We start from the raw sequence: 55480 nt of genomic DNA, 5'->3' as shown, positions 1-55480 counted from the left end.
TCCCGATATAGGAAAGATACCGGCTCCTGCTCTTTAGGAAAAGGATCAGCCGACGCATGCGCTAGCGTAAACCTGCGCGTTTCTGTCAAACGCCTTCTGGAAACCCCATGTCGATAAGCACCATGATCCCCTCTCCCTGCCGCGTGTTTGGTGCCCTGCCCTCGTTCCTGGTCTTGGCCCTGATGGCTGGGCAAGTTTCTGCGGCGCCCCGCGCCGCCTACGTCGATGATCATTTTGCCTGTCGCGCCCAGCCGCTGCCCGCGGTTGTTTTGCACCTGACCGGGGATGCCTGGAAGCTGGACAGCAAGGGCAAGGCGCACCCTCTGCAGGAAGGCATGACCATCGATGAGCAAGAAGGCGTGAGAACTTCGGAATCGGCGTTCACCAGCCTGTTGCTGGGTGATGGCTCGAGAGTGGTATTGCCCTCCAGCTCACAGATGCGTTTGCATTTGGTGCCGGGGCAGTCGATTCCCCAAGTGATTCTCGAACAAGGCCAGGCTGAAGCCTATGTGATCAAGCGAGCCAGCGACCATGATCGGTTCCAGATCGTGACGCCCGTGGGCGTGCTGGGGGTACGCGGTACGCACTTTCGAGTACGGGACGATGCTGGGCAATCAGTATTGGAGGTGCTCAATGGACAGGTTGCGGTGAACCGTGACGTGAACATGAAGCGGGGCCCTGTCGAAGACGAAGTGAAGGTGGGCGCGCGCCAGGGACTGTTGTTCACGAAACAAGGTGACCTCAAACCTGTGGAGCTTCTACCCGCGCCCGTGTTGATCGGCCAGGATGGTTTGAAAGGTGATGCGCCCGTGTGGCATTTGTACCTGCAGCCATTACCGGGTGCACAGCGCTATCGCGCGCAAGTTGCTACGGATACCGCCTTCCTGAACATCAAGCAGCAAAACTTTTCCAGCGAGCCGAAAATGAGCTTCACTGGGCTCAAGGCGTCGTTCTATCACGTGCGTTTGTCGGCCTACGATGAGCACGGCCTGGAGGGGGAAACCGGGGTTTATGACATTTTCTACTACCCGCCCGCCACACAGGCGCAGGCATCCGGTGGCTGACCTATGATGCTCTGGCGCAAGGCCGAGAAACGCCAGCCTACCCATGCCCAGCGTTTATTCCATGGCTTGGTTCGCGAATGGTTGTGGATAGGTTTACTGTTATTGCCGATCACCGCCTACCTGTCCCTCAGCCCGGGCCTGGCGCTGAACAACCCTCTCTACGACAGCCTTCGCCGCCTCACACCGCTGCCGGTGGATCCGCGCATCTTGTTGGTGACGATTGACGACCAGAGCTTGAAAGAACTGGGCCGTTGGCCTTGGCCACGCAGCCTGCACGCCGATCTGATCGACCGCCTGAGTGACGCACGACCGGCCGCTATCCTGTTCGATGTGATCTTCAGCGAGCCTGGCGTGCCCGCCAATGATCGACGCTTGGCTGATGCGATTTGCAACGCGGGCAATGTGGTACTTCCGTTATTGCGTGAAGGCGCCACCAGCTATGGCGAGCCGGACGCCCAAATTTTGCCTTTGCTCAAGTGCGCCAGAGGGCTTGGGCATATCAATGTGGAAGCGGATAGCGATGGCGTCGTACGCAGCCTGTACCTGCGTGAAGGCCCTCCGGGTAATACGACACCGCAGTTGGCATGGGAAGCCTACACATTAAGCGGCCAACCTTCTGACATGCCAGGGGAGCCGTTGGCGCAAACCAATGCACAGTGGCATCGGGAGTACGCTATACGCATCCCGTTCATTGCGGCCCACACGCATTTTCCCAGCGTGTCCTATGCCAGCCTGTTACGTGGTGAGGTTGCTCCCGAGCAGTTGCGCAACCGCCTGATCCTGGTGGGGGCCACCGCCTCCGGAATGGGTGATCGTTTTGTTACACCGCTGTCTTCGTTTGCGGGCACCACGGCGGGGGTGGAGATCCAGGCCAACGTCCTCAATGGCTTGCTGCAGGAGCGCAGTATCGTCGAGCTTCCCGGTTGGCTCGCAGCGCTGATGGCCGCGTCGCTGGTGGCATTGTTATTGGGCCTTCTGTTGTACCTCCCCCGCTACGCCCTGTGGATGACGCTGGGGTGCATGGCTGCCGCTTTGCTGGGCTCATGGGTGCTGCTGCGCATGGGGCACTGGTGGTCGCCAGCGGCGTGTCTGATCGGTTTGCTGCTCAGCTACCTGATCTGGAACTGGCGTCGTCTCAGCGTGATCCTTGCTTATTTCGGCTGGGAACTGGCGCAGCTGGATTACGAACCCAAAGTCCTCCCGGAACGTCGTCGCGCCCCGGCAAGCAAAGGTGATGTATTACAGGCGCGGATCTTTGCCCTGGAGCAAGCGGTCAGCCGTACACGGGACACGCGACGCTTCATGGCCGATGGGTTGGAATGCCTGCCGGTGGCTACGCTGATTACCGACCCCAGAGGCACCATACTGCTCGCCAATCGGATTGCCCGCGAAGTATTCGGCAGCGATCTGGTCAGCACCAACCTGATCGAACAGCTCGCTGACTTGGGCTACCCTCCGCTGCACAATGGCGTTCGACCTGCCCTGTCGGCGTTGGAGCTTGTTGAGTTTCGTGACATTCACCAGCGCAGCCTGCGCATGGAGCTTGCCCCCTTGCTGCCGGCTGAAGGCGATATCGCCCTCGGCTGGCTGCTGAGCCTGACGGACCTGAGCAAGGAACGCGAGGCCCAGCAGCACCGCGAGACCATGCTGCGCTTTTTGTCCCACGACCTGCGTGCACCGCATTCGGCAATCCTGGCGCTGCTGGATGTGCACAACGGCGAGTCACCGGTATTTGCTCAAATCGAACAACAGGTGAAGCGTGCTCTGAGCCTCACCGAATCCTTCGTGCAATTGGCTAAAGCCGAGGCCGACGGCTATCAGTTCCAACCCACGCTGTTTGCCATGCTGGTGATGGATGCCTTTGACCAAGTGGCTGTGCTTGCCCAGCTCAAGGGCATCCATCTGGTTCACGACCTGGATGAAGCCGATGAGGGAATGGTCTCGGCAGATCAATCGCTGCTCACCCGAGCCCTGTTTAATGTGCTGGAGAACGCCATCAAATACTCGCCGTCCGGCACTACCGTAAGGTTGAGCCATAGCAGCGTGCGAGGTGGTTTGGAATGCCGTATCAGCGATCAGGGGCCGGGTATTGCACCTGAGGATCTGCCCGAGCTCTTCAACCAGTACCGGCGCTTTGATTCGGCCCAAGGCAGTGAGGGTCTGGGACTGGGCCTGACCATGGTCAAAGCCGTGATAGAGCGTCACGGTGGCCATATCCTGTGTGAAAGCGAGTTGGAAAAAGGCTCTACTTTCATCCTGCATCTACCGCTTTTGGACGAATAAGAAACGTACTTTTCTTCTGTGCATAAAAAACCGGTCACAAGGACCGGTTTTTTAATGCTGAAAAAACTTATGCACGTTTTTCGAGATTTTATAAGGCTTAGAAATATGTAATAAAATCATCTGGTTAGGATTATAAATCGGCAATTCGCCAACAAACCGTGCACAGGTTATCCACAGAACGTCATACCGCAGGTGTCTCGACTACAACCGGCTCCGGAGGCAGGGAACCCATGGCTCGCTGTTGTGCCTCGTTCCACGCGGCAGCGCGGTCATTCAACGCAGCAATGGCACGCGGTCCTTCACCTTCGGCGTACATCGGCTCGCCAATCACCACGGTGATGGTGCCCTCGCGTTTTGCCCAACCGGTCTTCGGCCAGAACTTGCCGGCGTTGTGGGCAATTGGCAAAACCGGCAGGTTGGCATTGACCGCCAGCGCGGTACCACCGCGTGAGAACTTGCCTACGGTGCCGTAGGGCACCCGAGTACCTTCAGGAAAGATCAACACCCAGACGCCATCCTTGAGCAACTCGTCGCCTTTTTTGGCCACATGCTTGAGCGCCGCCTTGGGATTGTCACGGTCAATGGCGATCGGCCGCAGCATGGCCATGGCCCAGCCGAAGAACGGCACATATAGCAACTCACGCTTGAGCACCTGGCTCAATGGCGAAAAGTAGGCCGACAGGAAAAACGTCTCCCAAGTGCTCTGGTGGTTCGACAGAATCACGCAGGGCTGTTCCGGGACGTTTTCAGCGCCCTTGATCTCGAAACGGATGTTCAGGAATACCTTGGTCAGCCACAACGCGCAGCGGCACCAATAGACGTTGATAAAGCGATAGCGCGCCTTGAACGGCAAAAAAGGCGCAATAAAAAAGCTCAGGGTGCACCAGAGAAACGAACTGGTGCCCAGCAGCAGGTAAAAGAAAAAGGTTCTGATGGCCTGCAAGATCGACATGGCGGCATTTACCGTTGCGGGACACGGCCCGCCTGTTAAAAGCGCACTCCCGAACAGTCCTTGGTCAGGAAGTCGAGGGCGGCTAGTTGTTGATAAGTTCTGCGGCAACCGCCGCCAGATCGTCAAAAATCAAAGTGCCTACCGGCAGGTTTTTCGCCTGGGTCTTTTCGCCTTTCCCGGTCTTAACCAAAACTGGCTGAGAGTCGACGGCTTTGGCCGCCTCCAGGTCACCGAGGCTGTCCCCGACGAACCATATCCCAGCCAAGGGCACCTTGTAATGTTCTGCAATGGTTTTCAACATGCCAGGTTTGGGTTTGCGGCAATCGCAGCCCTCATCCGGCCCGTGGGGACAATACACCACCAGCCCTACCTCACCGCCTTGTTCGGCCACTAACGTGCGCAAGCGCGCGTGCATGGCCTCCAGAGTCGCGATGTTGTAGTAGCCACGGGCAATGCCGGACTGGTTGGTGGCGATGGCCACCGTCCAGCCGGCTTTGCTCAACTGCGCGATCGCCTCGATCGAGCCAGGCAGTGGAATCCATTCCTCCACCGACTTGATGTACGCATCGGAGTCGTAGTTGATCACCCCGTCCCGATCGAGAATCAGCAGTTTCAACATGGTCAGCTCAGTGTCGAAATATCAGCGATGCCGATGAACAGGCCGCGCAGGCGTGCCAGCATGGCATAGCGGTTTTTCCGCACGCCGGCATCTTCGGCGTTGATCATCACGGCTTCGAAGAACGCATCCACCGGCTCACGCAAGCTCGCCAGGCGCGCCAATGCTTCGGCGTAGTTACGCTCGGCGATCAGCGGCTTCACCGCGTTTTCCGCTTTGGCGATGGCCGAGTTCAACGAGAACTCCTTGGCATCGGCAAACAGGCTTGGGTCGACGTCGGCATTGCCCAGGCCTTCGGCCTTGCTCAACAGGTTCGACACGCGCTTGTTCACGGCAGCCAGGGCTTCGGCTTCCGGCAACTTGCGGAATGCCTGTACGGCTTGTACGCGTTGGTCGAAGTCCAGCGCCGAACCGGGTTGCAGGGCACGTACCGACAGGTAGACGGAAACGTCCACGCCTTCGTCTTCGTAACGCGCACGCAGGCGGTCGAAGACGAACTCCAGCACTTGCTCGGCCAGGCCGGCTTGCTTGACCTTGGCACCGAACTGGCCGACGGCGAATACCACGGCCTGGGTCAGGTCGAGGTCCAGCTTCTTGTCGATCAGGATACGCAGCACGCCCAGGGCCGCACGGCGCAGAGCGTACGGGTCCTTGCTGCCGGTGGGCAGCATGCCGATACCGAAGATACCTACGAGGGTGTCCAGCTTGTCGGCGATGGCCACGGCCGCGCCGGTCAGGGTGCTTGGCAGCTCGGCGCCGGCACCGCGCGGCATGTATTGCTCATTCAGCGCCAGGGCCACATCGTTCGGCTCGCCGTCGTTGAGGGCGTAGTAGTAACCGGCAACGCCTTGCATTTCCGGGAACTCGCCGACCATCTCGGTGGCAAGGTCGCACTTGGACAGCAGGCCCGCCCGCGCGGCCCAGGCGGCATCACCGCCAATGCGTGGTGCGATGTAGGCAGCCAGTTTGGAAACCCGTACAGCCTTGTCATAGACGCTGCCGAGTTTTTCCTGGAACACCACGTTCTGCAGGCGCAGGTTGAAGTCTTCCAACTTCTGCTTCTTGTCTTGCTTGAAGAAGAACTCGGCGTCGGTCAGGCGCGGGCGAACGACTTTCTCGTTACCGGCGATGATCTGCTGCGGGTCCTTGCTCTCGATATTGGCCACGGTGATGAAGCGCGGCAGCAACTTGCCGTCCACGTCCAGCAGGCAGAAATACTTCTGGTTGTCCTGCATGGTGGTGATCAGCGCTTCTTGCGGCACCTCGAGGAAACGTTCCTCGAACGAGCACACCAGCGGCACCGGCCATTCAACCAGGGCGGTCACTTCATCGAGCAGGCTTGGCGGTACGATGGCGGTGCCTTCCTGCAGGCGGGCCAGCTCTTCGGTGCGTTTGCTGATCAGCTCGCGACGCTCGTTGGCATCGGCCAGCACGTAGGCGGCACGCAGGTCGTTGAGGTAGTTGCCCGGCGAAGTGATGCGTACGCCTTGCGGATGGTGGAAACGGTGACCACGGGAGTCACGCCCCGCCTTCTGGGCGAGGATGGTGCAGTCGATGACCTGGTCACCGAGCAGCATTACAAGCCACTGAGTCGGGCGTACGAATTCTTCTTTGCGAGCACCCCAGCGCATGCGCTTGGGGATCGGCAGGTCGTTCAGCGAGTCTTCGACGATGGTCGGCAGCAGGCTCGCGGTCGGCTTGCCGGTGATGACCTGGCTGAAACGCAGTTTCGGGCCGCTCTGATCGATATCGCTCAGCTCTACGCCGCACTTCTTGGCGAAACCAAGAGCGGCCTGGGTCGGGTTGCCTTCGGCGTCGAAAGCGGCCTGACGCGGTGGGCCGTCGAGGTTGATGCTGCGATCCGGCTGCTGGGTTTCCAGAGCGGTCAGCAACACGGCCAGGCGGCGTGGCGCAGCGTAGACTTTTTTCGTTTCAAACTTCAGGCCGGCGGTTTGCAGGCCTTTTTCGATACCGGCCAGGAAGGCGTCGGCCAGGGTATTGAGCGCCTTGGGTGGCAGCTCTTCGGTGCCCAGTTCAACCAGGAAATCTTGAGCACTCATTGTGCAGCCTCCAGCTTAGCCAACACTTCATCACGCAGGTCTTCGGTTGCCATCGGGAAGCCCAGCTTGGCGCGTGCCAGCAGGTAGGCTTGAGCGACGGAACGCGCCAGGGTGCGCACACGCAGGATGTATTGCTGGCGCGCGGTTACCGAGATGGCACGGCGGGCGTCCAGCAGGTTGAAGGTATGGGAGGCCTTCAACACCATTTCATAGCTCGGCAACGGCAGCGGCTGGTCGAGCTCGATCAGCCGCTTGGCTTCGCTTTCATAGAAGTCGAACAGCTCGAACAGCTTGTCGACGTTGGCGTGTTCGAAGTTGTAGGTGGACTGCTCCACTTCGTTCTGGTGGAACACATCGCCGTAGGTCACTTTGCCGAACGGGCCGTCTGCCCACACCAGGTCATAGACCGAGTCCACGCCCTGCAGGTACATGGCCAGGCGCTCGAGACCGTAGGTAATTTCGCCGGTCACCGGGTAGCACTCGATGCCGCCCGCTTGCTGGAAGTAAGTGAACTGCGTCACTTCCATGCCGTTGAGCCACACTTCCCAGCCCAGGCCCCAGGCGCCCAGGGTCGGTGACTCCCAGTTGTCTTCGACGAAACGGATGTCGTGGACCAATGGGTCCAGGCCGACATGTTTCAGCGAGCCCAGGTACAGCTCCTGGAAGTTGTCCGGGTTCGGCTTCAAGACCACCTGGAACTGGTAGTAGTGCTGCAGACGGTTCGGGTTTTCGCCGTAGCGGCCGTCAGTCGGGCGACGACTGGGCTGCACATAAGCGGCGTTCCAGGTTTCCGGGCCGATGGCCCGCAGGAATGTTGCGGTGTGGAAAGTGCCGGCGCCTACTTCCATATCGTAGGGCTGAAGTACCACACAACCTTGCTCGGCCCAGTATTGCTGGAGGGCGAGGATCAAGTCTTGGAAGGTACGCACGGCTGGCGTAGGCTGGCTCACGAAATTCACCTGTTACTTGGGCTGCGATTTAAAGAGCGGGAGTATACCCCATTCGGTCCTGCAACCACTCCCTGGAGCCTTATGCCACGCTGCTTTTGGTGTTCTGAAGATCCGCTGTACATGGCTTATCACGATCAGGAGTGGGGAACGCCGTTGCGCGATGCGCAGGGTTTGTTCGAGTTGCTTTTGCTCGAAGGGTTCCAGGCGGGCCTGTCCTGGATCACCGTTTTACGCAAACGCGAGCATTATCGAAAGGTCTTGTTCGGTTTTGATGCGCGGCGGTTGGCGAAACTGACCGATGCGGAAATCGAAGCCTTGATGCTTGATCCGGGAATCGTGCGCAATCGCCTGAAGCTCAACGCCAGTCGGCGCAATGCTGCCGCCTGGTTGGCCCTGGAAGACCCGGTGGGTTGGCTCTGGTCATTCGTTGGCGGCGTGCCCAAGGTCAATCATTTCAAGGATCGCAGCGAAGTCCCGGCGATTACTCCCGAGGCCGAAGCCATGAGCAAGGCCCTGAAAAAGGCCGGGTTCACCTTTGTCGGGCCGACCATCTGCTATGCCTTCATGCAAGCCAGCGGCATGGTCATGGACCACACCCGGGACTGCGACCGTTACGCGCAGTTGGTCAACGCCGGTTAGAATGCGCGCTTTGCGCACCACACACGATCAGGAGTGACCTGTGGAAAAGTTTAAAGGCGCCTTGCTGGTAGGCGCTCTCCGGTTATTTGCCCTGCTGCCTTGGCGCGCCGTTCAAGCTGTCGGTACGGCGATTGGCTGGATCATGTGGAAAACCCCCAACCGTTCCCGCGACACGGTGCGGATCAACCTCTCCAAGTGCTTCCCGGACATGGATCCGGCCGCTCGCGAGCGTCTGGTCGGCCAGAGCCTGATGGACATCGGCAAGTCCCTGACCGAAAGCGCCTGCGCCTGGATCTGGCCGGCCCAGCGCTCGATCGATCTGGTGCGCGAGGTCGAGGGCCTGGAAGTGCTGCACCAAGCCCTGGCGTCGGGCAAGGGCGTGGTGGGTATCACCAGCCACCTGGGTAACTGGGAAGTGCTGAACCACTTCTATTGCAACCAATGCAAACCGATCATTTTCTACCGCCCGCCGAAGCTCAAGGCGGTGGATGAGTTGCTGCAAAAGCAGCGCGTGCAACTGGGCAACCGCGTGGCCGCGTCGACCAAGGAAGGCATTCTCAGCGTGATCAAGGAAGTGCGCAAAGGCGGTCAGGTCGGCATCCCCGCCGACCCGGAACCGGCCGAGTCGGCAGGGATCTTTGTGCCGTTCTTCGCTACCCAGGCGCTGACCAGCAAGTTCGTGCCGAACATGCTCGCGGGCCACAAGGCCGTGGGTGTGTTCCTGCACGCGCTGCGGCTGCCGGATGGCTCAGGCTACAAAGTGATCCTGGAAGCGGCGCCGGAAGACATGTACAGCACCGACACCGCCACGTCCTGCGCGGCCATGAGCAAGGTGGTGGAACGTTATGTCGGCGCCTACCCGAGCCAGTACATGTGGAGCATGAAACGCTTCAAGAAGCGCCCGCCGGGTGAGGCGCGGTGGTACTGACCCGCTGCTGACTCAAAGCCGATACAACACAGAATGTGAGAGAGGGTTGCCCCCGAGAGCGGTGACTCAGTCCACATGCATGGGCTGACACGGGCTAGCGCCTTCTCACATTTTTCGATCTGCTCAGGCCTGGCGGTCGAGTTTCTTCAGGAACACCGTCATTTCTTTCTCGGCCTGCTTGTCGCCGTGGGCCTGGGCCGCTTCAATCCCTTTCTCCCACGCCAGCCGCGCCGCAGCGTTATCACCCAGTCCCGCCTGTGCCTTGCCCAGCAACTTCCACGCCGCCGAATACTTCGGGTCAAACTCGACGCACTTGCGCAAATGTTCCGCCGCCTTGGCGTTGTCCTTCAAGTCCAGATAACCCTTGCCCAAACCAAAGCGCAGCAAGGAATTATCCACACCCTTGGCGAGCATTTTCTCCAGGGAATCTAGCATGCTGGTGTACTCCGTTGTGTCAGAAAAAGCTCAGCCCCACGTGGAACAACTTCTCCACATCGCGGATATGCTTTTTATCCACCAGGAACAGAATCACATGGTCGCCCGTGGCGATCACTGTGTCGTCGTGGGCGATGATCACTTCTTCATCACGAATGATCGCGCCGATAGTTGCACCCGGTGGCAGGCCAATATCGCGGATGGCCTTGCCGATCACCTTGCTCGACTTCGCATCACCGTGGGCGATCGCCTCGATGGCCTCCGCCGCGCCCCGGCGCAGGGAATGCACGCTGACGATATCGCCACGGCGCACATGGGCGAGCAAGGTGCCAATGGTGGCCAGCTGCGGGCTGATGGCGATATCTATGTCACCCCCTTGAATCAGGTCGACATAGGCCGGGTTGTTGATGATGGTCATCACCTTCTTCGCCCCCAGCCGCTTGGCCAGCAGGGAAGACATGATGTTGGCTTCGTCATCGTTGGTCAGGGCCAGGAAGATATCCGCGTCGGCGATGTTTTCTTCCAGCAGCAGATCGCGATCCGAGGCGCTGCCTTGCAGGACCACGGTGCTGTCGAGCGTGTCGGACAAATACCGGCAGCGTGTCGGGCTCATCTCGATGATCTTGACTTGATAACGGCTTTCAATCGCCTCCGCCAACCGTTCGCCGATCTGCCCACCCCCTGCGATCACGATGCGTTTGTAGCTCTCATCGAGCCGGCGCATTTCGCTCATCACTGCGCGAATATTCGCCTTGGCTGCGATGAAGAATACCTCGTCGTCAGCTTCGATCACTGTATCGCCCTGGGGCAGGATCGGTCGGTCGCGACGGAAAATAGCCGCTACGCGGGTTTCCACATTCGGCATGTGCTCGCGCAGCTGGCGCAGTTGCTGGCCAACCAGCGGGCCGCCGTAGTAAGCCTTCACCGCCACCAGTTGCGCCTTGCCTTCGGCGAAGTCGATCACCTGCAAGGCGCCGGGTATCTCGATCAGGCGCTTGATGTAGTGGGTCACCACCTGTTCCGGGCTGATCAACACGTCCACCGGAATCGCGTCGTTGTCGAACAGCCCCGCACGGGTCAGGTAGGCCGCTTCACGCACGCGAGCGATCTTGGTAGGGGTGTGAAACAGAGTGTGGGCGACCTGGCAGGCGACCATGTTGGTTTCGTCGCTGTTGGTCACGGCGACCAGCATATCGGCATCGTCGGCACCGGCTTGGCGAAGCACCGTCGGGAACGACGCGCGGCCTTGCACGGTGCGGATGTCCAGGCGGTCGCCAAGGTTGCGCAGGCGCTCGCTGTCGGTGTCGACCACGGTGATATCGTTGGCTTCGCTGGCCAAATGTTCGGCCAGCGTACCGCCGACCTGCCCTGCCCCAAGGATGATGATTTTCATCCGGTCACTCCCTTAAAACCATTCAGCCGCGCGCGGCGGCGATCTTGATCAGTTTGGCGTAGTAGAAGCCATCGTGGCCGCCTTCCTGTGCGAGCAATTGGCGACCGTGGGGCTGCTTGATACCGGCAGCCGTGGCAAGGTCCAGTTCCCGCGCGCCGCTGGTGCGGGCGAGGAAGGCCTGGATCACCTCGGTGTTCTCGGTGGGCAAGGTGGAGCAGGTGGCGTAGAGCAAGATGCCGCCGACTTCCAGGGTCGGCCACAAAGCGTCGAGCAGTTCGCCTTGCAGCACGGCCAGGGCCGCGATGTCGTCGGGCTGGCGGGTCAGCTTGATGTCGGGGTGACGGCGGATCACGCCGGTGGCGGAACAGGGCGCGTCCAGCAGGATACGTTGGAAGGGTTTGCCGTCCCACCAACTGGCGGTGTCGCGGCCGTCGGCAGCGATCAGGTCGGCATTCAGGCCCAGGCGTGCGAGGTTTTCACGCACACGTACCAGGCGCTTGGCTTCCAGATCGACCGCGACCACTCCCGCCAGGCCCTGTTCGACTTCCAGGATATGGCAGGTCTTGCCGCCTGGTGCGCAGCAGGCGTCGAGCACGCGTTGGCCGGGAGCCAGGTCGAGCAGGTCAGCAGCCAGTTGTGCGGCTTCGTCCTGCACGCTGATCCAGCCGTCGGCAAAACCCGGCAGGCTGCGTACGTCGGTGGCAGCCTCCAGCACGATACCGTCGACGCTGTACACGCACGGCGTGGCGTTGATGCCGGCCCCGATAAGCAATTGCAGGTAGGCATCGCGACTGTGGTGACGACGGTTGACCCGCAGGATCATCGGCGGATGCGCGTTGTTGGCGGCACAAATGCTTTCCCATTGCTCGGGCCAGAAAGCTTTCAGGGCTTTTTGCAGCCAGCGTGGGTGCGCGGTGCGCACCACCGGGTCATGCTCCAGCTCGGCCAGCAGCGCTTCGCTTTCGCGCTGGGCACGACGTAATACGGCGTTGAGCAGAGCCTTGGCCCAGGGTTTTTTCAACTTGTCGGCGCAACCGACGGTTTCACCGATGGCGGCGTGGGCCGGCACGCGGGTGTAGAGCAACTGATAGAGTCCGACCAATAGCAGCGCTTCCACATCCGCATCGGCTGCCTTGAACGGTTTTTGCAGCAGCTTGGCCGCCAGTGCCGACAAGCGCGGCTGCCAACGGGCCGTGCCGAATGCCAGGTCTTGGGTGAAACCGCGATCGCGGTCTTCGACCTTATCCAGCTGGGTGGGCAGTGAACTGTTCAACGAAGCCTTGCCGTTGAGAACGGCGGCGAGGGCCTTGGCGGCGGCCAGACGCGGGTTCATTGGGCGACCGCCCCGAGAACCGTACCCACGGAAAATTTCTCACGACGGCTGTTGAACAAGTCGCTGAAATTCAGCGCCTTGCCGCCGGGCAACTGCAGGCGTGTCAGGCACAGCGCCTGTTCACCGCAGGCCACCAACAGGCCGTCTTTGCTGGCACCGATAATTTCACCGGGAACGCCTTTGCCATCGGCCAAGGTGGCGGCCAGTACCTTCAAGGCTTCGCCATTGAGTGTGCTGTGGCAGATCGGCCAGGGATTAAAGGCGCGCACCAGTCGCTCCAGTTCCACGGCCGGGCGGCTCCAGTCGATACGGGCCTCGTCTTTATTCAATTTGTGCGCGTAGGTGGCTAGGCTGTCGTCCTGTACTTCACCTGGCAGGGTGCCAACGGCGAGGCCGGTGATGGCTTGGATTACAGCCGGTGGGCCCAGCTCGGCGAGACGATCGTGCAGGCTGCCACCGGTGTCTTCGCCGGTGATCGGGGTAGTGACTTTGAGCAGCATCGGCCCGGTATCCAGGCCCGCTTCCATGCGCATCACGGTCACACCGCTTTCGCTGTCGCCCGCCTCGACGGCCCGCTGGATTGGCGCCGCACCGCGCCAGCGTGGCAGCAACGAGGCATGACTGTTGATGCAACCCAGCCGTGGAATATCCAGCACCGCTTGTGGAAGGATCAAGCCATAGGCCACGACTACCAGCAGGTCCGGCTTCAGAGCGGCCAGGTCGGCCTGGGCCTCGGCATTACGCAGGGTCGGAGGTTGCAGCACAGGAATGTTGTGCTCCAGCGCCAACTGCTTGACCGGGCTTGGCGTCAGTTTTTGCCCGCGCCCGGCCGGGCGATCCGGCTGGGTATACACCGCGACGATGTCATAGGGGCTGGCAAGCAGCGCCTTGAGGTGTTCGGCTGCGAATTCGGGAGTGCCGGCAAAAACTATGCGCAGTGGCTCGGTCATGGGAGTTCTCGGTTAAAAACAGTCACAAAAGAAAAAGGCTTGCCGCAGCAAGCCTTTGGAAGAAGGGCATCAAGCTTGCTGGCGATGCTTTTTTTCCAGCTTCTTCTTGATTCGGTCGCGCTTGAGCGTGGACAGGTAATCGACGAACAGCTTGCCGTTGAGGTGGTCGCATTCATGCTGGATGCACACCGCCAGCAGACCATCGGCGATCAACTCGTAGGGCTTGCCATCACGGTCCAGGGCCTTGATTTTCACGCGCAGCGGGCGTTCGACGTTTTCGTAGAACTCCGGCACCGACAGGCAGCCTTCCTGGTATTCGCCCATTTCTTCGGTCAGCGGTTCGAACTCGGGGTTGATGAACACCCGTGGTTCGCTGCGATCTTCCGACAGGTCCATGACCACGACGCGCTGATGCACGTTGACCTGGGTGGCGGCGAGGCCGATGCCCGGGGCTTCATACATTGTTTCAAACATGTCATCGACCAACTGACGAACCTTGTCGTCCACTACGGCCACCGGTTTGGCGATCGTGCGCAGGCGCGAGTCGGGGAATTCGAGGATGTTCAAAATAGCCATAAGCGTAATTGCTGCACATGTGAGGTAGAGGCAAATCGGCGTTGGGATGGACCCAGACAGCCGGTGTGAAACGCTCAAAAGCCGCGGAGGCTATGGCATTTCACGCGAACGCACATAATAAAGGAGATTGACCCCATGAGGAAATCGCTACTCGTCTTGCTGCTGTGGGCCCCGTTTGCCACGGCCCTTATTCCCCAGCCTGCACAGCGGCTGGATCAACCGACGCAACAGGCAATCCAGCGCTTTTTATTGCACAACCGCATTCTCGATACGCCCCAGGATCTGGACCGTGCGCCTTACATTGTCGCGGCAGAAGCAGGACGGGTGTTGGGCGCCAATGGCGAGCGGGTGCATGCCCGGGGCTCTCTCGATCCGTCCCAGGCAAGCTATGGGATTTTTCGCCGCGGTAAAACCTATACCGACCCACACACTCAAGAACTGCTGGGCGTCAATGCGGACGATATCGGCACCGCACGCTTTGTGATGGCGGGTGATCTCACCACCCTGGCCGTGCAGCGAGTGACCCAGGAGGTTCGTCCAGGCGACCGTTTGTTGAGTACCGAACGCCCTGTCGAGCTGACAAGGTGGGAAGCTGCAGAACCGACCGCTTTTATCGAAGGCCAGATCATTGATATCCCCAAGGGCGTCACTCAGATTGGCGTGCTCGACGCGGTAACCCTGAATAAAGGCCGGCGCGACGGGATGGTCGAAGGCCAATTGCTCACCGTGATCAAGAGCGGCTCCACCGTCCGCGACACCCTCACCGGGGCGCCCACGCAACTTCCCGACGAACGTGCCGGCACCTTGGTGGTGTTTCGCACCTTTGAAAAGCTCAGTTACGGCCTGGTGCTCAGTGCCTCGCGTTCACTGGCGGTGATGGACCGTTTCGTGACTGCCCATCAAATGCAATGAATAGCCTGCTAAATAAGTTACCAACAGAGTTATCCACAGCTTGTTCCGATCAAGGATGATCAAGATGTATCCGATAAACAGTGATGAAATTTCCCCTGCCGAACTGGAAGCGCGACTACGCTTGCACAGGCTGCCGGAACTGGGCCCCAAGCGTTTTCGCGTGTTGATCGAAGCGTTTGGTTGCGCTTCAAAGGCCATCAGTGCACCTGCCAGCGCCTGGCGGTCCCTCGGGTTGCCAGCCGTCAGTGCCGAGGCTCGGCGCAGTCCTGAAGTTCGTGATGGTGCGAGTGCCGCCTTGGCCTGGTTAGCCGGCCCGGCCCAGCATTTGCTGATGTGGGACCAACCTGAATACCCCGCGCTACTCGCTCAGATTGACGATGCTCCCCCGTTATTATTCGTCGCCGGCAACCCTGCGATCCTGGAAAAACCCCAACTGGCAGTGGTCGGGAGCCGTCGCGCCTCCCGCCCCGGCATGGACACGGCCGCTGCGTTTTCTCGCAGCCTGGCGAGTGCTGGCTTCGTTATCACGAGCGGCTTGGCATTGGGCATAGACGGCGCGGCGCACCAAGCGGCATTGGAGGTAGGCGGCCAGACAATCGGCGTGCTGGGCACGGGGCTGGAAAATTTTTATCCACAGCGGCATCGCAGGCTCGCCGCGGCGATGATAGAGCAAGGCAGCGCCGTAGTTTCCGAGTTTCCGCTGGATGCGGCCCCTCAAGCGGGCAATTTTCCCCGGCGCAACCGGATCATCAGTGGCTTGTCGCTGGGTGTGCTGGTGGTCGAAGCCAGCATGGCCAGCGGTTCGCTCATTACCGCACGGCTGGCGGCCGAGCAAGGGCGAGAGGTGTATGCGATCCCTGGCTCCATTCATCATCCTGGTGCCAAGGGCTGTCATCAGCTGATCCGCGATGGTGCTGTGTTGGTCGAAACCATTGAGCACATTCTGGAAGGTTTGCGCGGGTGGCAGGCCCTGTCACGCCCTGCCCCCATACCGGTCACTCACCCACTGGTGGCGTTACTGCATGCCGCGCCTCACACCAGCGAAGGCCTGGCGGTTGCCAGCGGCCGGCCATTATCCCAGGTGCTGGCGACGCTGACGGAGCTGGAGCTCGAAGGCCAAGTGATCTGCGAGAGTGGCCGCTGGCTCGCGCGCCCCTAGGTTTTGTAAAGAAGATCGGTAAACTGCGCAGAGCTTTAGTCCGGAGAATGAGCAATGGTCAACAGGTGGCGTGTGTTGGAAGCCGCACGAGAAATTCGCGCAGGCGCGGTGATTGCCTATCCGACCGAGGCGGTTTGGGGCCTGGGCTGCGACCCGTGGAACGAAGAAGCGGTGGACCGGCTGTTGGCGATCAAGAACCGCTCTGTGGATAAGGGGTTGATCCTGGTGGCGGACAATATTCACCAGTTCGATTTTCTGTTTGAAGATTTCCCGGATACCTGGATCGAGCGTATGGCCAGCACCTGGCCGGGGCCGAATACCTGGCTGGTACCCCATCAGGGCCTGCTGCCTGAGTGGGTGACCGGTGTGCATGACACGGTGGCCGTGCGGGTCAGTGACCATCCGTTGGTGCGGGACTTGTGCTCGCTGGTAGGGCCGCTGATTTCGACGTCAGCCAACCCTCAGGGCCGCCCGGCGGCGCGCACGCGGCTTCGTGTGGAGCAATATTTCCGTGGCCAGGTGGACCTGGTGTTGGGGGGAGCCCTGGGTGGGCGCAAGAACCCGAGCCTGATTCGCGATTTGGCGACGGGTGAGGTCGTGCGGCCTTCCTGATACTGGGGTGTGGCTTTCGCGAGCAAGCCCCTCCCCCGGTCGATCGATCTCCAACTGGAGGCGCGCGGTCAGACAGGGAAGCGGGCTTGCTTGCAATGAGGCCCTTCAAACCGCCAAGTGTCTTAAATGTTATGGCAACAGAATGGTCGACCCGGTGGTCCGCCGTCCCGACAACGCTGTCTGTGCCTTCGCCGCTTCAGCCAGTGGATACCGCTGGTTGATATCAATGCGCACCTTGCCGCTCTTGATCATCGAGAACAGATCATCGGCCATTGTTTGCAGGTTTTCCGGGTTGTTGGCATAGGTCGCCAGTGTTGGACGGGTCACATACAGCGAACCCTTGGCCGCCAGAATCCCCAGGTTCACCCCCTCTATTGCGCCCGACGCGTTACCGAAGCTCACCACCAACCCGCGTGGCGCCACGCTGTCCAGCGAGGTCAGCCAGGTATCCTTACCGACGCCGTCGTACACCACCGGTACTTTCTTGCCGTCGGTCAACTCCAGCACGCGTTGTGCGACGTTTTCCTTGCTGTAGTCGATGGTTTCCCAGGCGCCAAGGGATTTGGCCAGGGCGGCTTTTTCCGGTGAACTCACGGTGCCGATCAGCTTCACGCCCAGGGCTTTGGCCCATTGGCAGGCCAGGGAGCCCACGCCTCCTGCAGCGGCGTGGAACAAAATGGTTTCGCCGCCTTTCAGTTCATAGGTCTGGCGCAGCAGGTACTGCACGGTCAAGCCCTTGAGCATGGCGCCCGCGGCTTGTTCAAAGCTGATGTCGTCCGGCAGGTGCACCAGGTTGGCGGTGGGCAACACATGCAGTTGGCTGTAGGCGCCCAGCGGGCCGCTGCCATAAGCCACACGGTCGCCGACCTTGAATTGAGAGACTTCACTGCCTACCGCATCGACAACCCCGGCACCTTCGGCGCCCAATCCCGATGGCAATGCCGGCGGCGCATACAGACCGCTGCGGAAATAAGTGTCAATGAAGTTCAGGCCGATGGCCTCATTACGTACGCGAACCTGTTGCGGGCCCGGCTCTGCGGGCGTGTAGTCCACATATTCAAGCACTTCGGGACCGCCATGGGCGCTGAACTGGATACGTTTGGCCATCTGCACTTCTCCTTAAGATTGAATCGCGTAGCCCGCTATCGGACTCCTAAGCTTGATCTTCGTCAACTGCGATGCACATGGGTGCGGTGTTATCCTGTGCGCCCATTTGCCGCCGACGCCCGATGGCCTCGCGTAGCTTTGCCCGATTCAAGGTGATGCCATGACTACTCGCACTGAGGCTGTTAAAGCCTACCTGCTCGACCTGCAAGACCGTATTTGCAGCGCCCTGGAAACCTTCGAGACGGACACTCGCTTTATCGAAGACGCCTGGACCCGGCCTGCCGGCGGCGGCGGTCGCACCCGCGTGATTGCAGATGGTTCGATCATTGAAAAAGGCGGCGTTAACTTTTCCCACGTGTTTGGCAGCGGCCTCCCACCTTCCGCCAGTGCCCATCGTCCTGAGCTGGCCGGACGCGGCTTTGAGGCGTTAGGCGTGTCGCTGGTCATCCATCCGCACAACCCCCACGTGCCGACGTCCCATGCCAATGTGCGCTTTTTCATCGCCGAAAAAGAAGGCGAAGAGCCGGTATGGTGGTTCGGTGGCGGCTTCGACCTCACGCCCTACTACGGCAACGAAGAAGACTGCATCCACTGGCACCGCGTGGCCGAGCAGGCCTGTGCGCCGTTCGGTCCGGATGTGTACTCGCGCTACAAAGCCTGGTGCGACACCTATTTCCATATCAAGCACCGCAACGAGCCGCGCGGTATCGGCGGCCTGTTCTTCGACGACTTGAACGAATGGGACTTCGACACCTGCTTCGCTTTTATCCGCGCCATCGGCGATGCCTACATCGACGCCTACCTGCCGATCGTGCAGCGCCGCAAGGCCACGCCCTATACCGAGCAACAGCGCGCGTTCCAGGAATTCCGCCGAGGCCGTTACGTTGAATTCAACCTCGTCTACGACCGTGGCACCTTGTTCGGCCTGCAGTCGGGTGGGCGTACCGAGTCGATCCTGATGTCGCTTCCGCCGCAAGTGCGCTGGAGCTACGACTGGAAGGCCGAAGCCGGCAGCGAAGAAGCGCGCCTCACCGATTACTTCCTGCAGGACCGCGACTGGCTGGGTGTGCTCGCACCCAAGGCGGCGGTCTGATGGATCGCTACGTCGTATTCGGTAACCCCATCGGCCACAGTAAGTCACCGTTGATCCACCGTATGTTTGCCGAGCAGACCGGCGAGACGCTGGATTACAGCACCTTGCTCGCGCCGCTGGAGGATTTCAGCGGCTGCGCCCGTGAGTTCTTTGTGCAGGGGCGTGGTGCCAATGTCACCGTGCCGTTCAAGGAAGAGGCCTACCGTTTGGCCAACTCCTTGACCGAGCGCGCCCAGCGCGCCGGCGCGGTGAACACCCTGAGCAAGCTGGCCGACGGCACCTTGCTGGGCGATAACACCGACGGCGCCGGCCTGGTGCGCGACCTGACGGTAAACGCCGGGTTGAACCTGAAGGGCAAACGCATCCTGCTACTGGGCGCTGGTGGCGCAGTCCGCGGTGCATTGGAACCTTTGCTGGCGGAACAGCCGGCCTCGCTGATCATCGCCAACCGCACCGTGGAAAAGGCTGAACTGCTCGCCGAGCTGTTCGACGACCTTGGCCCGGTATCCGCCAGCGGTTTCGACTGGCTGCGTGAGCCGGTGGACCTGATCATCAATGCCACGTCCGCGAGCCTTTCAGGCGATGTACCCCCGATTGCCGGAAGCCTGATCGAATCGGGCAAGACCTTTTGCTACGACATGATGTATGCCAAGGAGCCGACCGCGTTCTGTCGCTGGGCCACTGAGCAAGGCGCAGCTGTAGCGATGGATGGTCTGGGCATGCTGGTCGAGCAGGCGGCGGAAGCGTTTTTCCTGTGGCGCGGGGTGCGCCCGGATTCGGCACCGGTGCTCGCCGAACTGCGTCGCCAACTCAGCTGACTGCGTTCCAAGTGTGGTGGGGGGCGAGCCTCCTTCCACATTATTGGCTATGTTCAGTCTTCGAAGTGGATGGGGCACTTATCCGCCCCTTCCAACTTTTTCAACTCGTCCACAACCTGCGGTCGGGCCCGGCGCAAGATCAAGCTGCGCCCCAACCCGCGCAACCTGCGTGCCTCCTGGTGCAGCATCTCCACCCCGGAATAGTCGATAAAGTTGATCTGCTGCGCCTCAATCACCACTCGTTCGCTCGCAAGGCTTTGCAGGCGCACTTGCAGGTAATGGCTGGCGCCGAAGAAGATCGAGCCGCCTACCCGCAGCACATCGTCTTCGCCGTCACGCCACTGCTGGACACGCGGTTGCGAGGTGCGCTTGAGGTAGAAAAACAGCGACGCCAGCACCCCGGCATAAATCGCCGTTTGCAGTTCCAGCAGCAGCGTGGCGACGCAGGTCAGGCTCATCACCATGAATTCGGCACGGCTCACCCGGAACAACGCGCGAATGCCGCGATGGTCCACCAACCCCCAGCAAATCAGCAGAATGCTCGCTGCCATGCTCGGGATGGGGATGTGTGCAATCAACGCGGCGCCAAACAACGCGAACAGCGCCACCCACAGTGCGGAAAACACCCCCGCCAACGGCGAGCAGGCGCCGGCCTCATAGCTGAGCCCGGAGCGGGTAAAGGAACCGGCTGACAAGTACCCCGAGAAAAATCCGCCGACGATATTGGATAAGCCCTGTGCGCGGACTTCCTGGTTGGCGTCGAGTAATTGCTGCGAACGGGCCGATAGAGAGCGGGCAATCGACAGGCTGGTCACCAGCCCCAGCATGCCCACCGCCACGGCACTGGGCAGCAGGCGCAGAAGCATATCCAGGTCCATTGGCAGCGGGCTGAATGGAGGCAGCTTGCCGACAAACGAGCTGACCAGCGCCACCTGCCCGAACATCGCCGGCGACAGCCAGGCGACCAGGCTGCCGAGGGCCAGGGCGATCAACAGCGTTGGACAGCGGGGCACCCAGTATTTGAGCAACGCGCCCACCAACAAGGTGCCCAGCCCGAGGACGAGTGAAGCTGGGTCCCACTCGCGGCTATGGTCGATCAGCGCCAGCAGGCTATTGATGGCCGTTGCCTGGCTCGGCACATCCAGGCCCAGCAGATTGGGCAGTTGGCCCAGGGCAATCACCACGGCGGCACCCAGGGTGAAGCCGAGCACCACCGAATGGGAGACGAAATTCACCAGCGCTCCGAAGCGCAGCATGCCCAGCAGCCACTGGAAAACGCCGGCCAGGAATGTCAGCAGGAGGATCAAGGTAATGTAGTCCTGCGACCCCGGCACGGCCAAAGGGCTGATGCTGGCGTACAACACGATGGAAATCGCCGCTGTCGGGCCGCAGATCAGGTGCCAGGAGCAGCCCCAGAGGCAGGCGATCAGTACCGGGATGATTGCCGCATACAGGCCGTATTCGGGTGGGAGGCCGGCGATCAGCGCGTAGGCAATGGATTGTGGCAGCGCGAGTACTGCGCCGCTGAGGCCGACGACTGCATCTCGACCGACACTGGCGCGGGTTTGGCGCGGGAGCCAGGCGAGAAAAGGCAAAAGTGTGTGGCGGTTGGGCCGAAGCATCGCAGACTCGGTCAGAAGGTTTGGCTCAGAGTATCAGTACGCATCGGCGACTGTGGGAGGGAGCGAGTCGAATCGGCGCACCGCCCCTCCCACATTCAGCTGGCGAGTGTCTTTAGAGTTTGGCTTTTACAGCGGCCAGAGCATCCTTGCCATCCACTGTCTTTACGCCATCCAACCACTTATCCAACACCGCCGGGTTCGCCTTGATCCACGCCTTCGCCGCATCGGCATTGCTGACCTTGTTGTTGGTGACGTCGGCCATGATGCTGTTCTCCATCTCCTGGGTGAAACTCAGGTTGACCAACAGCTTCCCGACATTCGGGCAGGCTTGCGCGTAACCCTTGCGGGTCAAGGTATACACGCTGCCGGTGTCACCAAAATATTTCTCGCCGCCTTTGAGGTAATGCATTTTCAATTGCACATTCATCGGGTGTGGCGTCCAGCCGAGGAAAGTCACGAATTTCTGTTTCTTGACCGAGCGTGAAACCTCCGCGAGCATCGCTTGTTCGCTGGATTCGATCAGCTTCCACTGGCCGAGATCAAAATCGTTTTTCTTGATGATCTCCTGCAGCGAGATATTCGCCGGCGCGCCGGAACTGATGCCGTAGATCTTCTTGTCGAACTTATCGGCAAACTTGTTCAGGTCGGCAAAGTCATGCACGCCAGCGTCCCACACATAGTCCGGCACAGCGAGGGTGAACTCGGTGCCGTCGAGGTTCTTCGCCAGTTGCACCACGTCGCCATTGGCCACGAACTTGTCATAGAAGCCCTGCTGCGCCGGCATCCAGTTGCCCAGAAACACATCCACCTGGCCATCCCTGAGCCCGCCAAAGGTGATCGGCACCGCCAGCGTGTCTACTTTGTGTTTGTAGCCCAGGCCCGTCAGCAGAAAACCGGCGATGGCGTTGGTGGCGGCGATATCGCTCCAGCCTGGATCAGCCATTTTCACCGTTTCACAACTGCTGTCTGCGTACACATTGGCGCTGGCGAGCGCCAGGATCCCCAGTACTACCGTTAGCTTTTGCATGGCCTTCCCTCTGTTATTTATTGGTTTTGGCAGGGTTGTGGATAACGTGCCTTGCGCTCCAGGTCGTCGAGGTCGATATGGTTGCGCATGTATTGCTGACTGGCGTCTACCAGTGGCTGGTGATCCCAGCTCTTCAGCTTGCCCTGGGTCAGCGCCTCAAATACCAGGCGACGGCGGCGTTGGCTGGCGAGCACCTGCTGGTGGATCGCCGGGATGTCCCATTTGGCCCGCGCCTCATTCAAGAAGGCTGCAAACAGCGCCCGATGTTGCGGCGACTGGCTGAGGTCTTCCTGCTCCCGTGGGTCGTTGTGTACATCGAACAGCAGGCAAGGGTCGTCTTCGCTGTAGATAAATTTGTAGGCGCCACGACGAATCATCATCAGCGGGCTGATGGTGCCTTCGGCCATGTATTCGCCGAACACTTCGTCGTGCCCACCCTGCCCTTGCAAGTGCGGGACCAGTGAACGGCCGTCCAGCGGCAGACGCGGGTCCAGCTCGCCGCCGGCCAGTTCCACCAGGGTCGGCAGCAGGTCGGCGGTGGACACGGCGTGGCTCACGCGGCCCGCAGCGAATTGCCCCGGTGCACAGACCAGAAGTGGTACGCGGGCGGCCATTTCAAACCAGTGCATTTTGTACCAGAGGCCGCGCTCGCCGAGCATGTCGCCGTGGTCGCCGGAAAAGATGATGATCGTATCCTCGGCCAGACCGGTGTCTTCCAGAGTTTGCAAGAGCTTGCCGACGTTGCTGTCGATATAGCTGCAGGCACCGAAATAAGCACGGCGTGCATCGCGGATCTTATCCACAGGCAGCGGCTTTTCCCACAGGTCATAGACTTTGAGCAGGCGCTGGGAGTGCGGGTCCAGATCGGCCTGGGGCGGTGTTGTCGGCAAGGGGATTTCGCTGTCGTCGTACAGCTCCCAGAACGGCTTGGGAATGGTGTACGGGTCGTGCGGATGAGTCATCGACACCGTCAGGCAGAACGGCTGATCGCCGTCTTCACGGATATGGTCGAACAGGTATTGCTGAGCCTTGAACACGACCTCTTCGTCGAAGTCCAGCTGGTTGGTGCGCACACATGGGCCGGCTTGCAGCACCGAGGACATGTTGTGGTACCAGCTGGGACGCACGTGCGGCTCATCCCAGTTCACGGCCCAGCCGTAATCGGCGGGGTAGATGTCGCTGGTCAGTCGCTCTTCGTAGCCGTGTAGTTGGTCGGGGCCACAGAAATGCATTTTGCCCGACAGGGCGGTGCGATAGCCGAGGCGGCGCAGGTAGTGGGCATAAGTCGGTACATCGGCGGGGAAATCCGCAGCGTTGTCGTAGGCGCCGATCTTGCTCGGCAATTGGCCGCTGACCAGAGTGAAACGCGACGGTGCGCACAGCGGGCTGTTGCAGTAGGCGGCGTCGAACACTACGCCCTGTGCGGCGAGGCGACTCAGGTTCGGCAGTTTGATTGGGGACGGTGCGTAGAACGGCAGCATTGGCGCGGCCATTTGATCGGCCATGATAAAAAGAATGTTCTTGCGCTTCATGGGGCTTCGGCATTCCATAGGCAGTGTTTATGCGAATGAGCATGCGGCCCATGAAAAATTGGGTAAAGCCCATGAAATACAATGTCTAGGATAAGTACAGCTTATGTATGAAGCCCTCGGTGATTTATCCCTCGACCTGTTGCGCGTGTTCGAGGCGGCGGCGCGCCATCGCAGCTTTACCGCCGCCGCCATGGAGTTAGGCACCACCCAGCCGGCTATCAGCCAGCAGATCAAGCGGCTCGAAGAACAGTTGTCGATTCGCCTGTTTGATCGCATCTACCGTGGCATTGAGCTGACCGATGCGGGAGCCCTGCTGTTCGAGCACGCCCAGGGCGGCTTGCAGGCCATCAACCAAGGCCTGAGCGCGATCACCCGGCAGGGTCAGCATGAAGTGCTGCAAGTGGCCACCGACTTCGCGTTTGCCGCTTACTGGCTGATGCCGCGTTTGCACCGCTTCCACCAGGCCAACCCGCAGGTCGATGTCAGCCTGGTCACCAGCGAGCGCAACCACGCCACGTTGCGCAGCGATATCGACGTGGCGGTGCTGTTCGGCGACGGTCGTTTCAAGCAGGGCGACAGCCTGTGGTTATTCAACGAGGAGGTCTTCCCGGTATGTAGCCCACAGTGGCTCAAGGAGCAGACCACGTCGCTGACCCTGGCAAATTTGCAGGACTTTCCCCTGCTGCACCTGCGCCAGGAGAACACCAGCCAGTGGTTCGACTGGAGCGGTGTGTTTCGCGAGTTGGGCATCACCGCTGCACCGACACCCGGCCAGTTGCGTTTCGATAACTACACACTGTTGATCCAGGCCGCGATTGCCGGCCAGGGGGTGGCCATCGGCTGGCGCCACCTGGTGGATAACCTGTTGCAGCAGAACTGGCTTTGCCGGCCGATCAGCGACACGGTTATCTCGCGCTTCGGTTATTACGTCGTGCAGCCCCAGCGCAAGCGCCGGGGGCAGTTGGTCGAGCGCTTTGTCGATTGGTTGCTGGCGGAACAGGCCAGCAGCGCGCAGTCCCTGACCGGGCTGGCCCTGCCTTCGATTGCGGTCTAGGATCGGTTCACAATGGACACGGATTTCACCATGCAACGTATCAAGGGCTATCACGCCCATATCTATTTCGACGCCAGTACGATCGACCAGGCGCGCACCTTATGCGAAGACGCAGCCAAGCTGTTCCCGTTAAGCATGGGCCGTGTGCACGAACGGCCTGTGGGCCCGCACCCTGACTGGAGCTGCCAACTGGCGTTCGAGCCGGAGTATATCGGCGTGGTATTGCCGTGGTTGGCGCTGCACCGCGAAGGGCTGGTGGTGTTCCTGCACCCCGAAACCGGCGATGACCTGAAGGATCACACCGACTACGCGATCTGGATGGGTGCGATGCGCGAGCTGGATTTGTCGGCTTTTTAGCCTTCCTCATCAGATAACTCTTACTTCCCTCCGCCGTAAAAAACCGAAGGTGAGGCAAGATTTACTTCGCTATATCTCATTATATGGGATTGATATTTATATATTGAGATATGCGCAAGCATAGGTTTATATTCGCCCATCAGCTTTTTCGGCACCCACTCATTTCAGGTGAAGCGATGCAGGCGCAATTGATCGCGCTCGATTGGGGAACCAGCTCCCTTCGTGCTTATAAACTCGGCCCCGCAGGCGTGGTGCTGGACCAGCGTTCGCTGGCGTGGGGCATCATGCATTTGCCCACCGAGCCCAGGGATATCGCGGGTGTACGTTGCAGCGATGGTTTCGAGTTGGCGTTCGATGCGGCGTGCGGTGACTGGCTCGATGCCCAGCTCAACCTGCCAGTGATCGCTTGCGGCATGGTCGGTAGCGCCCAGGGCTGGAGCGAGGCGGCCTATCGCAATACACCCGTTGACGTCGCCAGCCTCGGCAAGGCATTGCATCGCGTACGCAGCATGCGGGGAACCGATGTGTATCTCGTGCCCGGTGTGATCGAGCAGGTCGGCCTGCCCAATGTGATGCGTGGCGAAGAAACCCAAGTGCTGGGCGTGCTGCAAGGGCTTGGCGCCGATGTGTTGATCGGCCTGCCCGGCAGCCATTCCAAATGGGTCGAGGTGGCCGAGGGTTGCATCACCCACTTCGATACCTTCATGACGGGTGAGCTGTTCGCGGTGTTGAGCAAACACAGCCTCCTCGGGCGTACCCAGAAAATAACCGAAGAGTTCCAGGCCGAAGCATTTGATCGTGGCGTGCAGGTGGCGCTCTCGGAAGACGGTCGGCGCGGCGTGCTGTCGACGTTGTTCAGTGCGCGCACGCTTGGGCTCACGGGCGAGTTGGCGGGCGACCAGCAGCCTGACTACCTGTCCGGCTTGCTCATTGGTCATGAGCTCGCGGGCTTGCCGGCCGGCGCCAGACACAAGCCCATCATCCTGGTCGGCGCTGCCGCCCTCTGCGCCCGTTACCAACGCGCCCTCGCCCTGTGCGGCTTCGACCACGTGAGCCTGGCGCAGGAAGCCACCGAGCGTGGTCTGTGGCAATTGGCGGTGGCTGCCGGGCTCACTCAACCTGCATTGGAGACCTGACATGCTCAAGCAAGCGCTGGCACACAACGGTTTGATCGCAATCCTGCGTGGTGTACGACCGGACGAAGTCCTGGCGATCGGCCAGGTGCTGTACGAGGCGGGCTTGCGTGTCATCGAAGTCCCGTTGAACTCGCCGGACCCGTACACCAGCATCCGCACGCTACGCGACGGCCTGCCCGCCGATTGCCTGATCGGCGCGGGTACGGTGTTGACCCCGGAACAGGTCGAGCAGGTCAAAGCCGCCGGTGGTCAGGTAATCGTCATGCCTCACAGCGATCCTAAGGTGTTGCGCGCAGCGAAAGCGGCGGGCCTTTTCCTGTCGCCCGGGGTGGCCACGCCGACCGAAGCATTTGCCGCCCTGGCTGAAGGCGCCGACGTCTTGAAGCTGTTTCCAGCCGAGCAAATCGGCCCGTCGGTAATCAAGGCGTGGCTGGCGGTATTGCCGACGGGCACGTTGCTGCTGCCGGTAGGCGGCATTACCCCGGACAACATGCAGGTGTTCATCGATGCTGGCGCCAAGGGGTTCGGGCTGGGTTCCGGGTTGTTCAAGCCGGGTATGACGGTGGATCAGGTTGCGAGCCGTGCCCAGGCGTATGTCGCCGCTTGGAACACCCTGAGCTGACTTCAAGTTCCGCGCCCACGGGCGCTGCATCTATAAGAGAGATAACAGATGAAAATCACCAAACTGACCACCTTCATCGTCCCGCCGCGCTGGTGCTTCCTCAAGGTTGAAACCGATCAGGGCGTAACCGGCTGGGGTGAACCTGTGGTCGAAGGGCGCGCCCACACCGTGGCGGCTGCCGTCGAAGAGTTGTCCGACTACCTGATCGGCAAAGACCCACGCAATATCGAAGACATCTGGACTGTGCTCTATCGCGGCGGTTTCTACCGTGGCGGCGCGGTGCACATGAGTGCCCTCGCCGGTATCGACCAGGCGCTGTGGGACATCAAGGGCAAGGCCCTCGGCGTGTCTGTCAGTGACCTGCTCGGTGGCCAGGTGCGTGACAAGATCCGCGTGTATTCGTGGATCGGCGGCGACCGTCCGGCCGATACCGCCCGTGCCGCCAAAGAGGCCGTGGCCCGTGGCTTTACGGCGGTGAAGATGAACGGCACCGAGGAGTTGCAGTTCGTCGACAGCTTCGAAAAAGTCGACCTGGCCTTGGCCAACGTCGCCGCTGTACGGGATGCGGTCGGCCCTAACGTCGGCATCGGCGTCGACTTCCATGGTCGCGTGCACAAGCCCATGGCCAAGGTGCTGATGAAGGAGCTGGACCCGTACAAACTGATGTTTATCGAAGAGCCGGTGCTCAGTGAAAACTACGAAGCGCTCAAGGAACTGGCGCCCCTGACCAGCACCCCGATTGCCCTCGGCGAGCGGCTGTTCTCGCGGTGGGACTTCAAGCGCGTGCTCAGCGAAGGCTACGTCGACATCATCCAGCCGGATGCGTCCCACGCCGGAGGCATCACCGAAACCCGCAAGATCGCCAACATGGCCGAAGCTTACGACGTGGCCCTCGCCCTGCACTGCCCGCTGGGCCCGATTGCCCTGGCGGCGTGCCTGCAACTGGATGCTGTGTGCTACAACGCGTTTATCCAGGAGCAGAGCCTGGGTATTCACTACAACGAGAGCAATGACTTGCTCGACTACGTGCGCGATCCGGGCGTGTTCGACTATGACCAAGGCTTCGTCAAGATCCCCAACGGCCCAGGCCTGGGCATCGAGATCAACGAGGAATATGTGATCGAGCGCGCGGCCATCGGCCATCGCTGGCGCAATCCGATCTGGCGCCATGCCGACGGCAGCTTTGCCGAGTGGTGATCCCCCCTGAAAGAGCGCGAAAAAAAATGTGGGGGGGAGCAAGCCTAATGCCAGTCAGTTAAGCGTAAGTGCCGGCTGTAGGAGCGAGCTTGCTCGCTCCTACAAAAAGCCTTAACTGCCTGGCATTAAGGGAGCAAATCCCTCCCACATTTTGATTCGGTTTCTTCAGTCAGATTTTCCACGGACCTCAATAAACATAAGAAGAGGCACCCCCCATGCAACCTGAATCCTTCACTGGGCAGGCGTCTTTAGTCACGCCGAGCAGAAAGCGTTTCTTCATCATGCTGTTGTTGTTCATCACCGTGGTGATCAACTACCTCGACCGTAGCAACCTGTCGATTGCCGCGCCGGCGCTGACCAGTGAGCTGGGCATCGACCCTGTGCATGTCGGGCTGATCTTCTCCGCCTTCGGCTGGACCTACGCCGCCATGCAGATTCCCGGAGGTTGGCTGGTGGACCGAGTGCCGCCGCGCATTCTCTATACGGCTGCATTGTTGTTGTGGTCCGTCGCCACCGTAATGCTGGGTTTTGCTGCCAGCTTTATCGCGCTGTTTGTGTTGCGCATGGCGGTGGGTGCGCTGGAAGCGCCGGCTTATCCGATCAACAGCCGCGTAGTCACCACGTGGTTTCCCGAGCGCGAGCGCGCTACCGCCATCGGCGTCTACACCTCCGGGCAATTTGTCGGGCTGGCGTTTCTCACGCCGGTATTGGCCTGGCTGCAGCACGCATTCGGCTGGCACATGGTGTTTGTCGTCACGGGCGGCGTGGGCATTGTATGGGCGTTGATCTGGTATGCGGTGTACCGCGAACCGAAGGAATTCAAGGGCGCTAATGCTGCTGAAATCGAATTGATCCGCGAGGGCGGCGGCCTGGTGGACATGCAGGCGAAAACCGTCAAGGCGCCATTCAGTTGGGTCGACCTGGGCATCGTGCTGAGCAAGCGCAAACTCTGGGGTATTTACCTGGGGCAGTTCTGCCTGAACTCCACGCTGTGGTTCTTCCTGACATGGTTCCCGACCTACCTGGTGAAATATCGCGGTATGGACTTCATCAAATCCGGCTTGCTTGCGTCGCTGCCCTTCCTGGCGGCGTTTATCGGCGTGCTGTGCTCGGGGATTTTTTCCGACTGGCTGATTCGTCGCGGTGCGTCGGTGGGCCTTGCGCGCAAGCTGCCGATCATCGGCGGGTTGCTGATTTCCACGGCGATCATCGGCGCCAACTATGTGGAATCGACGGCATGGGTGATTACGTTCCTGGCCGTGGCGTTTTTCGGCAATGGCTTGGCTTCCATTACGTGGTCGCTGGTGTCGACGCTGGCACCGGCGCGTTTGCTGGGGCTGACAGGGGGCGTGTTCAATTTCATCGGTAACTTGTCGGCGATTGCCACACCGATAGTGATTGGCTTTCTGGCGAGCGGCGATTCGTTTGCGCCGGCGATCACCTACATCGCTGTGCTGGCGTTGCTTGGGGCTCTGTCCTACGTGCTACTGGTGGGCAAAGTCGAACGCATAGAGATTTAGGCTACACCCTGTGGCGAGAGAGCAAGCCCTCTCGCCACACCGGCATTCCGGCTCTAGTACAGCGCGCCATCCAGGATCTGATAGACGATGCTGGTGCCGATGGCGATCAATACGATATCGCCACCGGAGCGACGCCATTCATACCCGGGGTATTGCGGCAGATGGGCCAGGGCTCGCCCGTCCAGGCGTTCGCCGTAGTAGTTGCGCGGCAGCGGCTGGCCACGCACCAGGCGCACGCCGGGAGGCGGTGGTGGGCCACGGCGGAAATCGTTGTGGTTGTCACGGATCACCTGGCGTACCGGGCCGAAATCTTCCGGTGGGCCACCCCGGTGGTTGGATGGCGGGCCACGGTGGTCGTCGCCGCGTTGTTCGTGCTGACCTTGCGGGCCACCTCGGTCTGGGCCGGGGCCGCCACGCTCATCGTAGGGCGCGGCCTGCGCCAGGGCACTCGCGCCGAGCATCAGCGCGCCGAGACCAGCGATCCAGCGTTTAGGCATTTTCATGGGGGCTTTCCTCAGTACTGCACGAACAAAAAAGGGATTTCGAACCGGGTTCGAAATCCCTTGGTCTTGTCAGTTTAGGTACTGATTCGTGCGTATGATTCCTCTGTATCAGGAACTTTACCTATCGCTACACCGCCTTTACGTACGGGCGGCGCGAACACCTTCCGACAGCGCCGCGCACAGGCTCAATACGCCATCAATCGCCTGTTGATCATTTTTGGCAGTGGCGATGTGATCGATCAGTGCCGAACCCACCACTACACCGTCCGCCAGGCGGGCGATGGCCGCTGCCTGTTCCGGCGTGCGGATACCGAAGCCAATGCTGATCGGCAGGTCGGTGTGCCGACGCAGGCGGGACACGGCCTCCTCGACGTGTTCCAGGGTGGCCGCGCCAGCACCGGTCACACCCGCTACCGACACGTAGTACACAAAGCCGGAGCTCCCGTTGAGCACGGTCGGCAGGCGCACATCGTCGGTGGTCGGCGTGGTCAGGCGGATAAAGTCGATACCGGCAGCCTGGGCCGGGTCGCACAGCTCGGCGTTATGCTCTGGTGGCATGTCGACCACGATCAGGCCGTCGACACCGGCTGCCTTGGCGTCGCTGATGAACTGCGGCACGCCGTATTTGTGGATCGGGTTGAAGTAACCCATCAGCACCAGCGGGGTGTCGTTGTTGTCTTGGCGGAACTCGCGAACCATTTGCAGGGTTTTCGCCAGGTTCTGCTTGGCGGTGAGCGCGCGAATGTTCGCCAGTTGAATGGCCGGGCCGTCGGCCATCGGGTCGGTGAAGGGCATGCCCAGTTCTATCACGTCGGCACCGGCGGCGGGCAAGCCCTTGAGGATCGCCAGCGAAGTGTCATAGCCCGGATCGCCGGCGGTGACGAAGGTCACCAGGGCGGCGCGGTTTTGTTCCTTCAGGTGCGCAAAGCGGGTTTGCAGGCGGCTCATCAGTGTTTCTCCTGCTGGGCATGCTCTTGTTGAGAAAGGTCCAGGTGGTGCATCACGGTTTGCATGTCTTTGTCGCCACGGCCTGAAAGGTTGACCACCATCAGGTGATCTTTGGGCAGCGTCGGTGCGCGTTTGAACACTTCGGCCAGGGCGTGGGCGCTTTCCAGGGCGGGAATAATCCCTTCCAGGCGGCAGCACTTGTGGAAGGCATCCAAGGCCTCGTCGTCGGTGACCGAGGTGTATTGGACGCGGCCGATATCGTGCAACCATGCGTGTTCAGGGCCGATGCCGGGGTAGTCGAGGCCGGCGGAAATCGAGTGGGCGTCGATGATCTGACCGTCGTCATCCTGCAGCAGGAAGGTACGGTTGCCATGCAGCACGCCCGGTACGCCACCGTTGAGGCTGGCAGCGTGCTTGCCGGTTTCGATGCCGTGCCCGGCCGCTTCAACGCCGATGATCTCCACGCTCTTGTCGTCCAGGAACGGGTGGAACAGGCCCATGGCATTCGAGCCGCCGCCGATGCACGCCACCAGGCTGTCCGGCAGGCGGCCTTCCTGGGCTTGCAACTGGTCGCGGGTTTCCTTGCCGATCACGGCCTGGAAGTCGCGCACCATCGCGGGGTATGGGTGCGGGCCGGCCACGGTGCCGATCAGGTAGAAGGTGCTGTCGACGTTGGTTACCCAATCACGCAGGGCTTCGTTCATCGCATCCTTGAGGGTGCCGGTGCCGGCGACCACGGGGATCACTTCGGCGCCCAGCAGCTTCATGCGGAACACGTTGGCCTGTTGGCGCTCGATGTCGGTGGTGCCCATGTAGATCACGCACTGCAGGCCGAAACGCGCCGCCACGGTGGCGGTAGCCACGCCGTGCATGCCCGCGCCGGTCTCGGCAATGATGCGTTTTTTACCCATGCGCCGTGCCAGCAGGATCTGGCCGATGCAGTTGTTGATCTTGTGCGCGCCGGTGTGGTTCAGCTCTTCGCGCTTGAGGTAGATCTTGGCGCCGCCGCAGAACTCGGTCAGGCGCTCGGCAAAGTACAGCGGGCTCGGGCGCCCGACATAGTCGCGCTGGAAGTAGGCCAATTCCTCTTTGAAAGCCGGATCTTCTTTGGCCGCTTCGTATTCACGGGCCAGGTCGAGGATCAACGGCATCAAGGTTTCAGCGACGTAACGGCCGCCGAACGCGCCGAACAGGCCGTTGGCGTCTGGGCCGTTGCGTAGATCGGTCTGGGACTGAGTCATGGGACGCTCCAGGAAAAAATGCGTGTAGAAAACAATGAGGGCCACTCTACCCCCTCACGCGCCACGCTGAAAACCGATAAGATTGCCGCAACCTGTCAGGAAAACTCACAGATGAGTCGAGACCTTCCGCCCCTCAATGCCCTGCGTGCATTTGAAGCCACAGCCCGCCTCAATAGCGTCAGCCTGGCTGCTGAACAGCTACACGTGACGCATGGCGCGGTCAGCCGTCAGCTGAAAGTGCTGGAAGAACACCTGGGCGTCAGTCTTTTCAGCAAGGAAGGCAGAGGCCTTAAACTCACAGATGCAGGCCTGCGGTTGCGCGACGCCAGCGCCGAGGCGTTCGAGCGATTGCGGGATGTGTGCGCAGAACTCACCCAGGGCGGCGCGGATGCACCCTTTGTGCTCGGCTTGTCGGGGAGTTTGCTGGCGCGTTGGTTCATCCCGCGTCTAGGCCGTTTGAACGCCGACCTGCCGGATTTGCGGCTGCACCTGTCGGCGGACGAAGGCGACCTTGACCCGCGTCGTCCGGGGCTGGATGCGCTGCTGGTCTTCGCCGAACCACCGTGGCCGGCGGATATGCAAGTGTACGAGTTGGTCAGTGAGCGTATCGGGCCGGTCATGAGCCCACGTTTCGCGGATTTCGAGCACCTGCGCGAGGCTCCGCCGCAAGCCTTGTGCGGCCAGCCGCTGTTGCATACCACCTCACGCCCGCAAGCCTGGCCCAGTTGGGCGCGGCAACACGGCATCGAGCCCGGCACGTTGAAGCACGGCCAGGGTTTTGAGCATTTGTATTATTTGCTGGAAGCGGCGGTAGCGGGACTTGGCGTGGCGATAGCCCCTGAACCGCTGGTCGCGGAGGACCTGCGTGCAGGACGCCTGGTAGCGCCGTGGGGTTTCAGTGAAACCCCGGCGCACCTGGCGTTGTGGCTACCCAAGCGCGCCGCAGATGGGCGCGCCCGGCAACTGGCGCAATGGCTCAAGGCTGAGCTGGCGCGCCAGCCTGTTTAATCACCGCGTTTGCAGAGCAGGTAAGCGGCCAGCAAGCCCAATGCGCCAACGGCGACACCGGCTGTGGTCCACGGGTGTTCTTGTGCGTAGTCCCGGGTCGCGGCACTGGTTTCGCGGATTTTGACTTTACTTTCTTCGTAGGCGTCGCTGATCAGGTGGCGGGAGTGCTTGAGAGCATTCTCGGCATTGCTTTTCAGGGCCTTCAGGGTTTTGCGCGACTCATCGGAAGCATCGTCCTTGAGGCTCTCAAGGGACTTGAGCAGGCTCGAAATCTCGGCTTCCATGCTTTCCAGCGATGCTTTGCGTAAAGAAGTGTTGGCCATTTGGACTCTCCTGAAGTGATTGAGTGACGTGTGTAGATACCGACTCCTGGGTTTTCAGAAAGTGCAGTAAATATGAACTTTAGGGTAGGAACGGTCGCCAGAAGCAGTACGAACATTCACTGCTACGCTGATTAAAGCCCTCAGGAGAAACGCTATGTCTGATCACCACACCTACAAGAAAGTCGAACTGGTCGGTTCCTCGACCACCAGCATCGAAGACGCCATCAAAAATGCCCTGGCCGAGGCCAACAAGAGCATCAAGCACTTGGAATGGTTTGAAGTGACTGAAACCCGTGGTCACATCAAGGACGGCAAGGCCGCGCACTTCCAGGTCACGCTCAAGGTGGGGTTCCGAATTGCCAGTAGTTGACCTCGCCGGTTGAACTTGCTGACTGGCCGATTGCCATAACCTGCGCTACAACCTTAGGGTGCCGATGCAACGCGCGTCGGCACGTTCTTTTCGATCAGCGCAAGGAAAGTAACGGATGAAGAAGTTCCTGTTAGCGGTAGGCTTGTTGAGCATTGCGGGTACAGCAATGGCAGCGAAAGACTGCGGAGAGCTGAAAAGCGAGATCGCGGCGAAAATCGATGCCAAAGGTGGATCGCACTACTCCCTGGAGATCGTGGATAAAGGTGCTTCAGCCGATGGCAAAGTAGTTGGCACCTGCGGCGGCGGTACCAAGGAAATCGTCTACAAACGCGGTTGATACCGTGTACCAGACATAAAAAACCGACGCGAGTGCGTCGGTTTTTTTTCGCCTGGAGGGTTTAGCCCTTCATCAACTGCGCCAACAACTCGTAGGAATGAATTCGATCGGCGTGTTCGTACAGGTCGCAGGTAAAGATCAGCTCATCGGCACCGGTTTGCTCGATCAACACCTCAAGCTTGGCGCGGATCTTCGCCGGGCTGCCGACCATGGCCAGGCCGAGAAAGCTGCCAACTGCCTCTTTCTCATGGGGCAACCACAGACCGTCCATGGTTTTTACCGGTGGGCGCTGTACCAGGCTCTGCCCGCGCATCAGCGCGAGAATGCGCTGGTACACCGATGTGGCCAGGTAATCGGCCTGTTCGTCGGTATCGGCAGCCACCAGAGGAATGCCGAGCATCACGTAGGGCTTATCCAATACGGCTGAAGGCTTAAAGTGGTTGCGGTATACGCGAATCGCCTCATGCATCAGGCGCGGTGCGAAGTGGGAAGCGAATGCGTAGGGTAAACCGCGCTCCCCCGCGAGCTGCGCGCTGAACAGGCTGGAGCCCAGCAGCCACACCGGTACGTTGGTGCCGGTGCCCGGGACGGCGATCACCCGCTGGTCTGGCGTGCGTGGGCCGAGGTAGGCCATCAGTTCAGCCACGTCTTCCGGGAAGTCGTCGGCGCTGCCGGAGCGTTCCCGACGCAGGGCGCGGGCGGTCATCTGGTCGGAACCGGGAGCGCGACCCAGGCCCAGGTCGATACGGCCGGGGTAGAGGCTTTCCAGGGTGCCGAACTGTTCGGCGATCACCAGTGGCGCGTGGTTGGGCAGCATTACGCCGCCAGAGCCGACGCGGATGGTCGAGGTGCCGCCCGCCAGATAGCCCAGCAGCACCGAGGTGGCCGAGCTGGCGATGCCATCCATGTTGTGGTGCTCAGCCACCCAGAAACGGTTGTAGCCGAACTTTTCCACGTGCTGGGCCAAGTCCAGGGAATTGCGCAGTGACTGCGCCGGGCTGCCGTTGGCCCTTACGGGTACGAGGTCGAGGGTCGAAAATTTCACGTCGGACAGCGATTTCATAAGCCAGCTTCTCCATTGGGTGCGCAGGCTTAATAGACGAACCAAAACCTGCCGCTTCATGTGCATCTTCCTGCAATGAGGGCATATACCCGAGATTCAATAGATGATCGTAAAATTTCCTACCGGAGCACTAGGTTTTTCCGACAAAGTGAACTTTGCAAAAGCTTCTATCCTCAGAACGCCTACTGACGCAAAAACCACCGTTCGAGGAGATAGCTATGAGTATCAAGAAAAAAGCATCGGCTCATTGGGAAGGTGATCTGAAGACAGGTCTGGGGTCCATCTCGACCGAAACCGGCGTACTACGCGAAGCGCCCTATGGCTTCAAGGCACGTTTCGAAGGCGGCAAAGGCACCAACCCTGAGGAACTGATTGGTGCTGCTCATGCCGGCTGTTTCTCCATGGCGTTTTCCATGATTCTTGGCGACGCCGGCCTCAAGGCTGACAGCATCGACACCCAGGCGGAAGTGACCCTGGACCAGGTGGAGGGTGGTTTTGCGATTACCGCCGTGCATTTGATTTTGAAAGCCAAGATCCCGGGCGCCAGCCAGGCGCAATTCGATGAGTTGAGCAAGAAGGCCAAGGAAGGTTGCCCGGTGTCCAAGGTGCTGAACGCAACCATCAGCCTGGATGCGACGCTCGTTAACTAACGCGGCCAATCCAATGTGGGAAGGCCCAAGTCGCACCGCCCTTCCCACATTTGTTCTGCGTCAAAATCAGAACTCGTATTTCCCGGATGTGGTCATATAGGCTATGCAGCCTTAGGCGCACACCCGTGCGCAGGCATTCAGGGAGCTTCACACATGAAACGTTTTGCCTTGGCGATCATTTGCGGTGCGTTGGCCACTTCGGTTGTGGCCGCGCCAAAAGATTGTGAAGAGCTCAGGAAAGAGATCGAAGTGAAGATCCAGGCCAAGGCGATTCCGTCCTACACCTTGGAAATCATCACCGCTGAAGAAGCCAAGAATCATGACATTGCCATGATTGTCGGCTCCTGCGAAAACGGCACCAAGCGCATCATCTATCAAAAAAACAACGACTGATCACAGGCAGTTGACGCTGCGCTCTTCAGCCAGCAATTGGCGGGCGGCGTTATATAAACGGATATTCGGCGTGTAGGCCAACGAGCGCCCCTCCAGGCGATAGCGTTGGCCGGCTTCGAAGTGATCGTATTGCAGGGTAATGAAACAGGTACGGTCAGTTGTCTGCCCAAGCCCGCCGAAGCTGCCACCCGTGGGTACCTCAAAATCAAACCGCACCATCAGCTCATGGCTGCCGGGCGGCACTTGGAAAAAACGCCCGTCGTTGAGGTTCTTGCCATCCAGGCGCTGGGCCATGACCAGCTTGGCGCCCGGCGTTGGCGTGGCGAAATCGATCCAGGCCTGATGCGGGTCGGCAGGTGGAACCGGGGTTGAAGCGCAGGCGCTGAGAAACAAGACAGTGATGCAAAGCAAAAGCTGGCGCATGGAGGGCACTCCGGCGGTAGGAAAGCGTAGGACAGGCTCTGCTATCAGTATAAACACGCGGCGCCATGGAAAAATTCTGCGCAGGCAGGCTAGTCTGGCGGGCAATTTACCCAGGAGTCATCGGGGCATGGTCAGGCGTTTTCTTCCAGGGTTGATGGTTGTGCTGCTCAGCGGCTGTTCCAGCGTGAGTTATTACAGCCAATTGGCCAGCGGCCAGTGGCAACTATTGCGGGCCAGGGAGCCGGTTTCCGAGGTTATCGCAGACCCTTCTCGCTCTCAGGTGCTCCGAGATCACTTGATGCAAGCGCAGAAGGCGCGGACCTTTGCCAGCGAGCACTTGCACCTGCCGGACAACCGGAGTTACAGGCTGTACGCCGACATTGGTCGGCCTTACGTGGTCTGGAACGTTTTCGCCACGCCGGAATTTTCTCTCTCGCCCGAAACCCATTGCTTCCCTATCGCCGGTTGCGTGGCTTATCGCGGGTATTACAACCAAGGCGCGGCGCGAGGCGAAGCGGCGTTGTTGCAGCAACGTGGCATGGATGTGTCGATTGGCGGTGTCGAAGCCTATTCCACCCTGGGTTGGTTCAACGACCCGATCATGAGTTCGATGATGAACTGGGGCGATGAGCGCCTGGCCACGCTGATCTTTCATGAGCTGGCACACCAGCGCTTTTATGTGAAGGACGACACCGAGTTCAATGAGTCCTACGCCAACTTCGTTGAGCAGGAAGGCACCCGCCAATGGCGGACAGCACGCGGCCTGGCGCCACTGGGTGATGCGGCGCTGCAGCAACGCGATCAATTTATCCGGCTGATTCTCGACACCCGCAAGCGCCTGGAAAAACTCTACGCGCAGCCATTGGCGACGGATGTGATGCGCCAGGCCAAAGCATCGGAGTTCGAACGCCTGCGCAGTGAGTACCGGCGGATGCGCGACAGCCAATGGGGCGGCGATAAGCGGTATGACGCGTGGATCAACCAGCCGATGAACAATGCACGGTTGTTGCCGTTCGGGTTATATGACCAGTGGGTGCCGGCGTTTGCGGCGTTGTTCAGGCAGGAAGGTGGCGATTGGGTGAGGTTCTTCGCGGCGGTGGAAAAGCTGGGTGGGTTGCCGGCGGAGCAGCGCAAAGCGGCACTGAAGCAGTTGGAAGCAGGTGGGCGTCAGGGCTTCATCGGGAGCAAGCCCCACATTTGACCGTATACGCCAATCAATTGTGGAAGGGGCTTGCCTCCAATGGCTTCCTCAGGGGCGCTGCATAAACGCCTGATGCATCTGATCCACGGTTTCAAAGTGCCAAGTCGGAGCCTCGGCATTCAATTCATCAAAACTGCCGAATCCGTAACCGACCGCCGCCGAATCCAAGCCATTGCTGCGGGCGCCGATCAGGTCATGCTTGCGATCCCCGATCATCAGGGTGGTGGCCGGGTCCAGTCCCTCTTCGCGCATCAAGTGAGCGATCAGCTCCACCTTGTTGGTGCGCGTACCGTCCAGCTCGCTGCCATAGATCACCTTGAAGTGCCTGGCAAAGTCGAAATGCCGCGCGATCTCGCGGGCAAATACCCACGGCTTGGAGGTCGCCACATATAACTGGCGACCTTGGGCGTTCAGCTCTTCGAGCAAAGGCATTACGCCGTCGAAGACGCGGTTTTCATACAGCCCGGTGACCTTGAACCGCTCGCGGTAGAAGTTCACCGCTTCCCACGCCTTGGCTTCATCGAAACTGTAGTACTGCATGAACGCCTGCAGCAGCGGCGGGCCGATGAAATGTTCCAGCTTGGTCAGGTCCGGCTCATCAATGCCGAGTTTGCCGAGGGCGTACTGGATCGAGCGGGTGATGCCCTCGCGTGGGTCGGTCAGGGTGCCATCCAGGTCGAACAGTACGGTGGGGTAATGCAAGGTCATTGATCGAATCCTTCGGCCAGGTGCAGGTCTTTGAGCTTCACGTAGTTCGCGGCGCTGTAGGTGAAAAAAGCGCGCTCCTTGTCAGTCAGCGCCCGGACTTGTTTAACCGGGCTGCCCACATACAAAAAGCCGCTGTCGAGTTTCTTGCCTGGCGGCACCAGGCTGCCGGCACCGATGATCACGTCATCCTCGACCACGGCACCGTCCATGACGATGCTGCCCATGCCGATCAACACCCGGTTGCCCACGCTGCAGCCGTGCAGCATGACTTTATGGGCGACAGTCACGTCATCGCCGATCAGCAGCGGGAAACCCTCCGGGTTGAAGGGGCCGGCGTGGGTGATGTGCAACACGCAGCCGTCCTGCACGCTGGTGCGCGCACCGATACGGATGCGGTGCATGTCGCCGCGAATCACGGTCAGTGGCCACACCGAGCTGTCGGCGCCAATTTCGACATCGCCGATCACCACCGCCGAAATATCGACGAACGCCCCGGCGCCCAGGGTTGGCGTGTGGTTCTGATAGCTGCGAAGGGTCACGATAGCCTCTCTCTCTTTTGCTGATAGCTGCGGTGGGCATTGATTGTAATTAAGATGGCCCCATCTTTGTCTTATCCGTTTCTTCAGCCAAGGTGCCAACCGTGAGCGCGAACAACCCACTTCTGCAGTCCTACGACCTGCCGCCGTTCTCGGCGATCCGTGCCGAGCATGTGCAACCGGCCATCGAACAGATCCTCGCCGACAACCGTGTCGCCATCGAAGGCATCCTGCAAAGCCAAGGTAAAAATCCGACATGGGCCGGGCTGGTCCTGGCGATGGATGAACTGAACGACCGCCTGGGCGCCGCCTGGAGCCCGGTCAGCCACCTCAATGCCGTATGCAACAGCGCCGAACTGCGCGAAGCCTACGAGGCGTGTTTGCCTGCGTTGAGCGCCTACTCCACCGAAATGGGCCAGAACCGTGCCTTGTTCCAGGCCTTCGAAGCCCTGGCCAACAGCCCGGAAGCCGCCGGCTTCGATGTGGCGCAAAAAACTATCTTGGAACACTCCCTGCGCGACTTCCGCCTGTCGGGTATCGATTTGCCGCCTGAGCAGCAGAAGCGTTATGCCGAAGTGCAGAGCAAGCTGTCGGAGCTGGGCAGCAAATTCTCCAACCAGTTGCTGGACGCCACTCAAGCCTGGACCAAACATATTACCGATGAAGCCAGGCTTGCCGGCCTGACCGACTCGGCCAAGGCGCAAATGGCCGCCGCCGCCCAGGCCAAGGGCCTCGACGGCTGGTTGATTACGCTGGAGTTCCCAAGCTACTACGCGGTGATGACCTACGCGCAGGATCGCGCTCTGCGTGAAGAAGTCTACGCGGCCTATTGCACCCGTGCGTCGGACCAAGGCCCGAATGCCGGTCAGAACGATAACGGGCCGGTGATGGAGCAGATCCTCGATCTGCGCCAGGAGCTTGCTCAACTGTTGGGCTACGCGTCTTTCTCCGAACTGAGCCTGGCCACCAAGATGGCCGAGTCCAGTGACCAGGTGCTGAGCTTTCTGCGTGACCTGGCCAAGCGCAGCAGGCCGTTTGCCGCCCAGGACCTGCAACAGCTCAAGGCTTACGCCGCCGAACAAGGCTGCGCCGACCTGCAAAGCTGGGACAGCGGGTTCTACGGTGAAAAACTGCGTGAGCAGCGCTACAGCGTGTCCCAGGAAGCCCTGCGCGCCTACTTCCCGATCGACAAAGTGTTGGGCGGGTTGTTCGCCATTGTGCAGCGCCTGTACGGCATCGAGATCGCCGAGCAGAAAGGCTTCGACGCCTGGCATCCGGACGTGCGCCTGTTTGAAATCAAGGAAAACGGCCAGCACGTCGGCCGCTTCTTCTTTGACCTGTACGCCCGCGCCAACAAGCGTGGCGGCGCCTGGATGGACGGCGCCCGCGACCGCCGCCGCACGATTGACGGCGTGCTGCAGAGCCCGGTGGCCAACCTGGTGTGCAACTTCACCCCGGCCGACAGCGGCAAGCCTGCGCTGCTGACCCACGATGAAGTGACCACCCTGTTCCATGAGTTCGGCCACGGCCTGCATCACCTGCTGACCCGCGTTGAACATGCGGGCGTGTCCGGCATCAACGGCGTGGCCTGGGATGCGGTGGAGTTGCCGAGCCAGTTCATGGAGAACTGGTGTTGGGAGCCGGAAGGCCTGGCGTTGATCTCCGGCCACTATGAAACCGGCGAGCCGCTGCCTCAGGACCTGTTGGAGAAAATGCTCGCGGCGAAGAACTTCCAGTCGGGCCTGATGATGGTGCGCCAGTTGGAGTTCTCGCTGTTCGACTTCGAACTGCACGCCACCCATGGCGATGGCCGTACGGTCGCGCAGGTGCTGGAAGGCGTGCGTGATGAGGTTTCGGTGATGCGCCCGCCGGCCTATAACCGTTTCCCCAACAGCTTCGCGCATATCTTTGCGGGCGGTTACGCGGCGGGTTATTACAGCTACAAGTGGGCCGAAGTGCTGTCGGCGGATGCCTTCTCCAAATTCGAAGAAGACGGCGTACTCAATCCGCAGACCGGCCGTGCCTTCCGCGAGGCCATTCTGGCCCGTGGCGGCTCGCAGGAGCCGATGGTGCTGTTCGTCGATTTCCGCGGACGTGCGCCGTCGATTGACGCACTCTTGCGCCACAGCGGCCTGAGTGAGGACGCGGCAGAATGAGCGAAGGGCCTGTGATTACCAAAAAGCAATTCATCGCCGGGGCGGTCTGCCCGGCGTGCAGCGAGCCGGACAAGTTGAAGATGTGGACCGAGGACAGCGTGCCACACCGTGAATGCGTGGCCTGCGGGTATACCGATACGCTGAATGATCAAGGGCTGTCGGTGCCCAAGGAGTTGGGCACGCGGGTGAATACATCGGCGTTGAAAGCACCGGACCCGAAAGTACAGGCGGTGCAGTTTTTTCCGAATCCGAAGCTGAAAAAAGACTGAAAAAAAGCGGGGCACTGGGTGCCAAATGCCAGTCAGTTAAGGAGGAGCATAGTCACTGTGGCGAGGGAGCTTGCTCCCGCTGGGTCGCGAAGCGGCCCCAGCTTTGGGCTTGAAAAGACTGGGCCTGCTCCGCAGTCCAACGGGAGCAAGCTCCCTCGCCACAGGTTACTGGTTGTCCGCTCTATCGCTTAACTGACTGGCATTAGGCACTGGGTGCCCCGCTTTTTCTTCAGCTACTCAGATGCTGTTCGTTACAGTTGTTTCTCGTCTTTTCCCGAAGTGGTTACCCAACTTTTCATCGAGCACAGGGCAAAGGCACTGGTGCTGCAATCGCCATTTGCCAAGGCGGTGCGCAATTTGTCGATATCGGCCTTCATCATGTAGCGAACGCCGTCCTTGAGGCCATTACTGGTACCGAAGCCGCCCTGGGTCATTTCGTTCAGCGCATCTTCCTTGCTCCACCCCTGTACCACCACACGATACATCGCTGCCATCAGGCCGGTGCGGTCAGTGCCGTGTTTGCAATGCATCAACACCGGGCCGTTTGCCTGGGCCTCCTGAATGGCACGCAAGGCCGCGAGGACATCGGAGTCGTCGACATGGTTGGTGCGATAAGACAGCTGAACCTGTTTGATATCCGTCGATTTCAACCAACTGGCGTCCGTTTCCGGCAGAAAGTTGATCACCGTGCCAATCTTGAGTTTTTCCAGCACCGGCAGCGCACTGCTGTCCGGCAACGCGCTGCGATAAAGCGTGGGCGTCATCTGGTGCAGATTGAATTGGTCGCCCACAGGCTGGGCCCATTCCGGCGAGCGGGTCGAAGCCACATCCTCGGCTTGAGCGTGAACGGTTGCGAACAGTGCCATGAACGCCAGGCCGAGGGCGGGAAGCAATCGAGTCTTGGACATGCGCTTTGTAACCGAATAGGGAAATGGCTGATGGGCCACAGATTCGTCTACGGACGGTCAACAAGGCGTGAGGTCCTCGTCAAAGAATTGTGAACAGGCGGCACTGATCTGCTGTTTTTTGCAGCAGAACTGACTCTTCCAAATCCTTAGGCTGCTATCATTTGTAACTATTGGTTGCCAAGGTGTCGCATGCCTTGGAAGTCCATGCCTTCACGTTGCTCCCAGAAGCGGCGGATAAACCCGTGACCACATGATGAGGTGCTCCCATGTCTGATCAAGATCAAGACAACCCGCGGCGCGACTTTTTGCGCAAATCCTTGACCTTGATCCCGGTGGTCACGGTTGCCAGCACTGGCCTTGGCGGTTCGATGCTGATGGCCACGCCTGAGCCCGCCCAAGCCGCGCCGGCCAAAGCACCTGCGAGCGATAAAGCCTACGAGCCGAGTTATTTCACCGCTGAAGAATGGGCGTTTATCAACGCTGCCGCCGCGCGTTTGATCCCCGCCGATGCCCAAGGCCCTGGCGCATTGGAAGCGGGTGCACCGGAATATATCGACCGCCAGATGAACACACCGTACGCCAGTGGCGCGCTGTGGTTCATGCAGGGTCCGTTCAATGCCGACGCAGCCCCCGAAATGGGCTGGCAGAGTAAATTGGTGCCCAAGGAGATCTATCGCCTGGGCATTGCCGCGACGGATGCATGGTCGAAAGCATTCAACGGTAAAGTTTTTGCTGGGCAAGACAGCGCTACCCAGGATGACATGCTGCGTCGTCTGGAGGCGGGCGGTAGTGAAGTGAGCGCCCATTTTGAAGCGGTGCCGGCGAAGATGTTCTTCAACCTGCTGCTACAAAACACCAAAGAAGGCTTTTTTTGCGACCCGATCCACGGTGGCAACAAAGGCATGGTCGGCTGGACCATGATTGGCTTTCCCGGCGCCCGCGCCGATTTCATGGATTGGGTGGAACGCAACGAGCAATACCCCTTCCCGGCTGTTTCCATCCGCGGCGAGAGGGCATAAACGTGGCGACCATCATGAAGAAAGTGGATGCGGTGATCGTAGGCTTTGGCTGGACCGGCGCGATCATGGCCAAGGAGCTGACGGAAGCTGGCCTCAACGTGTTAGCGCTGGAGCGCGGCCCGATGCAGGACACTTACCCGGACGGCAACTATCCCCAGGTCATCGACGAACTGACCTACAGCGTGCGAAAAAAACTCTTCCAGGACATCTCCAAGGAGACGGTGACTATTCGCCACAGCGTGAATGATGTCGCCCTGCCTAACCGTCAATTGGGTGCGTTCCTGCCGGGTAATGGCGTAGGCGGCGCGGGCCTGCATTGGTCGGGGGTGCATTTCCGTGTCGACCCGATCGAGCTGCGCATGCGCAGTCACTACGAAGAGCGCTACGGTAAGAACTTCATTCCTAAAGACATGACCATCCAGGACTTCGGCGTCAGCTATGAAGAACTGGAACCTTTTTTCGACTACGCGGAGAAAGTCTTCGGCACCTCCGGCCAGGCGTGGACCGTCAAAGGCCAGTTGGTAGGCGAAGGCCGGGGCGGCAACCCCTATGCGCCGGATCGCTCCAACCCGTTCCCGTTGGAGGCGCAGAAAAATACCGTTTCCGCACAGCTGTTTCAGAAGGCAGCTACGGAGGTAGGTTATAAGCCTTACAACCTGCCGTCCGCCAACACGTCGGGGCCGTATACCAACCCCTACGGCGCGCAGATGGGACCGTGCAACTTCTGCGGTTTCTGCAGCGGTTATGTGTGCTACATGTACTCCAAGGCCTCGCCGAACGTGAACATTCTGCCGGCGCTGCGCCAGGTGCCGAATTTTGAGCTGCGGCCCAACTCCCACGTGCTCAAGGTCAACCTCGACAGCACCCGGAAAAAAGCCACGGGCGTGACGTACATCGACGCCCAGGGCCGTGAGTGCGAGCAACCGGCGGACCTGGTGATCCTCGGAGCCTTCCAGTTCCATAACGTGCGGTTGATGCTGCTGTCGGGCATCGGTAAACCCTACGACCCGATTACCAATGAGGGCGTGGTGGGCAGGAACTTCGCCTACCAGAACATGGGCACCATCAAGGCCTTCTTCGACAAGGACACCCACACCAACAACTTCATCGGTGCGGGCGGCAATGGCGTGGCCATCGATGATTTCAACGCGGACAACTTCGACCACGGGCCACACGGTTTTGTGGGCGGCTCGCCGATGTGGGTCAACCAGGCGGGCAGCCGGCCGATTGCCGGTACCTCCAACCCGCCGGGCACCCCCGCCTGGGGCAGTGCATGGAAACGCGCCACCGCCGATTACTACACCCACCAGGTGTCGATGGATGCCCATGGTGCCCATCAATCCTACCGAGGTAACTACCTGGACCTGGACCCGGTATACCGTGATGCCTACGGCCTGCCGCTGCTGCGGATGACGTTCGACTGGCAGGAAAACGACATCAAGATGAACCGATTCATGATCGAAAAAATGGGCAAGGTCGCCGAAGCGATGAACCCCAAAGCCATTGCCGTACTCGGCAAAAAGGTCGGTGAGCACTTCAACACGGCGTCCTACCAGACGACCCACCTCAACGGCGGCGCGATCATGGGCACCAACCCGAAAACCAGCGCGTTGAACCGCTATCTGCAGAGTTGGGATGTGCACAACGTGTTTGTCCCGGGGGCTTCCGCGTTTCCACAAGGCTTGGGCTATAACCCTACCGGCCTGGTGGCGGCGTTGACCTATTGGTCGGCGCGGGCGATCCGCGAGCAGTACCTGAAAAACCCCGGCCCGCTGGTTCAGGCATAAGGAGCGATGACCATGAAAGCATTCGTTATCGCCTCTCTGACGGCCTCTCTGGGGTTGCTCAGCAGTTGCTCGGTCAGTGCGGCTGAAACTGATCTGATCAAACAGGGGGAATACCTGGCCCGCGCCGGCGACTGCGTGGCCTGCCACACCGCCAAGGGGGGCAAGCCCTTTGCCGGCGGCCTGCCGATGGAAACCCCGATCGGCGTGATTTATTCCACCAACATCACCCCGGACAAGGCTGGTTTGGGCGACTACAGCTTCGAAGACTTCGACAAGGCCGTGCGCCATGGCGTCGCCAAGAACGGTAGTACGCTTTACCCGGCGATGCCCTACCCGTCTTACGCGCGCGTCAGTGACAGCGATATGCAGGCGTTGTATGCGTACTTCATGAAGGGGGTCGAGCCGGTCGCTCAAGCGAACAAGGACAGCGATATTCCCTGGCCCTTGAGCATGCGCTGGCCTTTGACGGCGTGGCGTTGGATGTTCGCCCCGGCGGTGCAGGAATCCGTGGCCCAAGCTGCTGCCGACCCGGTGATCAGCCGTGGCGCTTATCTGGTGGAAGGCCTCGGCCACTGCGGCGCGTGTCATACACCGCGCGCCCTGACCATGCAGGAAAAAGCCCTGAGTGCCACCGACGGCAACGCGTTCCTGTCCGGCAGTGCACCGCTGGAAGGCTGGATCGCCAAAAGTCTGCGCGGCGACCACAAGGACGGCCTCGGCAGTTGGAGCGAAGAGCAACTGGTGCAATTCCTCAAGACCGGCCGCAGTGATCGCAGCGCAGTGTTTGGTGGCATGAGTGATGTTGTAGTCCACAGCATGCAGTACATGTCGGAAGATGATCTGACTGCAATCGCCCGTTACCTCAAGAGCCTGCCGGCGGTCGATCCCAAGGATCAGCCGCACCAGTACGACAAACAGGTGGCTGAGGCGTTGTGGAAAGGCGACGACAGCAAGCCGGGTGCGTCGGTATACATCGACAACTGCGCGGCCTGCCATCGCACTGACGGCCATGGCTATACGCGGGTGTTCCCGGCGTTGGCAGGCAACCCGGTATTGCAGACGGCGGATGCCACGTCATTGATCAACATCGTATTGAATGGGGGCACCTTGCCGGCGACCCATACAGCGCCGTCCACCTTCACCATGCCGGCCTTCGCCTGGCGTCTGTCGGATCAGGAAGTGGCGGATGTGGTCAGTTTCGTTCGCGGTAGCTGGGGTAATAAAGGTGCACCTGTGAAGACCAGCGACGTTGCAAACCTGCGCCACAATGATATGCGCACCACCTCTGGTGATGACCTGGGGCAGGTGACGAAGAAAAACTGATCCGCCCTGACCGCCAAACGGCACTGGTCAGAAACCTTGCGCCTCGATACTGTATATAAAAACAGTATCGAGGCGTTTTCATGTCTACTGCGCTGCCGCCCCGTGGCCGGGGTACGGCCACCAACCTGCACAACCGCTTTGCGCCCACCGTCAGCGTGGTCGAGGACGACGGCTGGTTCCAGGAAGTGCCGCCGACCCAAGGCACTGAAGTGCGTATCGAAACGGCCAAGTCCATCATCACCCGCAACAACTCGCCGGATTTGCCCTTCGATCGTTCGATCAACCCTTATCGCGGTTGCGAGCATGGCTGTATCTACTGCTATGCACGGCCCAGTCACGCCTATTGGGACATGTCGCCAGGGCTGGATTTCGAAACCAGGTTGATCGCCAAGACCAATGCCGCCGATGTGCTGGAGCAACAGTTGTCGAAGCCGGGTTACGTGTGTGCGCCGATCAACCTCGGGTCCAACACCGACCCGTACCAGCCTATCGAACGCGAGTACAGGATCACCCGGCAGACCCTTGAGGTACTGCTGCGCTACCGGCACCCGGTGACCATCATCACCAAGGGCTCGCTGATATTGCGCGACCTCGACCTCTTGACCGAGCTGGCCCGCCAGCGCCTGGTGGCGGTGATGATCAGCCTTACCAGCCTGGACGACGAACTCAAGCGCATCCTGGAGCCGCGCACGGCGGCGCCCAAGGCGCGGTTGCGAGCGATTCGTGTGATGCGTGAGGCGGGCATTCCAGTGGGTGTGCTGTGTTCGCCGATGATCCCCATGATCAACGACAGCGAACTGGAAAGCCTGCTCACTGAAGCTCACGCGGCCGGCGCGCAAAGTGCCGCTTACATGATGTTGCGCTTGCCGTTGGAGGTGGCGCCGCTGTTCGAGGAATGGTTGGCCGCGCATTACCCGCAACGCGCGGCCCATGTGATGAGCCTGGTGCGTCAGGTGCGCGGTGGGGAGGTGTACGACAGCCGTTTCGGCGTACGTATGCGCGGCGAAGGGCCGTTTGCCGATTTGCTGGCGCAGCGCTTCAGCAAGGCGATCCGGCGGCTGGGGTTGAACCGCCGGGAAGAGTTCAACCTGGACTGCACAGCGTTCTGCCCACCGGGGCGACAAATGGCGCTGCTCTAGGCTGCCTAGGAATGTCGTACTGATTTTGTAGGAATAGTCGCGTTTTGATATCAATGAAACCCGCGTTCTAGAGCGGTCCATTCAGTTTGAGTTAAGTTTCGATGGGTACCTTGTTCCGCGAGTGACTGATAAGTCTGCGTCGCAGCTGTAGGAGTTTTACTGCCTAGCGTCGATCTGACCTGACTACCTCCCCTGCATTAATCAAGAGGATGAATCATGAGTGACAAGGATAAACAGCCGTTGGCTGCGTCGGCTTCAGCGCCTCAGGTGGCGGAATCCGCCGATGCAGCGCTAAAGCATATCGTTGACGGCTTTTTGCATTTCCATCACGACGTCTTCCCGCAGCAGGAAGAACTCTTCAAGAAACTGGCCACGGCCCAGAGCCCACGGGCGATGTTCATTACCTGCGCCGACTCGCGCATCGTGCCCGAGCTGATCACCCAAAGCTCCCCAGGCGACCTGTTCGTGACCCGTAACGTCGGCAACGTGGTGCCGCCCTACGGCCAGATGAACGGTGGTGTTTCCACCGCCATCGAGTACGCGGTACTTGCCCTGGGCGTGCAGCACATCATCGTGTGCGGGCATTCCGATTGTGGTGCCATGCGCGCGGTACTCAACCCGGGCAGCCTGGAAAAGATGCCGACAGTCAAAGCCTGGCTGCGTCATGCCGAGGTCGCCAAGACTATGGTCCATGACAACTGCGACTGCGCCAGTGAGGGCGAGAGCATGAAGGTGCTGACCGAAGAAAACGTCATCGCCCAACTGCAACATTTGCGCACCCACCCGTCCGTGGCCTCGCGCATGGCCAATGGTCAGTTGTTTATCCATGGTTGGATCTACAACATCGAGACCAGCGAAATCCGGGCCTACGATGCGGACAATGCGGCATTTCGACCGTTGAACGGCACTGAGCCGATTCCTTCCGCGACGCCTAAAGCGCGCTTCTAAAACATTTCCCTGCCGGGTCAAGCGGTGGCTGTCATGGATGCAGCCAGGCTTTGCCGCGACCGGCGAATAGCTCGGGAGAGTGATCATGCGTGCTGCTCAATTGAAAGCTGTACTGCCGCGGGAGCTGCTCGCTTCCGTGGTTGTGTTTCTGGTTGCCCTGCCCCTGTGCATGGGCATCGCCATCGCTTCCGGCATGCCGCCGGCCAAGGGGTTGATCACCGGGATTATCGGTGGGCTGGTGGTAGGTTGGTTGGCGGGGTCGCCGCTGCAGGTCAGTGGCCCGGCGGCGGGGTTGGCGGTGTTGGTGTTCGAGTTGGTGCGCCAGCACGGCATGGTGATGTTGGGGCCGATCTTGCTACTGGCAGGGCTCCTGCAACTGGTGGCGGGTCGCTTGCGCCTGGGGTGCTGGTTTCGCGTGACGGCGCCGGCGGTGGTGTACGGCATGCTGGCGGGGATCGGCGTGCTGATCGTGCTGTCGCAGATCCACGTGATGCTCGACGGCGCGCCCCAACCTTCGGGGCTGGCTAACCTGACAGGTTTCCCGGCGGCGTTGGGCGAAGCGATTCCAACCCTCGGCGGTGGCCTTGGATGGCAAGCCGGCCTGCTCGGCTTGTCGACGATGTTGGTGATGTATCTGTGGGATAAATTACGTCCGCAAAGCCTGCGTTTCGTTCCCGGCGCGTTATTGGGTGTGGGTCTGACGACCGTTATCAGCCTGATGCTGGCGCTGCAGGTCAAGCGTGTGGAGGTCCCGGAAAACCTTGCCGACGCCATCGACTGGCTGCGTCCCAGTGACCTGCTGAACCTGGCCGACCCGCAGTTGTTGATTGCTGCGTTCGCCGTGGCGTTTATTGCCAGCGCCGAGACGTTGCTCTCTGCAGCGGCGGTTGATCGGATGCACAGCGGTCAGCGCTCCGATTTCGATAAGGAATTGTCTGCCCAAGGTGTGGGCAACATGCTGTGTGGTCTGGTCGGCGCATTGCCGATGACGGGCGTGATCGTACGCAGTTCGGCCAACGTGCAAGCCGGTGCCACGACCCGACTGTCGGCCATGTTCCACGGCTTGTGGCTGCTGGCCTTCGTCTTGTTGCTGTCGAGCGTACTGCAGAGTATTCCGGTGGCGAGTCTGGCGGGTGTGTTGGTGTATACCGGAATCAAGCTGGTGGACATCAAGGCGTTCAAGGCGCTGGGGCGTTATGGGCGCATGCCGATGTTTACCTATGCCGCGACGGCGCTGGCAATCATCTTCACCGACCTGCTGACCGGCGTGCTGGTGGGTTTCGGTCTGACATTGGTGAAGCTGGCGTTCAAGGCGTCACGGTTGAAGGTGAGCCTGATCGACCTGCCGCAAGACGGCGAGATGGAGTTGCGCCTGATCGGCGCGGCGACCTTCCTGAAGGTGCCGATGCTGACCCAGGTACTGTCGACGGTGCCGGCGGGGACCACCGTGCACGTGCCGCTGAACAACCTGAGTTATATCGACCATTCCTGCCTGGAGTTGCTGGAGGAATGGGGGCGGGCGAACGCGGCCAAGGGATCGAGGCTGGTGATCGAGGCGCGGGGGTTGAAGCGGCGTTTGGAAGGTCGGGTACGGACGACGGTGGGGATCGGCTCCGCACCTCCAATGACCTGACAAAAGCGTATCAAAAAATGCGGGAGGGGCTTGCTCCCGGTGGCGGTGGGTCAATCAGCTCGTACATCGGCTGGTCCATCGCTATCGGGAGCAAGCCCCTTCCACATGTGTTCTGCGTCGGGTTGGAATTTAAGCAGGCTGATCCAGCGACAGCTCAACCCCCAACTGCCTTGACAGGCACGGCCAGCGTTTCCACGCCGCTTCCGTGTCCGGGCTCTTGAGTGTCTCGCGATAGGCCTCCACCGACTCCAGCGCAAAGTTCTCTTCGTTGAGCATTTCATCCACCGCCAGATGCACCGCTTCATCCAGCTGGTTGGCGAATTGCTCACCGATCAGTTGATGGGCAATCAAATTGGCGACTGTGGTATCGGTTGGAATTAACGGTTGGCCGAAGTGCTTGATATACAGATCGTTGACCTCTTCCACCAAGCGATGCGCCAGATAGGCTTCGTCCAGCAGGCCATCGAGACCCTCATGCCCTGCCAGGATCGCAGGAGGCTGCAGGAAGAAATGCTCGGCGATCTTCAATACCGGCTTGATCTGGCTTTCAATGCCGGCTTCGCGGGCCACGTCGTTGGCGGCTTCCAGCAAGTCGGGAACGAGGTCGATGTAAGCGGTCACGAAGCGAGTCATGACAATGTTGCGATCACCGTCAGCCAGGGAGATGGCCGAATGCAGGTGCGGCAATTGTTTTTCCAATTGCTGGGCAAGCTGGCCCGTAGTGGCTTCGTGTTGATGGGCAAGGGAAATCTGCTCGCGCAATGCGGCGGTGTTCATGAAGGCTCCAGTGAAACAGGCGTAGGAAAAGGGAGAGGATAAGGTAGCTCGTTTATACGAGCACCTAAGATGCATTTGTCATAATTATTTCATGGTTATGCGCCGCGGTTATATCGAATTGCCATCGTCTGTCGGATAAACGTTTGCGTGCCCTGTTTTATGGGGCCCGCCCGTCGATTTTTGTTCATTTGCCCCTACACATTGCGGGGTTGCAGGTGCTGTCTATACTCGGTTTGTACGCAATTAGCTGATGACGCCCAACTGCATGAAGCAGGCAAGGCCTGGCGGTTGTAAGCAGTATGGAAGCCGCTCCCTTCGCCGCAGGTGCAAACCGGCGGGATAACAAGAAACATAAAGGGGAACCCGCAATGACGCGACATCCACATGTTTGGATGGGCCTACTGTTGTGGTCGGTATTCGGCCAGGCGCACGCCGCCTGGACAACGAATATGGCCCCAGGGGCGACTGAAGTCAGTCACGCCGTGTTTGACCTGCACATGACCATTTTCTGGATTTGTGTGGTGATCGGCATCGTCGTGTTTGGCGCGATGTTCTGGTCGATGATCCTGCATCGCCGGTCGACGGGCCAGGTAGCGGCCAAGTTCCACGAAAGCACGACCGTGGAGATTCTCTGGACCGTGGTGCCCCTCCTGATCCTGGTGGCCATGGCCATTCCCGCGACCAAGACCCTGATCAACATCTATGACAGCAGTGAGTCGGATATCGATATCCAGGTCACCGGCTATCAGTGGAAGTGGCATTACAAGTACTTGGGCCAGGATGTGGAGTTCTTCAGCAACCTGGCCACGCCCGCCGAGCAGATTCATAACCAGGCCACCAAAGGCGAGCATTACCTGCTGGAAGTCGATCAGCCGCTGGTGCTGCCGGTGGGAGCCAAGGTGCGCTTCCTGGTAACGGCCGCCGACGTGATCCATTCCTGGTGGGTGCCGGCCTTTGCGGTCAAGCGCGACGCCATCCCCGGCTTCGTCAACGAGGCCTGGACCCGTATCGAGAAACCTGGCATCTACCGTGGCCAGTGTGCCGAGCTGTGCGGTAAGGACCACGGCTTCATGCCGATCGTGGTCGATGTCAAATCCAAGGCCGACTACGACACTTGGCTGGGTGAGCGTAAGGCAGAAGCCGCCAAGTTGAAGGAACTGACCTCCAAGGAGTGGACGCTGGATGAGTTGGTGGCCCGTGGCGACAAGATTTATCACACCACCTGCGTAGCCTGTCACCAGGCCGAAGGCCAAGGCTTGCCGCCGATGTTCCCGGCACTCAAAGGTTCGCCGATCGCCACCGGGCCCAAGGAAGATCACCTGCACCGCGTCTACTTCGGCAAGCCCGGTACCGCCATGGCCGCGTTCGGCAAGCAGCTTTCGGAAGTGGATATCGCCGCCGTGGTGACCTACGAACGCAACGCCTGGGGCAACAACAAAGGCGACATGGTTACGCCCAAAGACGTGCTGGCTCTGAAACAGGCGCAAAGCCAATGACTGCCCTCACCGCGTATGCCCTCAACCCATCCGCCCCCTCGCGTGCAGGAGAACGGCCATGAGCACTGTGATCGACCATGGTCATGCCGACCATGCCCACGGCCCCGCCAAGGGCCTGATGCGCTGGGTGCTGACCACCAACCACAAAGACATTGGCACCATGTACCTGTGGTTTGCCTTCACCATGTTCCTGCTCGGCGGCTCATTCGCCATGGTGATCCGTGCCGAGCTTTTCCAGCCCGGCCTGCAGATCGTGCAGCCGGCGTTCTTTAACCAGATGACCACCATGCACGGCCTGATCATGGTGTTCGGCGCGGTGATGCCGGCGTTTGTCGGCCTGGCCAACTGGATGATCCCGTTGATGATCGGCGCCCCGGACATGGCCCTGCCGCGCATGAACAACTTCAGCTTCTGGCTGCTGCCGGCAGCGTTCCTGCTGCTGGTATCGACCCTGTTCACCCCGGGTGGCGGGCCGAATTTCGGCTGGACCTTCTACGCCCCGCTCTCCACCACCTACGCGCCGGAAAGCGTGACGTTCTTCATTTTCGCTATCCACCTGATGGGTATCAGTTCGATCATGGGGGCGATCAATGTGGTCGCCACCATCCTCAACCTGCGCGCGCCGGGCATGACGCTGATGAAGATGCCGCTGTTCGTCTGGACCTGGCTGATCACCGCGTTCCTGTTGATCGCGGTGATGCCGGTGCTGGCCGGTTGCGTGACCATGATGCTGATGGATATCCACTTCGGCACCAGCTTCTTCAGCGCGGCCGGTGGCGGTGATCCAGTCCTGTTCCAGCATGTGTTCTGGTTCTTCGGCCACCCCGAGGTGTACATCATGATCCTGCCGGCCTTCGGCGCCGTCAGCTCGATCATCCCGACCTTCTCGCGCAAGCCGCTGTTCGGCTATACCTCGATGGTCTACGCCACCGCCAGCATCGCGTTCCTGTCATTCATCGTATGGGCGCACCACATGTTCGTGGTCGGTATTCCGTTGGTGGGCGAGTTGTTCTTTATGTACGCCACCCTGCTGATCGCCGTGCCGACGGGAGTGAAGGTGTTCAACTGGGTCAGCACCATGTGGCAAGGCTCGCTGACCTTCGAGACGCCGATGCTGTTTGCCGTGGCCTTCGTGATTCTATTCACCATCGGCGGCTTTTCCGGGCTGATGCTGGCAATCGCTCCGGCGGACTTCCAGTACCACGACACCTACTTCGTGGTGGCGCACTTCCATTACGTATTGGTGCCCGGAGCGATCTTCGGCATCTTCGCCTCGGCCTACTATTGGCTGCCGAAATGGACCGGCCACATGTACGACGAAACCCTGGGCAAGCTGCACTTCTGGCTGTCCTTCGTGGGCATGAACATGGCGTTTTTCCCGATGCACTTTGTGGGGCTGGCCGGCATGCCGCGCCGGGTGCCGGACTACAACCTGCAGTTCGCCGACTTCAACATGGTGTCGTCCATCGGTGCGTTCATGTTCGGCGCCACGCAGATTTTCTTCCTGTTCATTGTGATCAAGTGCATCCGTGGCGGCCCGCCTGCGCCGGCCAAGCCGTGGGACGGAGCCGAGGGCCTCGAATGGAGCATCCCCTCACCCGCGCCGTACCACACCTTCACCACGCCGCCGGAGGTGAAATGAACATCCGGTTGCGTTGCGAACACCGTCAATCTGGGAGGGTGCTCGCCCTCGATGGCGGTGTGTCAGGCGGCATCATCATTGGCTGTGAAATCGCTATCGGGGGCAGGCCCCCTCCCACATTGGGTGGTCGTCATGGCTGAGTCCGTGCCCATCAGGCGCCTGGTCACCCGCCTGCTGATCCTGGTGGTGGCGATGTTTGCCTTCGGCTTCGCCTTGGTGCCGATCTACGACGTGATGTGCAAGGCGTTCGGCATCAACGGCAAGACCGCCGGGCAGTACGAGGGCGAGCAAGTAGTCGACCCGACGCGCCAGGTACGCGTGCAGTTCCTCTCCACCAACGCGATCGACATGGTCTGGGAGTTTCACTCCAAGGCCGACGAGGTGGTGGTCAACCCGGGTGCGGTCACCGAGATGCTGTTCGTGGCCTACAACCCTACCGACAAAGCCATGACCGCTCAGGCGGTGCCCAGCATTTCGCCGGCTGAAGCGGCGATGTATTTCCATAAGACCGAATGCTTTTGCTTTACCCAGCAGGTGCTTCAGCCGGGCGAGCGTATCGAGATGCCGGTGCGCTTCATTGTCGACCAGGCGATGCCCAAGGATGTGAAGCATTTGACCCTGGCGTACACGCTGTTTGATATCACTGCGCGCCAACCGCCGGTGGCCGTCCATACCGGCGGCTAGCTACTGTTTGCCCCCTCAATCAGGAGAGCGAATACATGTCGTCTCATG

At 60.3% G+C, this 55480-nt stretch carries 56 protein-coding genes (1 of these 56 running past the window's edge); 33 read left to right on the top strand and 23 right to left on the bottom strand.

From position 1 onward, the window contains the following. Nucleotides 1–107: 107 nt before the first annotated feature. Both EXW71_RS13045 and EXW71_RS13040 read left to right on the top strand, forming a co-directional pair. Nucleotides 108–1064 carry a FecR domain-containing protein gene (locus tag EXW71_RS13045; protein WP_372241326.1) on the top strand — a complete coding sequence of 319 codons (957 nt, stop codon included), beginning with the start codon at nt 108–110 and terminating at the stop codon, nt 1062–1064. A gap of 3 nt (nt 1065–1067) precedes the next feature. Continuing rightward, nucleotides 1068–3347 (top strand): CHASE2 domain-containing protein, encoded by a 2280-nt coding sequence (locus EXW71_RS13040; RefSeq protein ID WP_134661111.1) that lies wholly within the window; start codon nt 1068–1070, stop codon nt 3345–3347. Between the two features lie 181 nt (nt 3348–3528). Here EXW71_RS13040 and EXW71_RS13035 read toward each other — a convergent pair whose 3' ends face one another. From EXW71_RS13035 to glyQ, 4 genes are all read right to left on the bottom strand, one after another. Continuing rightward, nucleotides 3529–4299, bottom strand: coding sequence for a 1-acyl-sn-glycerol-3-phosphate acyltransferase (locus tag EXW71_RS13035; protein WP_123716670.1), 771 nt, complete (start codon nt 4297–4299; stop codon nt 3529–3531). An 82-nt stretch (nt 4300–4381) separates the two neighbouring features. Beyond that, complete coding sequence (gene gmhB / locus EXW71_RS13030) at nt 4382–4918, bottom strand: D-glycero-beta-D-manno-heptose 1,7-bisphosphate 7-phosphatase (RefSeq protein WP_167659684.1); 537 nt, start codon at nt 4916–4918, stop codon at nt 4382–4384. 2 nt (nt 4919–4920) lie between these two features. Then, nucleotides 4921–6975, bottom strand: a complete 2055-nt coding sequence (glyS, locus tag EXW71_RS13025; RefSeq protein WP_134661110.1) for a glycine--tRNA ligase subunit beta — start codon at nt 6973–6975, stop codon at nt 4921–4923. Continuing rightward, nucleotides 6972–7925 (bottom strand): glycine--tRNA ligase subunit alpha, encoded by a 954-nt coding sequence (gene glyQ, locus EXW71_RS13020; protein ID WP_003170711.1) that lies wholly within the window; start codon nt 7923–7925, stop codon nt 6972–6974. Before glyQ ends, glyS begins: the two co-directional genes overlap by 4 nt. An 81-nt stretch (nt 7926–8006) precedes the next feature. Between glyQ and EXW71_RS13015 the strand changes: the two genes are divergently transcribed. After that, complete coding sequence (locus EXW71_RS13015) at nt 8007–8564, top strand: DNA-3-methyladenine glycosylase I (protein WP_123716672.1); 558 nt, start codon at nt 8007–8009, stop codon at nt 8562–8564. A gap of 40 nt (nt 8565–8604) precedes the next feature. Further along, nucleotides 8605–9492 (top strand): lysophospholipid acyltransferase, encoded by an 888-nt coding sequence (locus EXW71_RS13010; protein WP_060756553.1) that lies wholly within the window; start codon nt 8605–8607, stop codon nt 9490–9492. Nucleotides 9493–9615: 123 nt separating this feature from the next. Here the strand turns inward: EXW71_RS13010 and EXW71_RS13005 are convergent, their stop codons facing one another. The 5 genes from EXW71_RS13005 to def all read right to left on the bottom strand — a co-directional run bounded on the left by EXW71_RS13005 (nt 9616) and on the right by def (nt 14179). Further along, on the bottom strand, nt 9616–9927 hold the full coding sequence (locus EXW71_RS13005; protein ID WP_134661109.1) for a hypothetical protein: 312 nt from the start codon (nt 9925–9927) through the stop codon (nt 9616–9618). A gap of 19 nt (nt 9928–9946) precedes the next feature. Continuing rightward, entirely contained in the window at nt 9947–11320 is a 1374-nt protein-coding gene (gene trkA, locus EXW71_RS13000; RefSeq protein WP_123716674.1) for a Trk system potassium transporter TrkA, read from the bottom strand. A 22-nt stretch (nt 11321–11342) separates the two neighbouring features. Next, the gene (rsmB, locus tag EXW71_RS12995; protein WP_134661108.1) at nt 11343–12653 is read right to left on the bottom strand and encodes a 16S rRNA (cytosine(967)-C(5))-methyltransferase RsmB; all 1311 of its coding nucleotides are present in this window, start codon (nt 12651–12653) and stop codon (nt 11343–11345) included. Then, nucleotides 12650–13603: a methionyl-tRNA formyltransferase gene (fmt, locus tag EXW71_RS12990; RefSeq protein ID WP_134661107.1), complete on the bottom strand. Its 954-nt coding sequence runs from the start codon at nt 13601–13603 to the stop codon at nt 12650–12652. The genes rsmB and fmt overlap by 4 nt, the downstream gene beginning before the upstream one ends. Before the next feature lie 69 nt (nt 13604–13672). Continuing rightward, on the bottom strand, nt 13673–14179 hold the full coding sequence (def, locus tag EXW71_RS12985; RefSeq protein ID WP_016970668.1) for a peptide deformylase: 507 nt from the start codon (nt 14177–14179) through the stop codon (nt 13673–13675). 135 nt (nt 14180–14314) lie between these two features. Here def and EXW71_RS12980 point away from each other — a divergent pair, with 135 nt between their 5' ends. The 3 genes from EXW71_RS12980 to EXW71_RS12970 all read left to right on the top strand — a co-directional run bounded on the left by EXW71_RS12980 (nt 14315) and on the right by EXW71_RS12970 (nt 16862). Then, a complete protein-coding gene (locus tag EXW71_RS12980; RefSeq protein WP_134661106.1) occupies nt 14315–15091 on the top strand; it encodes a peptidoglycan-binding protein in 777 nt (258 codons plus the stop codon). A gap of 64 nt (nt 15092–15155) precedes the next feature. Next, nucleotides 15156–16250 (top strand): DNA-processing protein DprA, encoded by a 1095-nt coding sequence (dprA, locus tag EXW71_RS12975; RefSeq protein ID WP_134661105.1) that lies wholly within the window; start codon nt 15156–15158, stop codon nt 16248–16250. Nucleotides 16251–16304: 54 nt separating this feature from the next. Beyond that, nucleotides 16305–16862: an L-threonylcarbamoyladenylate synthase gene (locus EXW71_RS12970; protein ID WP_134661104.1), complete on the top strand. Its 558-nt coding sequence runs from the start codon at nt 16305–16307 to the stop codon at nt 16860–16862. 129 nt (nt 16863–16991) lie between these two features. Here EXW71_RS12970 and EXW71_RS12965 read toward each other — a convergent pair whose 3' ends face one another. Beyond that, nucleotides 16992–17969, bottom strand: coding sequence for a quinone oxidoreductase (locus EXW71_RS12965; RefSeq protein WP_134661103.1), 978 nt, complete (start codon nt 17967–17969; stop codon nt 16992–16994). A 160-nt stretch (nt 17970–18129) separates the two neighbouring features. Here EXW71_RS12965 and hemF point away from each other — a divergent pair, with 160 nt between their 5' ends. Further along, nucleotides 18130–19062, top strand: a complete 933-nt coding sequence (hemF, locus tag EXW71_RS12960) for an oxygen-dependent coproporphyrinogen oxidase (protein WP_123716682.1) — start codon at nt 18130–18132, stop codon at nt 19060–19062. After that, the gene (gene aroE / locus EXW71_RS12955; protein ID WP_134661102.1) at nt 19062–19880 is read left to right on the top strand and encodes a shikimate dehydrogenase; all 819 of its coding nucleotides are present in this window, start codon (nt 19062–19064) and stop codon (nt 19878–19880) included. Before hemF ends, aroE begins: the two co-directional genes overlap by 1 nt. Before the next feature lie 53 nt (nt 19881–19933). Here aroE and EXW71_RS12950 read toward each other — a convergent pair whose 3' ends face one another. The 3 genes from EXW71_RS12950 to betC all read right to left on the bottom strand — a co-directional run bounded on the left by EXW71_RS12950 (nt 19934) and on the right by betC (nt 24061). Next, nucleotides 19934–21502, bottom strand: coding sequence for a SulP family inorganic anion transporter (locus EXW71_RS12950; protein ID WP_134661101.1), 1569 nt, complete (start codon nt 21500–21502; stop codon nt 19934–19936). A 112-nt stretch (nt 21503–21614) separates the two neighbouring features. Next, nucleotides 21615–22529: a choline ABC transporter substrate-binding protein gene (gene choX / locus EXW71_RS12945; protein ID WP_134661100.1), complete on the bottom strand. Its 915-nt coding sequence runs from the start codon at nt 22527–22529 to the stop codon at nt 21615–21617. Nucleotides 22530–22546: 17 nt separating this feature from the next. Beyond that, a complete protein-coding gene (gene betC / locus EXW71_RS12940) occupies nt 22547–24061 on the bottom strand; it encodes a choline-sulfatase (RefSeq protein ID WP_134661099.1) in 1515 nt (504 codons plus the stop codon). Between the two features lie 103 nt (nt 24062–24164). On the opposite strand from betC, the gene EXW71_RS12935 reads away from it, so the two are divergent. The 6 genes from EXW71_RS12935 to EXW71_RS12910 all read left to right on the top strand — a co-directional run bounded on the left by EXW71_RS12935 (nt 24165) and on the right by EXW71_RS12910 (nt 29947). Beyond that, nucleotides 24165–25115 carry a LysR family transcriptional regulator gene (locus EXW71_RS12935; RefSeq protein WP_134661098.1) on the top strand — a complete coding sequence of 317 codons (951 nt, stop codon included), beginning with the start codon at nt 24165–24167 and terminating at the stop codon, nt 25113–25115. Nucleotides 25116–25145: 30 nt separating this feature from the next. Continuing rightward, on the top strand, nt 25146–25472 hold the full coding sequence (locus tag EXW71_RS12930; RefSeq protein ID WP_134661097.1) for a DOPA 4,5-dioxygenase family protein: 327 nt from the start codon (nt 25146–25148) through the stop codon (nt 25470–25472). 176 nt (nt 25473–25648) lie between these two features. Continuing rightward, nucleotides 25649–26608 (top strand): 2-dehydro-3-deoxygalactonokinase, encoded by a 960-nt coding sequence (locus EXW71_RS12925; protein WP_134661096.1) that lies wholly within the window; start codon nt 25649–25651, stop codon nt 26606–26608. 1 nt (nt 26609) lies between these two features. Then, nucleotides 26610–27230: a 2-dehydro-3-deoxy-6-phosphogalactonate aldolase gene (locus EXW71_RS12920; protein ID WP_123716689.1), complete on the top strand. Its 621-nt coding sequence runs from the start codon at nt 26610–26612 to the stop codon at nt 27228–27230. Between the two features lie 48 nt (nt 27231–27278). Beyond that, nucleotides 27279–28427: a galactonate dehydratase gene (gene dgoD, locus EXW71_RS12915; protein ID WP_003170741.1), complete on the top strand. Its 1149-nt coding sequence runs from the start codon at nt 27279–27281 to the stop codon at nt 28425–28427. Nucleotides 28428–28642: 215 nt separating this feature from the next. Then, nucleotides 28643–29947 carry an MFS transporter gene (locus tag EXW71_RS12910; RefSeq protein ID WP_123716691.1) on the top strand — a complete coding sequence of 435 codons (1305 nt, stop codon included), beginning with the start codon at nt 28643–28645 and terminating at the stop codon, nt 29945–29947. A gap of 53 nt (nt 29948–30000) precedes the next feature. On the opposite strand, the gene EXW71_RS12905 is transcribed toward EXW71_RS12910, so the two are convergent. The 3 genes from EXW71_RS12905 to trpB all read right to left on the bottom strand — a co-directional run bounded on the left by EXW71_RS12905 (nt 30001) and on the right by trpB (nt 32639). After that, on the bottom strand, nt 30001–30450 hold the full coding sequence (locus EXW71_RS12905; RefSeq protein ID WP_123716692.1) for an anti-virulence regulator CigR family protein: 450 nt from the start codon (nt 30448–30450) through the stop codon (nt 30001–30003). A gap of 138 nt (nt 30451–30588) precedes the next feature. After that, a complete protein-coding gene (trpA, locus tag EXW71_RS12900; protein ID WP_134661095.1) occupies nt 30589–31398 on the bottom strand; it encodes a tryptophan synthase subunit alpha in 810 nt (269 codons plus the stop codon). Beyond that, complete coding sequence (gene trpB, locus EXW71_RS12895; protein WP_134661094.1) at nt 31398–32639, bottom strand: tryptophan synthase subunit beta; 1242 nt, start codon at nt 32637–32639, stop codon at nt 31398–31400. The genes trpA and trpB overlap by 1 nt, the downstream gene beginning before the upstream one ends. Before the next feature lie 111 nt (nt 32640–32750). Here trpB and EXW71_RS12890 point away from each other — a divergent pair, with 111 nt between their 5' ends. Beyond that, nucleotides 32751–33647, top strand: coding sequence for a LysR family transcriptional regulator (locus tag EXW71_RS12890; RefSeq protein ID WP_134661093.1), 897 nt, complete (start codon nt 32751–32753; stop codon nt 33645–33647). On the opposite strand, the gene EXW71_RS12885 is transcribed toward EXW71_RS12890, so the two are convergent. Further along, on the bottom strand, nt 33644–33970 hold the full coding sequence (locus tag EXW71_RS12885; RefSeq protein ID WP_003187304.1) for a YqjD family protein: 327 nt from the start codon (nt 33968–33970) through the stop codon (nt 33644–33646). The two genes, EXW71_RS12890 and EXW71_RS12885, sit on opposite strands and share 4 nt — an antisense overlap. Before the next feature lie 154 nt (nt 33971–34124). On the opposite strand from EXW71_RS12885, the gene EXW71_RS12880 reads away from it, so the two are divergent. Both EXW71_RS12880 and EXW71_RS12875 read left to right on the top strand, forming a co-directional pair. Continuing rightward, nucleotides 34125–34340, top strand: a complete 216-nt coding sequence (locus tag EXW71_RS12880) for a dodecin (protein ID WP_134661092.1) — start codon at nt 34125–34127, stop codon at nt 34338–34340. Nucleotides 34341–34455: 115 nt separating this feature from the next. After that, the gene (locus EXW71_RS12875) at nt 34456–34677 is read left to right on the top strand and encodes a DUF1161 domain-containing protein (protein WP_123716696.1); all 222 of its coding nucleotides are present in this window, start codon (nt 34456–34458) and stop codon (nt 34675–34677) included. Between the two features lie 61 nt (nt 34678–34738). On the opposite strand, the gene EXW71_RS12870 is transcribed toward EXW71_RS12875, so the two are convergent. After that, the gene (locus tag EXW71_RS12870) at nt 34739–35740 is read right to left on the bottom strand and encodes an LLM class flavin-dependent oxidoreductase (protein ID WP_123716697.1); all 1002 of its coding nucleotides are present in this window, start codon (nt 35738–35740) and stop codon (nt 34739–34741) included. A 218-nt stretch (nt 35741–35958) separates the two neighbouring features. On the opposite strand from EXW71_RS12870, the gene EXW71_RS12865 reads away from it, so the two are divergent. Together EXW71_RS12865 and EXW71_RS12860 are read left to right on the top strand one after the other, a co-directional pair. Continuing rightward, nucleotides 35959–36390 carry an OsmC family protein gene (locus tag EXW71_RS12865; RefSeq protein WP_123716698.1) on the top strand — a complete coding sequence of 144 codons (432 nt, stop codon included), beginning with the start codon at nt 35959–35961 and terminating at the stop codon, nt 36388–36390. A 153-nt stretch (nt 36391–36543) separates the two neighbouring features. Further along, entirely contained in the window at nt 36544–36783 is a 240-nt protein-coding gene (locus EXW71_RS12860) for a DUF1161 domain-containing protein (RefSeq protein WP_123716699.1), read from the top strand. Here the strand turns inward: EXW71_RS12860 and EXW71_RS12855 are convergent, their stop codons facing one another. Next, nucleotides 36784–37206: a hypothetical protein gene (locus EXW71_RS12855; protein WP_123716700.1), complete on the bottom strand. Its 423-nt coding sequence runs from the start codon at nt 37204–37206 to the stop codon at nt 36784–36786. It abuts the gene before it with no gap. A gap of 127 nt (nt 37207–37333) precedes the next feature. Here EXW71_RS12855 and EXW71_RS12850 point away from each other — a divergent pair, with 127 nt between their 5' ends. Further along, the gene (locus EXW71_RS12850) at nt 37334–38407 is read left to right on the top strand and encodes an aminopeptidase (RefSeq protein WP_134661091.1); all 1074 of its coding nucleotides are present in this window, start codon (nt 37334–37336) and stop codon (nt 38405–38407) included. Between the two features lie 48 nt (nt 38408–38455). Here the strand turns inward: EXW71_RS12850 and EXW71_RS12845 are convergent, their stop codons facing one another. Beyond that, on the bottom strand, nt 38456–39115 hold the full coding sequence (locus EXW71_RS12845) for an HAD family hydrolase (protein ID WP_134661090.1): 660 nt from the start codon (nt 39113–39115) through the stop codon (nt 38456–38458). Continuing rightward, nucleotides 39112–39654 (bottom strand): gamma carbonic anhydrase family protein, encoded by a 543-nt coding sequence (locus tag EXW71_RS12840; protein WP_123716703.1) that lies wholly within the window; start codon nt 39652–39654, stop codon nt 39112–39114. Before EXW71_RS12840 ends, EXW71_RS12845 begins: the two co-directional genes overlap by 4 nt. 101 nt (nt 39655–39755) lie before the next feature. Between EXW71_RS12840 and prlC the strand changes: the two genes are divergently transcribed. Both prlC and EXW71_RS12830 read left to right on the top strand, forming a co-directional pair. Next, nucleotides 39756–41807 carry an oligopeptidase A gene (prlC, locus tag EXW71_RS12835; protein WP_134661089.1) on the top strand — a complete coding sequence of 684 codons (2052 nt, stop codon included), beginning with the start codon at nt 39756–39758 and terminating at the stop codon, nt 41805–41807. Next, entirely contained in the window at nt 41804–42076 is a 273-nt protein-coding gene (locus EXW71_RS12830; RefSeq protein WP_027608125.1) for a YheV family putative zinc ribbon protein, read from the top strand. The genes prlC and EXW71_RS12830 overlap by 4 nt, the downstream gene beginning before the upstream one ends. 251 nt (nt 42077–42327) lie before the next feature. Here the strand turns inward: EXW71_RS12830 and EXW71_RS12825 are convergent, their stop codons facing one another. Beyond that, nucleotides 42328–42984: a dual specificity protein phosphatase family protein gene (locus EXW71_RS12825; protein ID WP_123716705.1), complete on the bottom strand. Its 657-nt coding sequence runs from the start codon at nt 42982–42984 to the stop codon at nt 42328–42330. A 266-nt stretch (nt 42985–43250) separates the two neighbouring features. On the opposite strand from EXW71_RS12825, the gene EXW71_RS12820 reads away from it, so the two are divergent. The 6 genes from EXW71_RS12820 to EXW71_RS12795 all read left to right on the top strand — a co-directional run bounded on the left by EXW71_RS12820 (nt 43251) and on the right by EXW71_RS12795 (nt 50833). After that, the gene (locus EXW71_RS12820) at nt 43251–44003 is read left to right on the top strand and encodes a gluconate 2-dehydrogenase subunit 3 family protein (RefSeq protein ID WP_134661088.1); all 753 of its coding nucleotides are present in this window, start codon (nt 43251–43253) and stop codon (nt 44001–44003) included. Nucleotides 44004–44005: 2 nt separating this feature from the next. Continuing rightward, nucleotides 44006–45790 carry a GMC family oxidoreductase gene (locus tag EXW71_RS12815; RefSeq protein WP_134661087.1) on the top strand — a complete coding sequence of 595 codons (1785 nt, stop codon included), beginning with the start codon at nt 44006–44008 and terminating at the stop codon, nt 45788–45790. 12 nt (nt 45791–45802) lie between these two features. Then, the gene (locus EXW71_RS12810) at nt 45803–47113 is read left to right on the top strand and encodes a cytochrome c (protein WP_134661086.1); all 1311 of its coding nucleotides are present in this window, start codon (nt 45803–45805) and stop codon (nt 47111–47113) included. 80 nt (nt 47114–47193) lie between these two features. Then, nucleotides 47194–48252, top strand: a complete 1059-nt coding sequence (locus EXW71_RS12805; RefSeq protein ID WP_134661085.1) for a PA0069 family radical SAM protein — start codon at nt 47194–47196, stop codon at nt 48250–48252. A gap of 216 nt (nt 48253–48468) precedes the next feature. Then, entirely contained in the window at nt 48469–49200 is a 732-nt protein-coding gene (locus tag EXW71_RS12800) for a carbonic anhydrase (protein ID WP_123716710.1), read from the top strand. Between the two features lie 85 nt (nt 49201–49285). After that, on the top strand, nt 49286–50833 hold the full coding sequence (locus EXW71_RS12795; protein ID WP_134661084.1) for a SulP family inorganic anion transporter: 1548 nt from the start codon (nt 49286–49288) through the stop codon (nt 50831–50833). 129 nt (nt 50834–50962) lie between these two features. Here the strand turns inward: EXW71_RS12795 and EXW71_RS12790 are convergent, their stop codons facing one another. After that, on the bottom strand, nt 50963–51610 hold the full coding sequence (locus tag EXW71_RS12790) for a hypothetical protein (RefSeq protein WP_123716712.1): 648 nt from the start codon (nt 51608–51610) through the stop codon (nt 50963–50965). Between the two features lie 368 nt (nt 51611–51978). On the opposite strand from EXW71_RS12790, the gene coxB reads away from it, so the two are divergent. The 4 genes from coxB to EXW71_RS12770 all read left to right on the top strand — a co-directional run. Beyond that, nucleotides 51979–53106, top strand: a complete 1128-nt coding sequence (gene coxB / locus EXW71_RS12785; RefSeq protein WP_123716713.1) for a cytochrome c oxidase subunit II — start codon at nt 51979–51981, stop codon at nt 53104–53106. Nucleotides 53107–53164: 58 nt separating this feature from the next. Beyond that, nucleotides 53165–54748 (top strand): cytochrome c oxidase subunit I, encoded by a 1584-nt coding sequence (gene ctaD / locus EXW71_RS12780; protein ID WP_017137901.1) that lies wholly within the window; start codon nt 53165–53167, stop codon nt 54746–54748. Between the two features lie 132 nt (nt 54749–54880). After that, nucleotides 54881–55432, top strand: coding sequence for a cytochrome c oxidase assembly protein (locus EXW71_RS12775; protein WP_123716714.1), 552 nt, complete (start codon nt 54881–54883; stop codon nt 55430–55432). A gap of 35 nt (nt 55433–55467) precedes the next feature. Further along, on the top strand, nt 55468–55480 hold the beginning of the coding sequence (locus tag EXW71_RS12770) for a cytochrome c oxidase subunit 3 (protein WP_134661083.1). Its footprint extends 875 nt past the window's final position; 13 of the gene's 888 nt are visible here — the first part of the coding sequence; its start codon is at nt 55468–55470; its stop codon lies beyond the right edge, outside the window.

This window comes from Pseudomonas sp. BCA17, from assembly GCF_004519405.1.
GTDB lineage: Bacteria > Pseudomonadota > Gammaproteobacteria > Pseudomonadales > Pseudomonadaceae > Aquipseudomonas.
The sequence above is the reverse complement of the archived record's forward strand: the minus strand, read 5'-3'. Positions and strand labels throughout refer to the sequence as shown.

Excerpts from the sequence above, each read along its gene's own strand:
- ctaD (WP_017137901.1), top strand. The coding sequence starts at position 53,165 with ATGAGCACTGTGATCGACCATGGTCATGCCGACCATGCCCACGGCCCC.
- glyS (WP_134661110.1), bottom strand. The coding sequence starts at position 6,975 with ATGAGTGCTCAAGATTTCCTGGTTGAACTGGGCACCGAAGAGCTGCCA.
- EXW71_RS13035 (WP_123716670.1), bottom strand. The coding sequence starts at position 4,299 with ATGTCGATCTTGCAGGCCATCAGAACCTTTTTCTTTTACCTGCTGCTG.
- EXW71_RS12980 (WP_134661106.1), top strand. The coding sequence starts at position 14,315 with ATGAGGAAATCGCTACTCGTCTTGCTGCTGTGGGCCCCGTTTGCCACG.
- betC (WP_134661099.1), bottom strand. The coding sequence starts at position 24,061 with ATGAAGCGCAAGAACATTCTTTTTATCATGGCCGATCAAATGGCCGCG.
- trpA (WP_134661095.1), bottom strand. The coding sequence starts at position 31,398 with ATGAGCCGCCTGCAAACCCGCTTTGCGCACCTGAAGGAACAAAACCGC.
- EXW71_RS12855 (WP_123716700.1), bottom strand. The coding sequence starts at position 37,206 with ATGCGCCAGCTTTTGCTTTGCATCACTGTCTTGTTTCTCAGCGCCTGC.
- EXW71_RS12790 (WP_123716712.1), bottom strand. The coding sequence starts at position 51,610 with ATGAACACCGCCGCATTGCGCGAGCAGATTTCCCTTGCCCATCAACAC.
- EXW71_RS12870 (WP_123716697.1), bottom strand. The coding sequence starts at position 35,740 with ATGAAATCGCTGTCCGACGTGAAATTTTCGACCCTCGACCTCGTACCC.
- rsmB (WP_134661108.1), bottom strand. The coding sequence starts at position 12,653 with ATGAACCCGCGTCTGGCCGCCGCCAAGGCCCTCGCCGCCGTTCTCAAC.
- dprA (WP_134661105.1), top strand. The coding sequence starts at position 15,156 with ATGTATCCGATAAACAGTGATGAAATTTCCCCTGCCGAACTGGAAGCG.
- EXW71_RS12890 (WP_134661093.1), top strand. The coding sequence starts at position 32,751 with ATGAGTCGAGACCTTCCGCCCCTCAATGCCCTGCGTGCATTTGAAGCC.
- def (WP_016970668.1), bottom strand. The coding sequence starts at position 14,179 with ATGGCTATTTTGAACATCCTCGAATTCCCCGACTCGCGCCTGCGCACG.
- EXW71_RS12970 (WP_134661104.1), top strand. The coding sequence starts at position 16,305 with ATGGTCAACAGGTGGCGTGTGTTGGAAGCCGCACGAGAAATTCGCGCA.
- EXW71_RS13040 (WP_134661111.1), top strand. The coding sequence starts at position 1,068 with ATGATGCTCTGGCGCAAGGCCGAGAAACGCCAGCCTACCCATGCCCAG.
- EXW71_RS12910 (WP_123716691.1), top strand. The coding sequence starts at position 28,643 with ATGCAACCTGAATCCTTCACTGGGCAGGCGTCTTTAGTCACGCCGAGC.
- EXW71_RS12830 (WP_027608125.1), top strand. The coding sequence starts at position 41,804 with ATGAGCGAAGGGCCTGTGATTACCAAAAAGCAATTCATCGCCGGGGCG.
- EXW71_RS12935 (WP_134661098.1), top strand. The coding sequence starts at position 24,165 with ATGTATGAAGCCCTCGGTGATTTATCCCTCGACCTGTTGCGCGTGTTC.
- choX (WP_134661100.1), bottom strand. The coding sequence starts at position 22,529 with ATGCAAAAGCTAACGGTAGTACTGGGGATCCTGGCGCTCGCCAGCGCC.
- EXW71_RS12800 (WP_123716710.1), top strand. The coding sequence starts at position 48,469 with ATGAGTGACAAGGATAAACAGCCGTTGGCTGCGTCGGCTTCAGCGCCT.
- EXW71_RS13015 (WP_123716672.1), top strand. The coding sequence starts at position 8,007 with ATGCCACGCTGCTTTTGGTGTTCTGAAGATCCGCTGTACATGGCTTAT.
- dgoD (WP_003170741.1), top strand. The coding sequence starts at position 27,279 with ATGAAAATCACCAAACTGACCACCTTCATCGTCCCGCCGCGCTGGTGC.
- EXW71_RS12795 (WP_134661084.1), top strand. The coding sequence starts at position 49,286 with ATGCGTGCTGCTCAATTGAAAGCTGTACTGCCGCGGGAGCTGCTCGCT.
- hemF (WP_123716682.1), top strand. The coding sequence starts at position 18,130 with ATGACTACTCGCACTGAGGCTGTTAAAGCCTACCTGCTCGACCTGCAA.
- EXW71_RS12845 (WP_134661090.1), bottom strand. The coding sequence starts at position 39,115 with ATGACCTTGCATTACCCCACCGTACTGTTCGACCTGGATGGCACCCTG.
- EXW71_RS12920 (WP_123716689.1), top strand. The coding sequence starts at position 26,610 with ATGCTCAAGCAAGCGCTGGCACACAACGGTTTGATCGCAATCCTGCGT.
- fmt (WP_134661107.1), bottom strand. The coding sequence starts at position 13,603 with ATGACCGAGCCACTGCGCATAGTTTTTGCCGGCACTCCCGAATTCGCA.
- trkA (WP_123716674.1), bottom strand. The coding sequence starts at position 11,320 with ATGAAAATCATCATCCTTGGGGCAGGGCAGGTCGGCGGTACGCTGGCC.
- EXW71_RS12775 (WP_123716714.1), top strand. The coding sequence starts at position 54,881 with ATGGCTGAGTCCGTGCCCATCAGGCGCCTGGTCACCCGCCTGCTGATC.
- EXW71_RS12805 (WP_134661085.1), top strand. The coding sequence starts at position 47,194 with ATGTCTACTGCGCTGCCGCCCCGTGGCCGGGGTACGGCCACCAACCTG.
- EXW71_RS12875 (WP_123716696.1), top strand. The coding sequence starts at position 34,456 with ATGAAGAAGTTCCTGTTAGCGGTAGGCTTGTTGAGCATTGCGGGTACA.
- EXW71_RS12885 (WP_003187304.1), bottom strand. The coding sequence starts at position 33,970 with ATGGCCAACACTTCTTTACGCAAAGCATCGCTGGAAAGCATGGAAGCC.
- gmhB (WP_167659684.1), bottom strand. The coding sequence starts at position 4,918 with ATGTTGAAACTGCTGATTCTCGATCGGGACGGGGTGATCAACTACGAC.
- EXW71_RS13005 (WP_134661109.1), bottom strand. The coding sequence starts at position 9,927 with ATGCTAGATTCCCTGGAGAAAATGCTCGCCAAGGGTGTGGATAATTCC.
- EXW71_RS12930 (WP_134661097.1), top strand. The coding sequence starts at position 25,146 with ATGCAACGTATCAAGGGCTATCACGCCCATATCTATTTCGACGCCAGT.
- EXW71_RS12810 (WP_134661086.1), top strand. The coding sequence starts at position 45,803 with ATGAAAGCATTCGTTATCGCCTCTCTGACGGCCTCTCTGGGGTTGCTC.
- EXW71_RS12860 (WP_123716699.1), top strand. The coding sequence starts at position 36,544 with ATGAAACGTTTTGCCTTGGCGATCATTTGCGGTGCGTTGGCCACTTCG.
- EXW71_RS12880 (WP_134661092.1), top strand. The coding sequence starts at position 34,125 with ATGTCTGATCACCACACCTACAAGAAAGTCGAACTGGTCGGTTCCTCG.
- trpB (WP_134661094.1), bottom strand. The coding sequence starts at position 32,639 with ATGACTCAGTCCCAGACCGATCTACGCAACGGCCCAGACGCCAACGGC.
- EXW71_RS12865 (WP_123716698.1), top strand. The coding sequence starts at position 35,959 with ATGAGTATCAAGAAAAAAGCATCGGCTCATTGGGAAGGTGATCTGAAG.
- coxB (WP_123716713.1), top strand. The coding sequence starts at position 51,979 with ATGACGCGACATCCACATGTTTGGATGGGCCTACTGTTGTGGTCGGTA.
- EXW71_RS12825 (WP_123716705.1), bottom strand. The coding sequence starts at position 42,984 with ATGTCCAAGACTCGATTGCTTCCCGCCCTCGGCCTGGCGTTCATGGCA.
- EXW71_RS12905 (WP_123716692.1), bottom strand. The coding sequence starts at position 30,450 with ATGAAAATGCCTAAACGCTGGATCGCTGGTCTCGGCGCGCTGATGCTC.
- EXW71_RS12950 (WP_134661101.1), bottom strand. The coding sequence starts at position 21,502 with ATGCTTCGGCCCAACCGCCACACACTTTTGCCTTTTCTCGCCTGGCTC.
- EXW71_RS12850 (WP_134661091.1), top strand. The coding sequence starts at position 37,334 with ATGGTCAGGCGTTTTCTTCCAGGGTTGATGGTTGTGCTGCTCAGCGGC.
- EXW71_RS12965 (WP_134661103.1), bottom strand. The coding sequence starts at position 17,969 with ATGGCCAAACGTATCCAGTTCAGCGCCCATGGCGGTCCCGAAGTGCTT.
- aroE (WP_134661102.1), top strand. The coding sequence starts at position 19,062 with ATGGATCGCTACGTCGTATTCGGTAACCCCATCGGCCACAGTAAGTCA.
- EXW71_RS12925 (WP_134661096.1), top strand. The coding sequence starts at position 25,649 with ATGCAGGCGCAATTGATCGCGCTCGATTGGGGAACCAGCTCCCTTCGT.
- EXW71_RS13045 (WP_372241326.1), top strand. The coding sequence starts at position 108 with ATGTCGATAAGCACCATGATCCCCTCTCCCTGCCGCGTGTTTGGTGCC.
- EXW71_RS12820 (WP_134661088.1), top strand. The coding sequence starts at position 43,251 with ATGTCTGATCAAGATCAAGACAACCCGCGGCGCGACTTTTTGCGCAAA.